The organism is Pseudomonas sp. 7SR1 (assembly GCF_900156465.1).
Taxonomy (GTDB): Bacteria; Pseudomonadota; Gammaproteobacteria; order Pseudomonadales; family Pseudomonadaceae; genus Aquipseudomonas.
Window position 1 is genome coordinate 282,526 of the sequence record NZ_LT707064.1, and the last position, 56,774, is coordinate 339,299.

Annotated in this window: 52 protein-coding genes (2 of these 52 only partly in view); 24 read left to right on the forward strand and 28 right to left on the reverse strand. The window is 63.4% G+C overall.

Annotated features, from left to right (window positions below; genetic code table 11):
- Positions 1 to 1,076 carry the end of a [protein-PII] uridylyltransferase gene (locus BW992_RS01375; RefSeq protein ID WP_072387963.1) on the forward strand. Its footprint begins 1,627 nt before the window's first position, so 1,076 of the gene's 2,703 nt are visible here — the last part of the coding sequence; the start codon falls outside the window, past its left edge; it ends in the stop codon at positions 1,074 to 1,076.
- Positions 1,077 to 1,146: 70 nt separating this feature from the next.
- Complete coding sequence (gene dapC, locus BW992_RS01380; protein WP_072387965.1) at positions 1,147 to 2,346, forward strand: succinyldiaminopimelate transaminase; 1,200 nt, start codon at positions 1,147 to 1,149, stop codon at positions 2,344 to 2,346.
- Positions 2,347 to 2,409: 63 nt separating this feature from the next.
- Here the strand turns inward: dapC and BW992_RS01385 are convergent, their stop codons facing one another.
- Entirely contained in the window at positions 2,410 to 4,056 is a 1,647-nt protein-coding gene (locus BW992_RS01385) for a Na+/H+ antiporter (RefSeq protein WP_072387968.1), read from the reverse strand.
- A 350-nt stretch (positions 4,057 to 4,406) separates the two neighbouring features.
- Here BW992_RS01385 and BW992_RS01390 point away from each other — a divergent pair, with 350 nt between their 5' ends.
- The 4 genes from BW992_RS01390 to BW992_RS01405 all read left to right on the forward strand — a co-directional run bounded on the left by BW992_RS01390 (position 4,407) and on the right by BW992_RS01405 (position 7,464).
- The gene (locus BW992_RS01390) at positions 4,407 to 4,715 is read left to right on the forward strand and encodes an arsenate reductase (RefSeq protein WP_231991096.1); all 309 of its coding nucleotides are present in this window, start codon (positions 4,407 to 4,409) and stop codon (positions 4,713 to 4,715) included.
- A gap of 33 nt (positions 4,716 to 4,748) precedes the next feature.
- Positions 4,749 to 5,783, forward strand: a complete 1,035-nt coding sequence (gene dapD / locus BW992_RS01395) for a 2,3,4,5-tetrahydropyridine-2,6-dicarboxylate N-succinyltransferase (RefSeq protein ID WP_076405362.1) — start codon at positions 4,749 to 4,751, stop codon at positions 5,781 to 5,783.
- Positions 5,784 to 5,857: 74 nt separating this feature from the next.
- Entirely contained in the window at positions 5,858 to 7,063 is a 1,206-nt protein-coding gene (locus BW992_RS01400) for a cysteine desulfurase (RefSeq protein WP_076405364.1), read from the forward strand.
- On the forward strand, positions 7,060 to 7,464 hold the full coding sequence (locus BW992_RS01405; RefSeq protein ID WP_072387977.1) for a SufE family protein: 405 nt from the start codon (positions 7,060 to 7,062) through the stop codon (positions 7,462 to 7,464). Before BW992_RS01400 ends, BW992_RS01405 begins: the two co-directional genes overlap by 4 nt.
- Positions 7,465 to 7,574: 110 nt before the next feature.
- Here the strand turns inward: BW992_RS01405 and tcdA are convergent, their stop codons facing one another.
- Positions 7,575 to 8,387 (reverse strand): tRNA cyclic N6-threonylcarbamoyladenosine(37) synthase TcdA, encoded by an 813-nt coding sequence (tcdA, locus tag BW992_RS01410; RefSeq protein ID WP_372239190.1) that lies wholly within the window; start codon positions 8,385 to 8,387, stop codon positions 7,575 to 7,577.
- Positions 8,388 to 8,704: 317 nt separating this feature from the next.
- Here tcdA and dapE point away from each other — a divergent pair, with 317 nt between their 5' ends.
- The 3 genes from dapE to BW992_RS01425 all read left to right on the forward strand — a co-directional run bounded on the left by dapE (position 8,705) and on the right by BW992_RS01425 (position 11,123).
- Positions 8,705 to 9,856, forward strand: a complete 1,152-nt coding sequence (gene dapE, locus BW992_RS01415; protein WP_076405367.1) for a succinyl-diaminopimelate desuccinylase — start codon at positions 8,705 to 8,707, stop codon at positions 9,854 to 9,856.
- The gene (locus tag BW992_RS01420; RefSeq protein WP_072387985.1) at positions 9,856 to 10,665 is read left to right on the forward strand and encodes a putative RNA methyltransferase; all 810 of its coding nucleotides are present in this window, start codon (positions 9,856 to 9,858) and stop codon (positions 10,663 to 10,665) included. The genes dapE and BW992_RS01420 overlap by 1 nt, the downstream gene beginning before the upstream one ends.
- An 80-nt stretch (positions 10,666 to 10,745) precedes the next feature.
- Positions 10,746 to 11,123 (forward strand): hypothetical protein, encoded by a 378-nt coding sequence (locus BW992_RS01425; RefSeq protein ID WP_072387988.1) that lies wholly within the window; start codon positions 10,746 to 10,748, stop codon positions 11,121 to 11,123.
- Positions 11,124 to 11,270: 147 nt separating this feature from the next.
- On the opposite strand, the gene BW992_RS01430 is transcribed toward BW992_RS01425, so the two are convergent.
- Positions 11,271 to 11,480, reverse strand: coding sequence for a cold shock domain-containing protein (locus BW992_RS01430; protein ID WP_072387990.1), 210 nt, complete (start codon positions 11,478 to 11,480; stop codon positions 11,271 to 11,273).
- Positions 11,481 to 11,718: 238 nt separating this feature from the next.
- Here BW992_RS01430 and plsB point away from each other — a divergent pair, with 238 nt between their 5' ends.
- The 3 genes from plsB to BW992_RS01445 are packed head-to-tail and all read left to right on the forward strand — an operon-like array spanning position 11,719 to position 15,393.
- Positions 11,719 to 14,220, forward strand: a complete 2,502-nt coding sequence (plsB, locus tag BW992_RS01435; protein ID WP_072430837.1) for a glycerol-3-phosphate 1-O-acyltransferase PlsB — start codon at positions 11,719 to 11,721, stop codon at positions 14,218 to 14,220.
- A gap of 53 nt (positions 14,221 to 14,273) precedes the next feature.
- Complete coding sequence (locus BW992_RS01440; RefSeq protein ID WP_072387994.1) at positions 14,274 to 14,672, forward strand: YbaY family lipoprotein; 399 nt, start codon at positions 14,274 to 14,276, stop codon at positions 14,670 to 14,672.
- Positions 14,673 to 14,703: 31 nt separating this feature from the next.
- Positions 14,704 to 15,393 carry a DUF4197 domain-containing protein gene (locus BW992_RS01445; protein WP_072387996.1) on the forward strand — a complete coding sequence of 230 codons (690 nt, stop codon included), beginning with the start codon at positions 14,704 to 14,706 and terminating at the stop codon, positions 15,391 to 15,393.
- Between the two features lie 133 nt (positions 15,394 to 15,526).
- Here BW992_RS01445 and BW992_RS01450 read toward each other — a convergent pair whose 3' ends face one another.
- Positions 15,527 to 18,592, reverse strand: a complete 3,066-nt coding sequence (locus tag BW992_RS01450) for an efflux RND transporter permease subunit (RefSeq protein ID WP_072387998.1) — start codon at positions 18,590 to 18,592, stop codon at positions 15,527 to 15,529.
- Between the two features lie 6 nt (positions 18,593 to 18,598).
- A complete protein-coding gene (locus BW992_RS01455; protein WP_072388000.1) occupies positions 18,599 to 19,699 on the reverse strand; it encodes an efflux RND transporter periplasmic adaptor subunit in 1,101 nt (366 codons plus the stop codon).
- Positions 19,700 to 19,792: 93 nt separating this feature from the next.
- Here BW992_RS01455 and BW992_RS01460 point away from each other — a divergent pair, with 93 nt between their 5' ends.
- On the forward strand, positions 19,793 to 20,428 hold the full coding sequence (locus tag BW992_RS01460) for a TetR/AcrR family transcriptional regulator (protein ID WP_072388002.1): 636 nt from the start codon (positions 19,793 to 19,795) through the stop codon (positions 20,426 to 20,428).
- A 56-nt stretch (positions 20,429 to 20,484) separates the two neighbouring features.
- Here the strand turns inward: BW992_RS01460 and BW992_RS01465 are convergent, their stop codons facing one another.
- Positions 20,485 to 21,267 carry a class I SAM-dependent methyltransferase gene (locus BW992_RS01465; protein WP_072430836.1) on the reverse strand — a complete coding sequence of 261 codons (783 nt, stop codon included), beginning with the start codon at positions 21,265 to 21,267 and terminating at the stop codon, positions 20,485 to 20,487.
- 92 nt (positions 21,268 to 21,359) lie between these two features.
- Between BW992_RS01465 and BW992_RS01470 the strand changes: the two genes are divergently transcribed.
- Entirely contained in the window at positions 21,360 to 21,980 is a 621-nt protein-coding gene (locus BW992_RS01470) for an energy transducer TonB (protein ID WP_072388006.1), read from the forward strand.
- A 116-nt stretch (positions 21,981 to 22,096) separates the two neighbouring features.
- Here BW992_RS01470 and BW992_RS01475 read toward each other — a convergent pair whose 3' ends face one another.
- The 7 genes from BW992_RS01475 to ppc all read right to left on the reverse strand — a co-directional run bounded on the left by BW992_RS01475 (position 22,097) and on the right by ppc (position 29,507).
- Positions 22,097 to 22,795 (reverse strand): extensin-like domain-containing protein, encoded by a 699-nt coding sequence (locus BW992_RS01475; protein WP_072388008.1) that lies wholly within the window; start codon positions 22,793 to 22,795, stop codon positions 22,097 to 22,099.
- 9 nt (positions 22,796 to 22,804) lie between these two features.
- Positions 22,805 to 23,626, reverse strand: a complete 822-nt coding sequence (locus BW992_RS01480) for an isocitrate lyase/PEP mutase family protein (RefSeq protein ID WP_072388010.1) — start codon at positions 23,624 to 23,626, stop codon at positions 22,805 to 22,807.
- Between the two features lie 32 nt (positions 23,627 to 23,658).
- A complete protein-coding gene (locus tag BW992_RS01485; RefSeq protein WP_076405369.1) occupies positions 23,659 to 24,519 on the reverse strand; it encodes a DUF72 domain-containing protein in 861 nt (286 codons plus the stop codon).
- Positions 24,519 to 24,827 (reverse strand): hypothetical protein, encoded by a 309-nt coding sequence (locus tag BW992_RS01490; RefSeq protein ID WP_072388014.1) that lies wholly within the window; start codon positions 24,825 to 24,827, stop codon positions 24,519 to 24,521. Before BW992_RS01490 ends, BW992_RS01485 begins: the two co-directional genes overlap by 1 nt.
- Before the next feature lie 341 nt (positions 24,828 to 25,168).
- Complete coding sequence (gene tsaB / locus BW992_RS01495) at positions 25,169 to 25,846, reverse strand: tRNA (adenosine(37)-N6)-threonylcarbamoyltransferase complex dimerization subunit type 1 TsaB (protein ID WP_072388016.1); 678 nt, start codon at positions 25,844 to 25,846, stop codon at positions 25,169 to 25,171.
- Positions 25,847 to 25,937: 91 nt separating this feature from the next.
- Positions 25,938 to 26,585 (reverse strand): adenylate kinase, encoded by a 648-nt coding sequence (gene adk / locus BW992_RS01500; protein ID WP_072388018.1) that lies wholly within the window; start codon positions 26,583 to 26,585, stop codon positions 25,938 to 25,940.
- Between the two features lie 291 nt (positions 26,586 to 26,876).
- The gene (gene ppc, locus BW992_RS01505) at positions 26,877 to 29,507 is read right to left on the reverse strand and encodes a phosphoenolpyruvate carboxylase (RefSeq protein WP_072430833.1); all 2,631 of its coding nucleotides are present in this window, start codon (positions 29,505 to 29,507) and stop codon (positions 26,877 to 26,879) included.
- 276 nt (positions 29,508 to 29,783) lie between these two features.
- On the opposite strand from ppc, the gene BW992_RS01510 reads away from it, so the two are divergent.
- The 3 genes from BW992_RS01510 (at position 29,784) to BW992_RS01520 (ending at position 31,724) form a co-directional block, all read left to right on the forward strand.
- Complete coding sequence (locus BW992_RS01510; protein ID WP_072388023.1) at positions 29,784 to 30,128, forward strand: pilin assembly protein; 345 nt, start codon at positions 29,784 to 29,786, stop codon at positions 30,126 to 30,128.
- Between the two features lie 339 nt (positions 30,129 to 30,467).
- Positions 30,468 to 30,884, forward strand: a complete 417-nt coding sequence (locus tag BW992_RS01515) for a DUF4398 domain-containing protein (RefSeq protein WP_072388026.1) — start codon at positions 30,468 to 30,470, stop codon at positions 30,882 to 30,884.
- Between the two features lie 51 nt (positions 30,885 to 30,935).
- Positions 30,936 to 31,724, forward strand: coding sequence for an OmpA family protein (locus tag BW992_RS01520; protein ID WP_072388733.1), 789 nt, complete (start codon positions 30,936 to 30,938; stop codon positions 31,722 to 31,724).
- A 204-nt stretch (positions 31,725 to 31,928) separates the two neighbouring features.
- Here the strand turns inward: BW992_RS01520 and BW992_RS01525 are convergent, their stop codons facing one another.
- From BW992_RS01525 to BW992_RS01595, 15 genes are all read right to left on the reverse strand, one after another.
- Positions 31,929 to 32,258 carry a hypothetical protein gene (locus BW992_RS01525; protein ID WP_072388028.1) on the reverse strand — a complete coding sequence of 110 codons (330 nt, stop codon included), beginning with the start codon at positions 32,256 to 32,258 and terminating at the stop codon, positions 31,929 to 31,931.
- Positions 32,255 to 33,160: an alpha/beta hydrolase gene (locus tag BW992_RS01530; protein ID WP_072388030.1), complete on the reverse strand. Its 906-nt coding sequence runs from the start codon at positions 33,158 to 33,160 to the stop codon at positions 32,255 to 32,257. Before BW992_RS01530 ends, BW992_RS01525 begins: the two co-directional genes overlap by 4 nt.
- 147 nt (positions 33,161 to 33,307) lie before the next feature.
- A complete protein-coding gene (locus tag BW992_RS01535) occupies positions 33,308 to 34,585 on the reverse strand; it encodes a flavohemoglobin expression-modulating QEGLA motif protein (RefSeq protein ID WP_072388032.1) in 1,278 nt (425 codons plus the stop codon).
- Between the two features lie 51 nt (positions 34,586 to 34,636).
- Positions 34,637 to 35,188 (reverse strand): hypothetical protein, encoded by a 552-nt coding sequence (locus tag BW992_RS01540; protein ID WP_072388034.1) that lies wholly within the window; start codon positions 35,186 to 35,188, stop codon positions 34,637 to 34,639.
- Positions 35,189 to 35,236: 48 nt separating this feature from the next.
- Positions 35,237 to 35,953, reverse strand: a complete 717-nt coding sequence (locus tag BW992_RS01545; RefSeq protein WP_076405371.1) for a TetR/AcrR family transcriptional regulator — start codon at positions 35,951 to 35,953, stop codon at positions 35,237 to 35,239.
- A 102-nt stretch (positions 35,954 to 36,055) separates the two neighbouring features.
- Positions 36,056 to 37,558, reverse strand: a complete 1,503-nt coding sequence (gene lysS, locus BW992_RS01550; RefSeq protein WP_072388038.1) for a lysine--tRNA ligase — start codon at positions 37,556 to 37,558, stop codon at positions 36,056 to 36,058.
- A 108-nt stretch (positions 37,559 to 37,666) separates the two neighbouring features.
- A protein-coding gene (prfB, locus tag BW992_RS01555; RefSeq protein WP_103893945.1) for a peptide chain release factor 2 occupies positions 37,667 to 38,762 on the reverse strand; the annotation gives its coding sequence in 2 pieces (ribosomal slippage) (positions 37,667 to 38,689 and positions 38,691 to 38,762; 1,095 coding nt in all).
- Between the two features lie 189 nt (positions 38,763 to 38,951).
- Entirely contained in the window at positions 38,952 to 39,953 is a 1,002-nt protein-coding gene (locus BW992_RS01560) for a diguanylate cyclase domain-containing protein (RefSeq protein WP_072388040.1), read from the reverse strand.
- Positions 39,954 to 39,996: 43 nt separating this feature from the next.
- Positions 39,997 to 41,007: a chemotaxis response regulator protein-glutamate methylesterase gene (locus BW992_RS01565; protein ID WP_076405373.1), complete on the reverse strand. Its 1,011-nt coding sequence runs from the start codon at positions 41,005 to 41,007 to the stop codon at positions 39,997 to 39,999.
- Entirely contained in the window at positions 41,004 to 43,262 is a 2,259-nt protein-coding gene (locus tag BW992_RS01570) for a hybrid sensor histidine kinase/response regulator (RefSeq protein ID WP_076405375.1), read from the reverse strand. The genes BW992_RS01565 and BW992_RS01570 overlap by 4 nt, the downstream gene beginning before the upstream one ends.
- Positions 43,259 to 43,930, reverse strand: a complete 672-nt coding sequence (locus BW992_RS01575; RefSeq protein WP_072388046.1) for a chemotaxis protein CheW — start codon at positions 43,928 to 43,930, stop codon at positions 43,259 to 43,261. The genes BW992_RS01570 and BW992_RS01575 overlap by 4 nt, the downstream gene beginning before the upstream one ends.
- Complete coding sequence (locus tag BW992_RS01580) at positions 43,927 to 45,219, reverse strand: CheR family methyltransferase (protein WP_076405377.1); 1,293 nt, start codon at positions 45,217 to 45,219, stop codon at positions 43,927 to 43,929. Before BW992_RS01580 ends, BW992_RS01575 begins: the two co-directional genes overlap by 4 nt.
- Positions 45,216 to 45,752, reverse strand: a complete 537-nt coding sequence (locus tag BW992_RS01585) for a chemotaxis protein CheW (RefSeq protein ID WP_072388050.1) — start codon at positions 45,750 to 45,752, stop codon at positions 45,216 to 45,218. The genes BW992_RS01580 and BW992_RS01585 overlap by 4 nt, the downstream gene beginning before the upstream one ends.
- Entirely contained in the window at positions 45,752 to 47,374 is a 1,623-nt protein-coding gene (locus tag BW992_RS01590) for a methyl-accepting chemotaxis protein (RefSeq protein WP_072388052.1), read from the reverse strand. The genes BW992_RS01585 and BW992_RS01590 overlap by 1 nt, the downstream gene beginning before the upstream one ends.
- Before the next feature lie 357 nt (positions 47,375 to 47,731).
- Positions 47,732 to 48,445, reverse strand: a complete 714-nt coding sequence (locus tag BW992_RS01595) for a tellurite resistance TerB family protein (RefSeq protein ID WP_072430830.1) — start codon at positions 48,443 to 48,445, stop codon at positions 47,732 to 47,734.
- A gap of 176 nt (positions 48,446 to 48,621) precedes the next feature.
- Here BW992_RS01595 and BW992_RS01600 point away from each other — a divergent pair, with 176 nt between their 5' ends.
- The 7 genes from BW992_RS01600 to BW992_RS01630 form a co-directional block, all read left to right on the forward strand.
- Positions 48,622 to 49,536 carry a LysR family transcriptional regulator gene (locus BW992_RS01600; RefSeq protein WP_072388056.1) on the forward strand — a complete coding sequence of 305 codons (915 nt, stop codon included), beginning with the start codon at positions 48,622 to 48,624 and terminating at the stop codon, positions 49,534 to 49,536.
- A 205-nt stretch (positions 49,537 to 49,741) separates the two neighbouring features.
- The gene (locus BW992_RS01605; protein ID WP_072388058.1) at positions 49,742 to 51,199 is read left to right on the forward strand and encodes a gamma-aminobutyraldehyde dehydrogenase; all 1,458 of its coding nucleotides are present in this window, start codon (positions 49,742 to 49,744) and stop codon (positions 51,197 to 51,199) included.
- Between the two features lie 90 nt (positions 51,200 to 51,289).
- The gene (gene ydcS, locus BW992_RS01610) at positions 51,290 to 52,441 is read left to right on the forward strand and encodes a putative ABC transporter substrate-binding protein YdcS (protein ID WP_076405379.1); all 1,152 of its coding nucleotides are present in this window, start codon (positions 51,290 to 51,292) and stop codon (positions 52,439 to 52,441) included.
- Positions 52,442 to 52,574: 133 nt separating this feature from the next.
- Complete coding sequence (locus tag BW992_RS01615) at positions 52,575 to 53,612, forward strand: ABC transporter ATP-binding protein (protein ID WP_072388062.1); 1,038 nt, start codon at positions 52,575 to 52,577, stop codon at positions 53,610 to 53,612.
- A 1-nt stretch (position 53,613) separates the two neighbouring features.
- Positions 53,614 to 54,561, forward strand: coding sequence for an ABC transporter permease (locus BW992_RS01620; RefSeq protein WP_072388064.1), 948 nt, complete (start codon positions 53,614 to 53,616; stop codon positions 54,559 to 54,561).
- Positions 54,551 to 55,369, forward strand: a complete 819-nt coding sequence (locus BW992_RS01625; RefSeq protein WP_072388066.1) for an ABC transporter permease — start codon at positions 54,551 to 54,553, stop codon at positions 55,367 to 55,369. Before BW992_RS01620 ends, BW992_RS01625 begins: the two co-directional genes overlap by 11 nt.
- 159 nt (positions 55,370 to 55,528) lie before the next feature.
- Positions 55,529 to 56,774, forward strand: the 5' portion of a protein-coding gene (locus BW992_RS01630; RefSeq protein WP_076405381.1) for a gamma-aminobutyraldehyde dehydrogenase. It continues 179 nt past the right edge of the window; the window shows 1,246 of its 1,425 coding nt (coding positions 1–1,246); it begins with the start codon at positions 55,529 to 55,531; its stop codon lies beyond the right edge, outside the window.

The window sequence follows — 56,774 nt, forward strand, 5'->3', positions numbered from 1 at the left end:
TCTGGCTGGTGCAGAACCACCTGGTGATGTCCACCACCGCCCAGCGCAAGGACCTGTCCGACCCGCAGGTGATCCATGACTTCGCCCAGGTCGTCGGCGACGAAACGCGGCTGGACTACCTCTACGTGCTCACCGTGGCCGACATCAACGCCACCAACCCGACCCTGTGGAACTCCTGGCGGGCCAGCCTGTTGCGCCAGCTCTACACCGAGACCAAGCGTGCCTTGCGTCGCGGCCTGGAAAACCCGGTGGATCGCGAAGAGCAGATCCGCCGCACCCAGAGTGCCGCCCTGGATATCCTGGTACGCGGCGGTACCGACCCGGACGATGTCGAACAGCTCTGGTCGCAGCTGGGCGATGACTACTTCCTGCGCCACACCGCCGGCGACGTGGCCTGGCACAGCGATGCAATCCTTCAGCAACCGGCCGATGGCGGGCCCCTGGTGCTGATCAAGGAAACCACGCAACGCGAGTTCGAAGGCGGTACGCAAATCTTCATCTACGCCCCGGACCAGCATGATTTCTTCGCCGTGACCGTGGCCGCGATGGACCAGCTCAACCTCAACATCCATGACGCACGGATCATCACCTCCAGCAGCCAGTTCACCCTCGACACCTACATCGTGCTCGACACCGACGGCGATTCGATTGGCGACAACCCGGCACGGGTCAAGCAGATTCGCGACGGGCTCACCGAGGCCCTGCGCAATCCGGCGGACTACCCCACCATCATCCAGCGCCGGGTGCCACGCCAGCTCAAGCATTTTGCCTTTGCGCCCCAGGTGACGATCCACAACGATGCCCAGCGCCAGATCACGGTGCTGGAACTCAGCGCCCCGGACCGTCCCGGCCTGCTGGCGCGGATCGGCCATATTTTCCTGGAATTCGACCTGTCGCTGCAGAACGCCAAGATCGCCACCCTCGGCGAGCGGGTGGAAGACGTGTTCTTCATCACCGATGCCCACAACCAGCCGTTGTCCGATCCGCAACTGTGCAGCCGTCTGCAGGACGCGATCGTCCGGCACCTGAGCGTCAACCAGGAACCCGATGCTCACCCGACACGCATCAGCATCTGAACGAACAATCCCCCTCTGTGGGAGCGAGCCAGCTTCCACAAGGACCGCGCCCACATTGACGAGGCCCTCGATGAACAACGCTTTGAACCAGTTGCAGCCCTACCCGTTCGAAAAGCTCCGTGCCCTGCTGGGCAGCGTCACGCCCAACCCCGACAAACGCCCCATCGCGCTGTCCATCGGCGAACCCAAGCATCGCTCGCCCAGCTTCGTGGCTGAAGCCCTGGCCAGTAATCTGGAAAAGATGGCTGTGTACCCGACCACCCTCGGCATCCCGGAACTGCGTGAAGCAATCACCGGCTGGTGCGAGCGTCGCTTCAATATACCCAACGGCTGGCTCGACCCGGCGCGTCATGTCTTGCCAGTCAACGGCACCCGCGAAGCGCTGTTCGCCTTCACCCAGACCGTGGTCAACCGTGGCGACGACGCCCTGGTCGTCAGCCCGAACCCCTTCTACCAGATCTACGAAGGCGCCGCGTTCCTGGCCGGGGCCAAGCCGCACTACCTGCCATGCCTGGACGCAAATGGCTTCAACCCGGATTTCGACGCCGTGTCGCCAGACATCTGGAAACGCTGCCAGATCCTGTTCCTGTGCTCCCCTGGCAACCCGACCGGTGCCCTGATTCCGGTGGATGTGCTGAAGAAGCTCATCGCCTTGGCCGACGAGCACGATTTCGTGATCGCTGCGGACGAGTGCTACAGCGAACTGTATTTCGACGAACAGAGCCCGCCGCCGGGCCTGCTCAACGCCTGCGTCGAACTGGGTCGCAAGGACTTCAAGCGCTGCGTGGTGTTCCACAGCCTGTCCAAGCGCTCCAACCTGCCAGGCCTGCGCTCCGGCTTCGTCGCCGGCGATGCGGACGTTCTCAAAGGCTTTTTGCTGTACCGCACCTATCATGGCTGCGCGATGCCGGTCCAGACCCAACTGGCGAGCATCGCTGCATGGAACGACGAAGAGCACGTGCGGGCCAACCGCGCGCTGTACCGGGAGAAATTCGACGCCGTGCTGGAAATCCTCAGCCCGGTGCTGGACGTGCAACGCCCCGACGGCAGCTTCTACCTGTGGCCGAATGTGGCCGGCGATGATGCAGCGTTCTGCCGCGACCTGTTCGAACAGGAACATGTGACCGTGGTACCGGGCTCCTACCTGTCCCGCGATGTGGACGGCGTCAACCCAGGGGCCGGGCGCGTGCGCATGGCCCTGGTGGCGCCACTGGCAGAATGCGTGGAAGCGGCGGAACGGATCCGCGCGTTTATCCAGCGTCGGGGTTGAAGCGTACCGCCGTTGTGGTGAGGGGTCTTATCCCCTCACCACGGTGAGTCCTGCGCAAAACTACTATTTACCCAACCCCAGATTCGCCTCTGCCAGATCCAACTCCCCCAGCACCTCACGCAGTACATCATCCCCGATCTGGTGATGACGACTGAGGCGATACAACTCCAGCCGTTGCGCCCGATAAGCCTTCAAGCGCAGCCGGCGCTCCAGCAGGTCCATTTCGAATGCCAACGCCTGGGCCTCGGCGGAATCGTTGAACACGTCGAGCTGATGACGATACTCGGACATCAACCGCGCCTTGACCTCAGTGGCCAGCGCCGCCTGGGCCGCATCCGGCGTACTTGTCGCCTCACTCGGCTCCTCCACTTCCAGCGCGCGGATCGCCGCTTCAGCAGTCTTGCGCCAGGCATCGCGGACTTCGTTGCGGCGCTTGTCATCGGGGCTTTTCTCGATGCCCTTCAGTAACAGCGGCAAGGCAATGCAGGCCGCGATCAATGACAACAGGATCACCCCGGCGGCAATGAAGATCAGCAGGTCCCGCTCGGGAAAGGGCTCGCCCGCGCCCAATAGCAACGGCACAGAGAGCACGCCCGCCAGGGTCACCGCGCCTCTCACCCCACCGAACGTCAGCAGCCAGCAGGAGCGCGCGGTGGGCACCAGTGTCAGTTCCCCCTTGCCGCGCCAGCGCCGCAACAACCCGGACAGGCGCCAGATGCTCTGCACCCAGACGAACCGCAGCACCAGCAGCACCAGGAAAATCACCACGACATCCAGGCAGCGGTAGAACAGGGTTGGCCACAGCGTGGTTTCGTGGCTGGTCACGGCCTTGATGATGTCCGGTAACTGCAAGCCCAACAGCAGGAAGATCAAACCGTTGAAGGCGAACTCCAGCAGCGCCCAGACACTGCGATTGAGCAGCCGCGTACCGGTCTGGCGTGGCAGCAGGTCGAGCCAGCTCTGCATCATCCCCGCCGCCACCGCCGAGAGAATGCCCGAGGCGCCCAGTCGCTCAGCCACCACGTAGGCGGCGAAGGGTAGCAACAACATGAACACCACGTGGGTGGCCGGGTCGTCCCAGCCCCGGGCGACCATCCAGGCTCGCAGGCGTCCCATCAACCAGCTCAAGGCGACCCCGACGAGCAGCCCACCTACCGCCACCAGCACGAACGTCACGCTGGCGTTGGCCAGGGAAAACACGCCAGTGACAGCCGCCGCCAAGGCAAACTTGAACGTCACCAGGCCCGAGGCGTCGTTCATCAGCGCCTCGCCCTGGAGCATGTGCATCAGGGGCCCAGGCAAGCGGTCGCGGGCAATCGCCGAGACCGCCACCGCGTCGGTGGGCGACAGCACCGCCGCCAGGGCGAAAGCCATCGGCAGTGGAATATCCGGCAACAACCAATGAATGAAATACCCGGCACCCACCACGGTGAACAACACCAGCCCCACCGCCAGGGTCAGGATCGGCCCGCGCAGGCGCCACAGTTCGCGCTTGGGCATGCGCCAGCCATCGGAGAACAGCAGTGGCGGCAGGAAGAGAAACAGGAACAGTTCCGGGTCGAGGGTGACATGCAGGCCCAGGGACGGCCAGGCCAGCACGGCACCGGCGCCGATCTGGACCAGGGGCAACGGCAGGGGGATCAACCGTCCGATCAGGCGTGAGACGCCCACCAGCGTCAGCAGGATCAGGACGGTGTAGGCGCTTTGCATAGCGGTTTCCAATGACAGCGATACACATCCGGCAACAGCTTGCCGTTGAAGTGCCATATTAACCGCTTAGCATGAACCTGGCCGTTACACCTATGTCGCAGCCCCACCCTTGTGGGAGCGAGCTTGCTCGCGATAGCGATGTGTGAATCGATTCATTGCTGGCTGATCGGACGCCATCGCGAGCAAGCTCGCTCCCACAGGTTTTGGTGTCCATCAACCTCGGCCGTCGCGAAACCGTCCGGTCATGGCATAATCCTTCACCTTTTATTTCCAGCACCTGCAAAGGGGGCAGTTCCTTGACCGATTCAAGCAAAACGTTGCACCTTTTCGGCATCAAAGCCTGTGACACGATGAAAAAAGCGCGCACCTGGCTCGATGAACACGCAGTACGCTACGAATTTCACGACTACAAGAGCGCCGGCATCGACCGTGAGCACCTGACCCAATGGTGCAACGAGCATGGCTGGCAAGTGGTGTTGAACCGTGCCGGTACGACCTTTCGCAAGCTCGATGACGAACGCAAAGCCGATCTCGACCAGACGAAAGCCATCGAACTGATGCTCGCCCAACCCTCGATGATCAAGCGCCCGGTGCTCGATCTCGGTGACCGAACCCTGATTGGCTTCAAGCCAGATATTTATGCGGCAGAGATCAAGTAAGCCTGCCCAGTCCATTTTGTTGAGGTAACGTTCATGTCCACTACCCTGTTCAGCCTGGCCTTCGGTGTCGGCACCCAAAACCGCCAAGGCGCCTGGCTGGAAGTGTTCTACGCACAGCCACTGCTCAATCCTTCGGCCGACATTGTCAAGGCCATCGCGCCGATCCTGGGCTACACCGAAGGCAACCAGGCCATCAGCTTCACCACCGCCCAGGCCTCGCAACTGGCCGATGCCCTCAAGGGTGTCGATGCCGCCCAAGCCGCGCTGCTGACCCGTCTGGCCGAGAGCCACAAGCCGTTGGTCGCCACCCTGCTGGCCGAAGATGCACAACTGAGTTCCACCCCCGAGGCGTACCTCAAGCTGCACCTGTTGTCCCATCGCCTGGTCAAGCCCCACGGCCTGAACCTGGCCGGTATCTTCCCGCTGCTGCCGAACGTGGCCTGGACCAGCCAGGGCGCGATCGACCTGAGCGAACTGGCCGAGCACCAGCTTGAAGCCCGCCTGCGCGGCGAATTGCTGGAAGTGTTCTCGGTGGACAAGTTCCCGAAAATGACCGACTACGTGGTCCCGGCCGGCGTGCGCATCGCCGACGCCGCGCGTATCCGCCTGGGCGCCTATGTGGGTGAAGGCACCACGGTCATGCACGAAGGTTTCGTCAACTTCAACGCCGGCACCGAAGGCCCCGGCATGATCGAAGGTCGTGTTTCGGCAGGCGTATTCGTCGGCAAGGGTTCGGACCTGGGCGGCGGTTGCTCCACCATGGGCACCCTGTCGGGCGGCGGCAACATCGTGATCAAGGTCGGCGAAGGCTGCCTGATCGGTGCCAACGCCGGTATCGGCATTCCGTTGGGCGACCGCAATACCGTGGAGTCGGGCCTGTATGTCACCGCCGGCACCAAGGTGGCGCTGCTGGACGAGAACAACCAACTGGTCAAGGTGGTCAAGGCCCGCGACCTGGCCGGCCAGCCCGACCTGCTGTTCCGCCGCAATTCCGAGACCGGCGCGGTGGAATGCAAGACCCACAAGTCGGCCATCGAGCTGAACGAAGCACTGCACGCGCACAACTAAGCCGCGTCCCCCTCACCTGTGGGAGCAACCTTGCTCCCACAGGGTCCGGCGTAACTCCAGCAGGGCCCGAAAGCATGTTGATCCAATCCCCCTGGCGGGCCGATTTCCCGGCCATCGCCGCCCTGCAACGGCAAGGCCAGACCTACCTGGACAGTGCCGCCACCACGCAGAAACCCCAAGCCCTGTTGGATGCCCTGACGCATTACTACGCCAATGGCGCGGCCAACGTGCACCGGGCGCAGCATCTGCCGGGGGCTCACGCCACCCAGGCGTTCGAAGACAGTCGCCTCAAGGTGTCGCAATGGCTCAATGCACAGGGTTGCGGGCAGATCGTCTTTACCCATGGCGCGACCTCCGCGCTGAATCTGCTGGCCTATGGGCTGGAACATCTATTCCACCCGGGCGATGAGATCGCCATCAGCGCCCTGGAACACCACGCCAACCTGCTGCCGTGGCAGCAGTTGGCCGAGCGCCGATCGTTGACCCTGGTGGTGTTGCCCCTGGATGCCGACGGAGTGATCGACCTGGAAGCCGCCACCGGCCTTATCGGCCCCCGGACACGCTTGCTGGCGGTCAGTCAGCTGTCCAATGTGCTGGGGGCCTGGCAGCCATTGCCGGCGCTGCTGGCCCTGGCCAAGGCCCAGGGCGCGCTGACAGCGATCGACGGCGCCCAGGGCGTGGTCCATGGCCGCCACGATGTGGAGGCGCTGGGCTGCGACTTTTACGTGTTTTCCAGCCACAAACTCTACGGCCCGGACGGGCTGGGCGTGCTGTTCGGCCGTACCGACGCCCTTGGCAAGCTGCGTCATTGGCAGTTCGGCGGCGAAATGGTGCAACAGGCCGACTACCACAGCGCCACTTTCCGTGCGGCGCCGCTGGGCTTCGAAGCCGGTACGCCGCCGATTGCCAGCGTGATCGGGTTGGGCGCGACCCTGGACTACCTGTCCGCGCTCGATTCGCAAGCGGTCATCGATCATGAAGCGGCGCTGCATGACTACCTGCTCCATGGCCTGCTGGCTCGCAACGGCATTCGCCTGCTGGGCAACCCTCGCCTGGCCCTGGTCAGTTTCGTGGTCGAAGGCATCCACAACGCCGACCTGGCGCATCTGCTGACCGAGCAAGGCATTGCCGTACGCGCCGGGCATCACTGCGCGATGCCGCTGTTCAAGCATTTGAAGCTGTCCGGGGCGATCCGCGTGTCGCTGGCGCTGTACAACGACTCCGCCGACATCGAGCGTTTCTTCGACGCCTTGGATCAGGCCTTGGAGATGTTGCGATGAACCTGCCGACCGATGCCGCCACGGCGCTACGGGTTTTCCAGGACGCTTCAGGCTGGGAACAACGGGCACGGCTGCTGATGCAATGGGGTGAACGCCTGCCGCCGCTGAATGACGAGGACAAGTGCGAGGCCAACCTCGTCCACGGCTGTGAAAGCCAGGTATGGTTGGTGGGTCGCTTGCACGACGGGCACTGGCAGTTTTGCGCCGGCAGCGATGCGCGGTTGATCCGTGGCCTGGTGGCGTTGCTGCTGGCGCGGGTCAACGGGTTGCCCGCTGAGGAGTTGCGGCAGGTGGATTTGCCGGATTGGTTCAACCAGCTGGGATTGTCGCGGCAGCTGTCGCCGTCCCGTAGCAACGGTTTGAATGCGGTGTTGAAGCGGATGCTGGAGTTGACTCAGTAACGGCAATCGCGAGCAAGCTCGCTCCCGCAGGGGATTTGGTGCACGCAAATACTGCGTTCAGCCTGACCCTATGTGGGCGCGAGCTTGCTCGCGATGAGGCCATAAGCCCCTCAAACCTGAGGCTTGACCCTGTCCGCCGGTCGTCGCACACCCGCCACGATCTTATCCACAGCCTTGGTCGCCGCGACCATGCCGAATGTCGCCGTGACCATCATGACCGCGCCGAACCCTCCGGCGCAGTCGAGCTTCACGCCATCGCCGACAAAACTCTTCTGCAGACAAATGCTGCCGTCCGGTTTCGGGTAGCGCAGCTGTTCGGTGGAAAACACACAGGGCACGCTGTAGTGACGGGTCACGGTGCGGGAAAAACCGTAGTCGCGGCGCAAGGTGGAACGCACTTTCGACGCCAGCGGATCATTGAACGTACGGTTCAGGTCGCATACCTGGATCAGCGTCGGGTCGATCTGCCCGCCTGCGCCGCCCGTGGTGATGATCTGGATCTTGCGACGCTTGCACCAGGCAATCAGCGCGGCCTTGGCATTGACACTGTCGATGCAGTCGATCACGCAGTCGATGTTCGGCGTGATGTATTCGGCCATGGTGTCGCGGGTGACGAAATCCGCCACCGCGTGCACCGTGCAGTCGGGGTTGATCCCGCGCAAACGCTCGGCCATCACCTGCACCTTGGGTTTGCCGACGGTGCTGTCGAGGGCATGCAGCTGACGATTGGCGTTGCTGACACAGACGTCGTCCAGGTCGAACAGCGAAATCTCGCCCACGCCGCAACGGGCAATGGCTTCCGCCGCCCAGGAACCGACCCCGCCGACCCCGACGATCGCCACATGGGCCGCCCGCAGGCGTTCCAGGCCCTCGATGCCATACAAACGGGCGATGCCGGCAAAGCGTGGATCGTCTGTACTCATGACCATTACCCCAGAAACCGGCGCGCATTATAGGGCTTTGTCGGAGCAATTCGAGCCCCAGGCGCCCGGTCGCGGCATCAATTCCAGACAAACCCTCTGTGGGAGCGAGCCTGCTCGCGATAGCGGTATGACAGTCGATGAAGTATTGCCTGATACACCGCCTGCGCGCGCAAGCTCGCGCCCACAGGTTTTGTGTCAATCACCGTAGGCATACTTGGGCCCATGGTGGTGGTTTTGCTATAAGATAACCGCCATTTTGCGGGAGCCTGCCCGCTGATCTACAAGCCTTGCGTTCATTCTATATTCCCGGAGCTTCCATGACGGCCCACGCCGACCTCTCGCCGACCCTGCAACTTGCCTGCGACCTGATCCGCCGTCCGTCCGTGACGCCCGTGGATGCCGACTGTCAGAAACTGATGATGCAGCGCCTGGGCAACGCAGGCTTCAAGCTCGAACCCATGCGCTTCGAGGATGTGGATAACTTCTGGGCCAGCCATGGCAAGCACGAGGGGCCGGTGCTGTGCTTCGCCGGGCATACCGACGTGGTGCCCACCGGCCCGGTACAGGCCTGGCAGCTCGATCCGTTCGATGCGGTCATCGACGAGCATGGGATGCTCTGCGGCCGTGGCGCGGCGGACATGAAAGGCAGCCTGGCGGCGATGGTGGTGGCGGCCGAGCGTTTTGTCACCGACTACCCGGACCACAAGGGTTCGGTCGCCTTCCTGATCACCAGCGATGAAGAAGGCCCGGCCCACCACGGCACCAAGGCTGTGGTGGAACGCCTCAAGGCCCGCCAGGAACGACTGGACTGGTGCATCGTCGGCGAACCGTCGAGCACCACGCTGGTGGGCGATGTGGTCAAGAACGGCCGCCGCGGCTCCCTCGGCGCGCAATTGACCGTGCGCGGCAAGCAGGGCCACGTGGCTTACCCACACCTGGCGAAGAACCCGATCCACCTGGCGGCGCCGGCGCTGGCGGAACTGGCCGCCGAACATTGGGACCACGGCAACGACTTCTTCCCGCCCACCAGCTTCCAGATCTCCAACCTCAACGCCGGCACTGGCGCGACCAACGTGATTCCGGGCGACCTGGTGGCGGTGTTCAACTTCCGCTTTTCCACCGAATCCACCGTCGAAGGCCTGCAACAGCGAGTTGCCGACATCCTCGACAAGCATCAACTGGACTGGCACATCGACTGGGCACTGTCCGGCCTGCCGTTCCTCACCGAACCGGGTGCGCTGCTGGACGCCGTGTCTTCCAGCATCCGGGACGTCACCGGGCGTGAAACCCAGGCGTCCACCAGCGGCGGTACGTCCGACGGGCGCTTCATCGCCACCATGGGAACGCAAGTGGTGGAACTGGGGCCGGTCAACGCCACCATCCACCAGGTCAACGAACGCGTGCTGGCGGCCGATCTCGACGTACTGACCGAGATCTACTACAAGACGCTGATCAAGTTACTCGCCTGATGCTCGCCTGTCCGATCTGCAGCGAACCGCTCAAGGCGCTGGACAACGGCGTGGTGTGCCCGGCCGGCCATCGCTTCGACCGGGCGCGCCAGGGTTACCTCAACCTGCTGCCGGTGCAGCACAAGAACAGCCGCGACCCTGGGGACAACCAGGCCATGGTCGAAGCCCGTCGCGCCTTCCTCAATGCCGGGCACTACGCTCCGGTGGCCCGGCGCCTGGCCGAACTGGCTGCGCAACGAGCCCCCGGTCGCTGGCTGGACATCGGCTGTGGCGAGGGCTACTACACCGCGCAGATCGCCGATGCCCTGCCCGACGCTGATGGCTACGCCCTGGACATCTCGCGGGAGGCGGTCAAGCGTGCCTGCAAACGCAACCCACGGTTGACCTGGTTGATCGCCAGCATGGCCCGGGTACCGTTGGCGGATGGTTGCTGCCAGTTCCTGGCAAGCGTGTTCAGCCCCTTGGACTGGCAGGAGGCCAGGCGCCTGCTCAGCCCTGGTGGTGGCCTGATGAAAGTCGGCCCCACCCGCGGTCACCTGATGGAACTGCGCGAGCGGCTGTACGACGAAGTGCGCGAATACACCGATGACAAGCATCTGGCCCTGGTGCCGCCGGGCATGACGCTGGAGCACAGCGAAACCCTGGAGTTTCGCTTGACGCTGGACAGCGGCCCGGATCGGGCCAACCTGCTGGCCATGACGCCCCACGGCTGGCGCGCCAATGCCGAGCGCCGCGCCAGCGTGATCGAGCAGGCCGAACCCTTCGAGGTCACGGTGTCGATGCGCTACGATTATTTCGTTCTTCAATAACCCTATCGGGTCCCGGGCGAGCGTTCGGGGCCGACACTAAATCCGCGAATGGATTTTTCGAGACCACAGTGAGGACATCCATGCGCCAACCCGATATCGAGATTTACCTCAAGGACGCCGATGTTGACCACAAGGCCATCGCCGCCTGGCTGAGCCAGGCCCTGGGACCTTGCAGCGAATGGACCCAGAAAGGCCAGACCTACAAATGCAAGGCTGGCGATATCCCAGTGACCTGGCTGCCCAAGGCCGTGGGCAAATGGAACAGCCTTTACCTGGAAAGCGACCGGACCCCATGGGAAGACGACATCGCCTGCGCCCGCGCCGCCTTCGCCGCGCTGAACGTCGAAGTACGCTGTGCGCCGGGCTCCTGGGTTGAAGAGGAAGGCGAGGAATCGGCGGATCGCTGGATTCGCATCAGCGCCGATGGGGAAGAAGAGATCACCTGGAAGACGGCGTGACGCTGACTTCCAGCCCACCGCAGAGCCAATGTGGGAGCGAGCTTGCTCGCGATAGCGGTAGATCAGCCAGATTAGAAGTGACTGACACACCGCTATCGCGAGCAAGCTCGCTCCCACAATGGGTTTCGCGTAGCCAGTGAATGCGGTTTACAACCCCACCACATCCTCAGCCTGCAGGCCCTTCTGCCCTTCCACCACCGCGTACTCGACCTTCTGGCCCTCGATCAGCGAACGGTGGCCTTCGCCGCGGATCGCGCGATAGTGCACGAATACATCCGCCCCGCCTTCACGCTGGATAAAACCGTAGCCCTTGGCGTCGTTGAACCACTTCACGTTGCCGGTTTCGCGTGCTGCCATGATTGCTCACTCCCAATTCTTATTTTTCAAGCCAGCTCTCCCGCCCGACGGCAAGATAAAGCTGTACGAACTTTCGCCGCCCCGCAGCCGTCCATGGGAAGGCCGAGGCGTTCAGCGACCGAGTATAAGACACACACGAAAACTCTCAACTGACTTTACTTCGCCGCTTTTTTGCCGATTTTCGACGAATCCGGCACACTAGCGACCGCTCGATTCTTTCCACTCACGCAGAAGCCGTATGACCCGCTCCCCGTTCCGTCGTCTTGTATTTGGCACCCTGCGCCGCCTGTTGTATCTCTGGGTTCGTTCCGAGACGATCAACCAGTCGTCCTTCACCCTCGATCTCGACCGCAGCCGTCCGGTGTTCTACGTCCTGCAAGACCCTTCGCTCACCGACCTGGCGGTGCTCGACACCGAATGCACCAAGGCCGGCCTGCCCCGTCCCGTATTACCGGTAGCGGTGGGGAACCTGCTGGAGCCGGCAGCCTTTTTCTATCTGACCCCGGCCCCCGACTGGCTCGGGCGCCAGGACAAGCGCGGCGCGCCCCCCACGTTGACACGACTGGTCAATGCCCTGACGCAGAACGCCGCCGAAGACGCGCAGATCATCCCGGTGAGTGTGTTCTGGGGCCAGTCGCCCGACAGCGAATCCAGCCCATGGAAACTGCTGTTCGCCGACAGCTGGGCCGTCACCGGACGCCTGCGCCGCCTGCTGAGCATCATGATCCTGGGACGCAAGACCCGGGTGCAGTTTTCCGCGCCGATCCACCTGCGCGAACTGATCGAACACGACAAGGGCCACGAGCGCACCGTACGCATGGCCCAGCGGATCCTGCGGGTGCACTTGCGCAACCTGAAGTCGGCGGTGATCGGCCCCGACATCTCCCATCGCCGCAACCTGGTCAAAGGGCTGGTGAACCAACCGTTGGTCAGGCAGGCGATTGCCGAGGAGGCCGAGCGGGAAAAGATATCCACAGAGAAAGCCAAGGCCCAGGCCCTGCGCTATGGCAACGAGATCGCCTCGGACTACACCTATACCGCTATCCGCTTCCTGGAGGTGGTGCTGAGCTGGTTCTGGAACAAGATCTACGACGGCATCAAGGTCAACCACATCGAGAGCGTGCAGAAGATCGCTCCCGGCCACGAAGTCATCTATGTGCCCTGCCATCGCAGCCATATCGACTACCTGCTGCTGTCTTACCTGCTGTTTCGCAACGGCCTGACCCCACCGCACATCGCCGCCGGCATCAACCTCAACATGCCGGTGATCGGCGGCCTGCTGCGCCGCGGCGGGGCGTTTTTCATGCGCCGCACATTCAAGGGCAACCCGCTCTATACGGCGGTGTTCAACGAATACCTGCACACGCTGTTCACTAAAGGCTTCCCCGTGGAGTACTTCGTCGAGGGCGGGCGATCGCGTACCGGGCGCATGCTGCAGCCCAAGACCGGCATGCTTGCCATCACCTTGCGCAGCTTCCTGCGCTCCTCGCGCACGCCCATCGTGTTCGTGCCGGTCTACATCGGTTATGAGCGGGTACTGGAAGGCCGTACCTACCTGGGCGAACTGCGCGGCGCCAGCAAGAAGAAAGAGTCGATCTTCGACATTTTCAAGGTCGTCGGCGCCCTCAAGCAGCGCTTCGGCCAAGTGGCAGTCAACTTCGGCGAACCGATCAGGCTGGCCCAGTTCCTCGACAGCGAACAGCCGGACTGGCGCCAACAAGCGCTTGGCCCGCAATTCAAGCCAGCCTGGCTCAACGCAACCACCCATCGTCTCGGCGAACGTGTGGCCCGGCACCTGAACGAAGCCGCCGCGATCAACCCGGTCAACCTCGTCGCCCTGGCGCTGTTGTCCACCAGCCGCCTGGCCCTGGACGACCGCGCCATGGCCCGGGTACTGGACCTGTACCTGGCCTTGCTGCGCAAAGTACCGTATTCACCCTACACCACCCTTCCCGAAGGCGATGGCCTGGCCTTGATCGAGCATGTCAAAGGCATGGACCTGCTGTCGGAACAGAGCGATGCCCTGGGCAAGATCCTCTACCTGGACGAGCAGAACGCGGTACTGATGACCTATTACCGCAACAACGTGCTGCATATCTTCGCCTTGCCCGCGTTGCTGGCCAGTTTCTTCCAGAGTACGTCGCGCATGAGTCGCGAGCAGATCCTGCGCTACACTCGCGCCTTGTACCCGTACCTGCAATCGGAGCTGTTCATCCGCTGGTCCCTGGACCAGTTGGATGAAGTGGTGGACCAATGGCTCGAAGCATTCGTCGAACAGGGCCTGCTGCGCTTCGAAAAGGACCTGTACCTGCGCCCGGCCCCGAGTTCGCGGCACTTCGTGCTGTTGACCCTGTTGTCCAAGAGCATTGCCCAGACCCTGCAGCGCTTCTACATGACGGTCTCGCTGCTGCTCAACAGTGGCCAGAACAGCATCAGTGCCGAGGAGCTGGAAGACCTCTGTACCGTGATGGCCCAGCGCCTGTCGATTCTCCATGGCCTGAATGCACCGGAATTCTTCGACAAGAGCCTGTTCCGCCACTTCATCCAGACCATGCTGGATCTCGACGTGCTGCGCCGGGACGAAGCGGGCAAGCTAAGCTATCACGAGTTGTTGGGCGAACTGGCCGAAGGCGCGGCCAAACGGGTGCTGCCGGCGGAAATCCGCCTGTCGATCCGTCAGGTGGCGTTGCATCGCAGTGAAGACGCGGCGGAACAGGTTGCCCCGGTGTCCCAGGACTGACCACCCAGGCGCCCGCTTGACCGCTGGCGCCTCCCCAACCAAGGAATTGTCCGATGAACAAGCTTCCCCTCATCGCCCTCGCGGCACTGCTCGGTGCCTGTTCCAGCGCACCGCTGGCGAGCCGGCACAGCCTCGACGGCGAAGTGTTCTACCTGCAGCGCATCGCCCTGCCACCCAGCGCGATCCTGAGCGTCAGCCTGCAGGACGTTTCCCTGGCCGATGCCCCGGCCACGGTGCTCGATGAGCAGAGCGGCCCGGTCAAAGGCCAGGTCCCGCTGCCGTTCCACCTCAGTTATGATCCGGCCCAGGTCAAGCCCGGGCACCGGTATGCCGTGAGTGCCCGTATCGAGGTGGACGGACGCGTGATGTTCATCACCACCGAACAACATACCGTGCAACTCGATGGCAATGATCCGCAGCCGTTGAAGATCCGTGTCGACGCTGCCCGCTGATTCCTTTCCCATTCACTTCAAGGACGCTGTCATGCTCCGCTCTACCCTGCGTTTCACCGGCCTGTGCGCCGGCCTGTTGATCAGTGCCCAAGCCATGGCCCTGTCCCTTGGCGACCTGTCGCAAAAAGATGCCACGGGCGGCCTCAAGGACGCCTTGACCCAAGGCGCTCAAGTCGCGGTCAAGCAACTCGGCACCCCTGGCGGCTTCAGCAACAACCCCGAGGTCAAGATCGAGCTGCCGGGCAAGCTCGGCAAGGTCGCCAGCAAGATGAAGGCCTTCGGCATGGGCGACCAGGTCGAGCAACTGGAGAGCAGCATGAACCAGGCCGCCGAGGCCGCCGTGGTCCAGGCCCAGCCGATCCTGGTCAACGCAGTGAAGAACATGAGCGTGGACGATGCCAAGGGCATCCTCAGCGGCGGCAACGACTCGGCCACGCAGTACCTGAACAAGAGCAGCCGCGAGCAGATCCGTGCCAAGTTCCTGCCTATCGTCAAGCAAGCCACCGACAAGGTCGGCCTGGCCCAGCAATACAATGCCTTCGCAGGCCAGGCCGCGACCTTCGGTGTACTGGACGCGAAAAGCGCCAACGTCGAGAACTACGTGACTGAACAGGCGCTCGATGGCTTGTTTGAAATGATCGGCAAGCAGGAAGCCGCCATTCGCCAGAACCCGGCGGCCGCGGCCACCAGTCTGGCGAAGAAGGTGTTCGGCGCGCTCTGACACCCAGCATAAACACCTGTGGGAGCGAGCCTGCTCGCGAAGCGATATCAGCCATGACACCTTCGTTGGCTGTTACACCGCTATCGCGAGCAGGCTCGCTCCCACATTGTCTTTTGGCGTCAGAGAACTGCAGTCAGGTTTTCTTGACCCTGAACCAGGCCGCATACAGCGCCGGCAGGAACAGCAGCGTCAACGCCGTCGCCACGATCAGTCCCCCCATGATCGCCACGGCCATCGGCCCGAAGAAAAGGCTGCGGGACAAGGGGATCATTGCCAGCACCGCCGCCAGGGCGGTGAGCACGATGGGTCGGAAACGGCGCACGGTGGCTTCGATGATCGCCTGCCAGGGCGTCAGTCCTGCCTCGATATCCTGCTCGATCTGGTCCACCAGGATCACCGAGTTACGCATGATCATTCCCGACAGGGCGATAGTCCCCAGCATGGCGACGAAACCGAACGGCTGGCGGAACACCAGCAAAAACAGCGTCACACCGATCAGCCCCAGGGGAGCGGTCAGGAACACCATGGCCGTGCGCGAGAAGCTGCGCAGCTGCAGCATCAGCAACGTCAGCACCACCACGATGAACAGCGGCACACCGGCATTCACCGACTTCTGGCCGCGAGCCGAATCCTCTACCGTACCGCCGACCTCCAGCAGGTAGCCATCCGGCAACTCGGCCCGAATCGGGTCCAGGGTCGGGAAGATCTGCTGGACCAGGGTCGCCGGTTGCTCCTTGCCGTAAATGTCGGCCCGCACGGTCACGCTCGGCAGGCGGTTGCGGTGCCAGATCACGCCTTCTTCGAAGCCGTACTCCAACGTCGCGATCTGGGACAGCGCAACGCTGGTGCCATTCTCGGTAGGCACCGCGAGGCTGGGCAGCAAGGACAGTTCGGTGCGTTCGTGCACGGTGCCACGCAGCAGGATCTCGATCAGCTCGTTGTCTTCGCGGTACTGGCTGACGCTGGAGCCGATGAGGGAACTCTGGAGGAACTTCGACAGGTCGACGGTGCTCACCCCCAGGGCCCGGGCGCGCTCCTGATCGACATTCAGGTACACGACCTTGCTCGGCTCTTCCCAATCCAGATGCACATTGGCCACGTAAGGGTTTTCACGCACCTTGGTCGCCACTTTCCTCGCCAGGGCCCGGACTTCTTCGATGTGCTCGCCGGTCACCCGGAACTGCACCGGGTAACCCACGGGTGGTCCGTTTTCCAGGCGAGTGACCCGTGAACGCAGGGTGGGAAACTGTTCGTTCAAGGTACTGATCAGCCAGCTGCGCAACGGCTCGCGATCCTCGATGGTCTTGGCCAGCACCACGAACTGGGCGAAGCTGGGAGCAGGCAGTTGTTGATCCAGCGGCAGATAGAAACGAGGAGACCCGGTACCGACATAGGCCACGTAGTTATCGATGCCCGGATGATCCTTGAGCATCGCTTCCAGGCGCTTGACCTGTTCGGCGGTGTTGCTCAGGGAGGCGCCTTCCTCCAGCTTCAGATCGACCATCAACTCCAGACGCCCCGACGCCGGGAAGAATTGCTGAGGGACAAAACGGAACAGCACCACCGAGCCGACAAACAGCAGCACCGTCAGTGCGATGACGGTTTTACGCCGACGCACGCACCACTCCACCAGGCGCCGGACGCGCTGGTAGAACGGCGTGCCATAGGGATCGGGCTGACCGTCACGAGTGCCGTGTCTGGCCGCATGGATTTTCGCCAGGTCCGGCAGCAGCTTTTCCCCCAGGTAAGGCACGAACACCACCGCAGCCACCCAGGACGCCACCAACGCCAGGGTCACCACCTGGAAAATCGAACGGGTATATTCGCCGGTGCCCGATTGCGCCGTGGCGATCGGCAGGAACCCCGCCGCCGTGATCAGCGTACCGGTGAGCATCGGGAATGCAGTGCTGGTCCAGGCATAGCTGGCGGCCTTGATCCGGTCGAAGCCCTGCTCCATCTTGATCGCCATCATCTCCACGGCGATGATCGCGTCGTCCACCAGCAGCCCCAGGGCCAGCACCAGCGCGCCAAGGGAAATCTTGTGCAGGCCGATCCCCAGGTAATACATCGCCGCGAAAGTCATCGCCAGCACCAGCGGAATCGCCAGGGCCACCACCATCCCGGTGCGCAGGCCCAGGGAAAAGAAGCTCACCAGCAACACGATCGTCAGCGCTTCCACCAGCACCTGGACGAACTCGCCCACACCGGTCTTCACCGCCGCCGGCTGGTCCGAGACCTTGCGCAGTTGCATGCCGGCCGGGAGATTGTTCTGGATCCGGGCAAACTCGGCCTCCAGGGCCTTGCCCAGGATCAGAATGTCACCGCCGTCCTTCATGGCCACAGCCAGGCCTATGGCGTCTTCGCCCATGAAGCGCATGCGCGGTGCCGGCGGATCGTTGAAACCGCGACGCACATCCGCCACATCGTCGATACGGAACGTACGATCGGCGACCCGGATGGGGAAGCTGCGAATCTCTTCCACGGTCTGGAAATTCCCCGACACCCGTAGCTGCAGGCGCTCGCTACCGGTTTCGAAGAAACCGGCGGTGGACACCGCATTCTGCTCCTCGAGGGCCTGCTGGACCGCCGCCAGGGGCAAGCCAAGGGTGGCCAGCTTTACGTTCGACAGTTCGATCCAGATCTTTTCGTCCTGCAGGCCAATCAGCTCGACCTTGCCCACATCCTTGACCCGTTGCAGCTGGATCTGCACACGGTCGGCGTAATCCTTGAGCACGCCGTAGTCGAACCCGTCGCCGGTCAGCGCGTAGATATTGCCAAAGGTCGTGCCGAACTCATCGTTGAAGAACGGCCCCTGGATACCCGGCGGCAACGTGTGACGGATATCGGCGACTTTCTTGCGGATCTGGTACCACAGCTCGGGGATCTGTGCCGAATGCAGGGAGTCGCGGGCCATGAAGGTCACCTGGGACTCGCCCGGCCGCGAGAACGAGACGATCTTTTCGTAATCGCCGGTTTCCATCAGCTTCTTTTCGATGCGCTCGGTGACCTGCCGCGACATTTCCTCGGCCGTGGCCCCCGGCCAGTTGGTGCGAATCACCATGGCCTTGAACGTGAACGGTGGATCTTCGCTCTGGCCCAGCTTGGTGTAGGAAAGCGCACCAACGATAGCCAGCAGCAACATCAGGAACAGTACGATCTGGCGATTACGCAGCGCCCACTCGGAAAGATTGAAACCCATCGGGAATTACTCCTTGGCCGCCAGGTTGACCGCACGGTTGGAGCGATCCACAGGCCGTACCTGCTGGCCGTCGAGGAGCACATGCACGCCCGCCGCGACGACCCAATCGTCGGGGCTCAAGCCTTCCAGCACCGGCACGGTCTTCTCGCCGAAGGCGCCGACGCGCACCGGGACTTTTTTCAGGGTGTGGTTGGCATTGACCACCCAGACATAGGTGGCACCGTTCTCGGCGGTCAGTGCCGAGAGTGGCACCGACAGCGGAACCTTGTCGGCGGCCTGGATAAACACCCGCGCGCTCTGGCCCAGCTCGGCCGGCACGCTGCCGGCCGTGAAGGCCACCCGAGCGGCGAACGTGCGGGACTTGGGATCGGCGGCCGGCGAAAGTTCACGGATACGCCCACTGAAGCGCTGATCGGGCTGGCTCCATAGCTCCACGGAGACCGGCTGGCCGATCTTGAAGCGGCCGAAGCTCTGCTCCGGCAGGCTGATGAGCACCTCACGCTCCCCATCGGTGGCCAGGGTGAAGACCGTCTGACCGGCCGATACCACCTGCCCCACTTCCACCGAACGTCGGGCGACCACGCCATCCTGGGGTGCACGCAATACCGAATAGCTGGCCTGGTTGCTGGCCACGTCGAATTCGGCCTTGATCTGCTTGAGCCGCGCGGCGCCGGAGCGGTAAAGGTTTTCGGCGTTGTCGTATTGGGACCGGCTGACCATCTGCCGATCCAGCAAGGTCTTGTAGCGATCACGTTCGGCCCGCACCAGGTTGAGGTTGGCCTCGGCGGCGGCCACCTGGGCCCGAGTGGCCTCCAGTTGCAGGCGCACGTCCTCGGGGTCGAGCTCGGCCAATGGCTGGTTGGCCTTGACCCTCTGGCCTTCCTCCACCAGCCGGCGGCTTACCTTGCCACCGATACGGAAAGCCAGGTCCGGCTCGAAACGCGCCCGCACCTCGCCAGGATAGCTGTCCGTCGCCTGGGCCGAGGGCTCGGGCTTGACCACCATGGCAGGACGCACGGCAACGGGCACCGGTTCGTCATGGCCACACGCAGACAATAAAAAAGCCAGGCTGACTGGCAGGGCGAGGGACGACGCATAGCGGAACATGACGAGTGACCTTTCGCTAAGGGTGCTTGGAATAATTATACTGGCGAGTATGTTATTAATAGCAAACTCACCAGTCCAGTATTAACGCGAAGAATGTCGAACAATCTTTCATCCCCCAGCGGCCCCGGCCGTCCCAAGGACCTGGCCAAGCGCCAGGCCATTCTCGACGCCGCCAAGCGCCTGTTCCTGAGCATGGGCTACGCCAGTACCAGCATGGAGGCCGTGGCCGCCGAGGCTGGTGTGTCGAAACTGACGGTCTATAGCCATTTCAACGACAAGGAAACGTTGTTTTCCGCCGCGGTGATCGCCAAATGCGAGGAGCAGGTTCCCTTGCTGTTCTTCGAATGGCCGGAAGGCGTGCCGATTGAAAACGTGCTGCTGACCATCGCCCGAGGCTTCCATCAACTGATCAACAGTGACGAGTCGGTGAACCTGCATCGGCTGATCATGACCCTGGGCAGCCAGGATCCCAAGCTTTCGACGGTGTTCTACGAAGCCGGTCCCCAGCGGATGCTCACCGGCATGGAGCGTTTGCTGACCAAGGTCCACCAGAGCGGGGCCTTGAGCATCGACAAGCCCCGCCATGCCGCCGAACATTTCTTTTGCCTGATCAAGGGAGCGGCGAACTTCCGCTTGCTGTATGGCTGCGGCGAGCCGCTGGACCGCGACGCGGCCGAGGATCATGTGCGGGAAGTGGTGGGGTTGTTCATGCGGGCTTACCACCCCTAGTCCTCGGCGTATCGAAGGGCCCGATCGTGGGCTGGCCACGATGAAGGCCCCCGGTCTCAGGGCTTGAGGGCTTTCTTGGGATAGATATCGTAGCGGCTGGACTTGCCCTCCAGGCCATGACTCGGCTTGGGTCCTTCGATGCACGGTGCCTTGCGCGGACGCTTGACCACCACCCGATGGCTCGCCAGGGCCAGTGCTGCGGCCAGCAACGCCGGGGCGTCCAGGTCGTCGCCCACCAGGGGACGGAACAGGCGCATCTCCTTCTTCACCAAGGCGGTTTTCTCGCGATGGGGAAACATCGGGTCCAGGTAGATCACCTGGGGGGGCTCGCCTTCCCAGTTACGCATCACCTCGATGGCGTTGCCCTTGAACAGGCGCATGCGGGCCACGATGGGGGCGACGTCGAAATCCTCCGCGCCTCGGGCCAGGCCGTCCTCCAGCAAGGCGCCGATCAGCGGCTGGCGCTCGACCAGGCTCATGTCGCAGCCCAGGCTGGCCAGGACAAAGGCATCCTTGCCCAACCCGGCGGTGGCATCCAGCACCCGCGGACGCACGCCCTGGGCGATGCCCACCGCCTTGGCGATCATTTGCCCGCTGCCGCCACCGTACAACCGGCGATGCGCTGCGCCCCCCTCGACGAAGTCCACCCGTACCGGCCCCGGTGCGTCCGGCCCCAGTTGCTGCAGTTGCAACCCCTGCGCGCCGATCTGCAAGGCAAACTCGCCATCCTCCACCTGCAAGGGCAGCCCAAGCCGCTGGGCCCAGTGCTCGGCCTGTGGCTGGAAGGCCGGGGCCAGGGCCTCGACGTGGATGCGGCAGGCCGCGGTTCGCTCACTCATGGAAAACATGCTCAAAAAATTAAGGATCGACAAAAACGGCCGATAACAACGGTGAACGGCATTTTGCCAGAGCTGAGCGTCGACCGAGAAAAATGTCAGACATTCAATCCACATCGATAGGCGTCATCTCCCCTTACGGCGATTACAGCCTGCGTAACACCCAAGCGCTGAGCGGCGTCAGTCACCTGTGGCAGGATTTCTTTGCCCGGGCCCTGGCCGATCAACTGGGTGAAAACGCACCGGCGCCCGGCAGCTACCAGCCGGTCGCCCTCGATGAGGCTGTTGAACCGACCCTCGGCGCCGAACTGCTGGACCACATCGTCAGCCAGCGCACCTGCGACGTGACACAAACCCAGGTCAAACCGCCAGAACCGCTGTTCCTACCCATCGCCGAATTCGAACTCGACCTGCTGGACAAACCCTTCCCGCCCTTCCCGCCGGAAGAAATCGTCGCCCAGCAAAAACAGCAGAACTTCGAAAGCAACTGGGTCCGCCCAATCGTCCTCACCGCTGGCCAGCCACTGCCGGAACCTGGCCCTGCGCCACAACCTCGCCCCCTGCACTTGCCGATCGCCGAGTTCGAACTGGACCTGCTGGACAAGCCTTTCCCGCCATTCCCGGAAGAGGAATTGGTGGCGCAGCAGAAGGCACTGGATTTCGACACTCGCTGGGCACGTCCGATCGTGCTGCAGAACCTGCGTATCGCCGCCTGAGGCTATCCTGACTCTGTCTGGGATATGTCTGCGCGAAGGCCAGGCGTGGCGAAATGAGAACAGCAAGCCCCGTCTCAGGTCAGCATGAACGAGTATCAAGGCTTTTCGAACAGAGCCTAGCGACAGATCCACCAGGGCCCCACGTCCAGATGGAAATGATTGCGGTGCGCCGCGTTGTAGTCCGGGCTCAGGACCACACTGAACATATCGCAGGCGCCATCCCGGGCCTGACGTAGAAAACGCGCATCGGCATTGTCCTTGGGCCAGTCCCTGAGGACGCTGATCGCACGCCCGTCGGCCAGGCGAAACCCGGCGATGTCCAGGGCGCTTGCGGTGGCATGCTGGCTGCGCGCGCCGGTCTCACGACCGTACATGTTGCGACAGGCAAAACTGCCCAGGTGATCGACCCGCTTCACTTTCTGCCCATAGGCCGCCATGGCCGCCGGCTGCAACGCATGGCGCTCGAACAGGGCGAATGCCACCGCCAGCGGGCAACTGGCCAGGAAGCTGCTGCTCAGCGCCACCTCGCTGCCCTGGACTCTTACGACATTGGTCAATGGGCAATTGCCCCTGGGATCGCTATCGGCCTGGCGAACGACCCGCAGGATAGAGGTCGCGAGGGCCTGGTCACAGAGTTGCGGATCGTTGCGCAGGGCCATCAGCTTGTAACGGGTCAGCAGGTTCGGCGGGCTGTTGATATCCAGCGGCGCCCAGGGGTTCCATTGCGGCGGCACCGCCAGCCAACCTTGCCGCACACCCAGCACCGCGCCGCCAACGATCAGCAGCAGACACGCGAATACCTTCAATCCCCGCACGGCCCGACCTCAGCCCTTGAACAACTCGTTGGCCTGCCGGAACGGCATTGAACGCCGGGTAAAAGTGAAGGTGCCCTGCTGCCTGATCTCTTCGGCGGCACGCATGAACTCACCGTACGCCGCCAGGGCCAGGGCAGAGCCGACACTGATGCGCTTGACGCCCAGCTCGCTCAATTGCGCGACCGTCAGGTCCAGTGCGCCGGACATCAGGACATTCACCGGTTTGGGCGCCACCGCCTGCACCACCGCCAGCACCTGCCCGGCGCTGCTGAGCCCCGGTGCGTAGAGCACGTCGGCGCCAGCATCGGCGAAAGCCTTCAGGCGACGAATCGTGTCGTCCAGGTCGGGATTACCATGCAGGAAATTTTCCGCGCGAGCGGTCAGCACGAAGGGATATGGCAGGCTGCGCACCGCGTCTGCCGCGGCCTTCACCCGTGCTACGGCCTCTTCGAAGCAATAGATCGGGCTGCCTTCGCGCCCCGTGGCATCTTCGATGGAGCCCCCGACCGCGCCGGCCTGCGCCGCACGCAACAGATTGCGAGCGCACTCCTCGGGGGCATCGGCGAAACCGTTCTCCAGGTCGACTGCCACCGGCAGGTCAGTGGCCGCCACGATCGCCCGGACATTGGCGAGGGTATCTTCCAGCCCCAGCGCACCATCGGGACGTGCCAGGGAAAAGGCATGACCGGCACTGGTGGTGGCCAACGCTTCGAAACCCAGGCTGGCAAGCATCTTTGCCGAACCGGCGTCCCAGGGGTTGGGAATGACGAAAGCCTCTTCGCGTTCGTGCAGGGCCTTGAACGCCTGGGCTCGACGGGTTTGCGCATCCATGAAGTTCGCTCCTGGGCAGAGGGACGTTCGCCTCAGAGCAAACCCAGTTGCTCGGCGGCGGGCTCTCTGTATAACTCAGGCAGGGCCGGCAAGCCAGGCAATCGATGCATCAATCGCCGGTGAAAGTGTTGCGCGAGTTTTGCCGCCAGCACGTTATCGGCGGTGTGCAGGAAGATGTACGGCGTGCGTCCTTCTTCGATCCAGCCGGCGATTTTTTCTACCCAGGGCGTCAGGAACGGCTCGTTGGCCTCCAGCGCTGGATGACCGATGAAGCGTACCTGCGGGCATTGGGTGAACGCGGCCGGCCGCGGCGGCACCCGGGGCTTTTTCGACTGGGCATGAAGCACGCAGGGGTCGGTCGATGTGCAACTGAACAACGCCCGGGGGTCGAGGCAGATACGCTCCACCTCGCGGTCGAGCAACAGGCGGTTGAGCCGGCGCTCGGCATCGCCCTTGGCGAAGAATTCATCGTGACGCACCTCCACGGCCAAGGGACCTTCGAATGCGTCGATGAACCCTGCCAGCTCCGGCAATCGATCCGGCGTGAAGGCCTTGGATAACTGCAACCAGAACGGCGATACCCGTTCCCCCAAGGGGCGGAGCAATTGCACGAATATGTCGACGGCGCTCTGGTGCTCACGCAAATCGCCTTGGTGGCTGATATCGCCGGGGAACTTGGCCGTGAAGCGAAAGTGCGAGGGCATGGTTTGCGCCCAACGCTGCACGATGGCCGCAGAGGGGCTGGCGTAGAAGGTCGTATTGCCTTCCACGGCGTTGAACACTTGGGAATAGAGGTCGAGAAAATCGGTGCTTCTGGCGTCCTGGGGATACAGGTAGTCGCGCCAGGCGTTTTCACTCCAGGACGGGCAGCCCAGGTAGTAAGGCAATGCCATCAGATGTAGAGATCGAGGCCCAGCACTTCCATATCCCAATCGACGAAGCCGGCGGTGCTCAGGTAGCTGGCCAGGGCCGTGGCGACGCTACGGGTCATGGCGCGATGGTAAATCATGTCCTGCTGACGGGCGGGAAGATTGCTCAGGCGTTGCGCGCTGGCCTTGGCGGCACGGGCAGCCAGTTGCTCTTCGGACGGGAACTCCAGTTCGCCATCGACTTCGTCGAAGTTCTCCTGATCAGCGATCCTGCCTGTACGAGGCCTGCGCTTGATGGGATAGGACTGGGATGAAACGCCGTCTATACGCATAACTGAATGCTCGGTATCAATGATGGCAATTTAGCGGCACTTTCGCAGCCGCGCAAACGCGCAAGTGATAACTAGAACACAGAAAGCCAAAAAGGTTTAAAAACCGGCAAAAAAAGTGACGACTGGCGATATCGGATGTGACTTTTGCGAGGGCAGATGACTTTGGCGGCGGATGCGCCTGTGCAGACGAATAGATGTGTGGCAAGGGGATTCATCCCCGCTCGAACGGGCAGCATTCGCCCACCAAGCGCAAAGCGCAACACTATCGGGAGTCGCTTCGCGCCCCGGCGGGAATGAATCCCCTCGCCACAACCACAGCAGCGTTCTGGCCAAGATCGGTTCTAGCGTTCGGACTTGGGCGTGGCGACTTTGTCCCGCAGGTAAACCGGTTGGGCGTCGTCGGCGGGGATGGCTTCGCCGCGCTCCCAGGCGAAACGCGCCAGGGCCAGCAGGTCTTCGGCGTGCGGCAGCATTGTCGGATCCTGGCCGCTGAGGTTCACGGCGATTCGTGCCCCATAGCCCCATCCGGTGCCAGCGCCGAACCATTGCCCATCCGTTCCGGGCGGCAAAGCCGCGGCCTCGGGCGGCATCACCGCTTCCTGGCCCACCAGGCGCATCTCGCCGTCGATTTCGCGATAGCAGCCCCAATACACCTCATCCATGCGGGCGTCGATGGCGGCGGCCACCTGGCGGGCACCTTGCTCACGCAACGCCCGCTGGGCCAGCACCGCCAGGTTCGACACCGGCAACACCGGGCGCTCCAGCGCAAACGCCAGCCCCTGCACCACGCCGATGGCGATGCGCACACCGGTGAATGCCCCCGGTCCACGCCCAAAGGCAATCGCATCCACCGCCTGCAGGGTGGTTCCGGCATCGCTGAGCAACTGCTGGATCATCGGCAGCAGTTTCTGCGCGTGAAGGCGGGGGATCACCTCGTAATGGCTCGTGACCTTGCCGTCGTGCAGCAAGGCAACGGAGCAAGCTTCGGTCGCGGTGTCCAGGGCCAGCAGGGTGCTCATCGATGTATCCGTCAATCAGGGGAAAAAAGTGCGCCAGTATAAACAACTCCGGCCCGCAAGCGGGCCGGAGTTGGAACAGCGGATCGTTTTTTCAGCTCAGCGCCTTGAGCACCTTGTCGGTGATCGCATCCACCGAGCCGACGCCTTCGATATGGCTGTATTTCGGTTTGCCCTGGGCGGCGGACAGCTTCTGGTAGAAGTCCACCAGCGGCTTGGTCTGGGAGTGGTAGACCGAGAGGCGATGACGCACGGTTTCTTCGGTGTCGTCCTTGCGCTGCACCAGTGCTTCACCGGTGATATCGTCCTTGCCCGCGAGTTTAGGCGGGTTGTAGACGGTGTGATACACACGGCCCGAAGGCTCGTGGACGCGACGCCCGGCAATGCGCTGGACGATCTCTTCGTCATCGACGGCGATCTCGACCACGTGATCGAGCTCCACGCCAGCGGTGACCAGGGCTTCGGCCTGCGGGATGGTGCGCGGGAAACCGTCGAACAGGAAACCGTTGGCGCAGTCGGGTTGAGCGATACGATCCTTGACCAGGGCAATGATCAGGTCATCCGACACCAGGCCACCGGCATCCATGATGCCCTTGGCCTTGACGCCCAGCTCGGTTCCGGCCTTGACCGCAGCACGCAGCATGTCGCCGGTGGAGATTTGCGGGATACCGAATTTTTCAGTGATGAACTTTGCCTGAGTACCTTTACCGGCCCCGGGAGCTCCCAGCAGAATGACGCGCATCGATGTGCTCCTCAATTTTTTTATGTAAAACGCTCGGATTCGCCTCGTGGGGCCAATCTCGGAAAAACAGGATCGTGGCCGCCCAAACGGCCAAAGGCTGATCAAGATACACAGCAGGCCCGACCCACACAAGCCGCCGAAAGTCGGAGGAACCCGCGCTCGACGCGACCTTTGGAGGAGGTGGCGAACGTCGCAACCGGGCAACAAACTGTCGCCTGGTCGACCTGCTTTCCCTGGCTCCTCGCATCGCCCGGCGTCACCGGGCGAGCCGTTTCGCAGCGCTGCCTGAGCTTAGCCGGTGTTGCGCAAACCGGCGGCAATCCCTGCCACAGACACCAGCAACGCCTGTTCCACGGGGCTGCCCTGGGCCACCTCCTGCTGCCGCGAGCGCGCCAGCAGTTCGGCCTGCAGCAGGTGCAACGGGTCGAGGTAGGTGTTGCGCAGGCGAATGAATTCCAGCGTCTCTGGGCTATGTGCCAGTAGTTGCGACTGACCGGTCAACCCCAGGACCACGGAACAGGCCTGCGACAATAGGTCGCGTAAATGCGCACCCAAAGGTCTCAGCGCCGGTTCCACCAGACGCTCGTCGTAGGAGCGCGCGATGTCGGCGTCCGCCTTGGCCAGCACCATCTCCAGCATGTCGATGCGGGTGCGGAAGAACGGCCATTGCTCGCGCATCTGTCCCAGCAGTTCGCCCTCGCCGCGCTCCAGGGCCTTGCCCAGGGCGGTTTCCCAGCCAAGCCAGGCCGGGAGCATCAGGCGGGTCTGGGTCCAACCGAAGATCCATGGGATCGCCCGCAGGCTTTCGATACCGCCGGCCCGGCGTTTGGCCGGCCGGCTGCCCAGGGGCAGGCGGCCCAGCTCCTGCTCCGGCGTGGACTGGCGGAAATACTCGACGAACTGCGGGTTTTCCCGCACCACGGCGCGGTAGGCCTTGACCCCGTCGGCCGCCAGTTCGTCCATCAGGTGCCGCCATTCGGGCGTCGGCGGTGGCGGCGGAAGCAGGGTCGCTTCCAGCACTGCGGCCAGGTACAGGTTGAGGTTCTGTTCGGCGATATCCGGCAGGCCGAATTTGAAACGAATCATTTCGCCCTGCTCGGTGGTGCGGAAACGCCCCGCCACCGAACCCGGTGGCTGGGACAGGATCGCCGCATGGGCCGGACCGCCACCACGGCCCACGGTGCCGCCACGGCCGTGGAACAGCAGCAGTTCGACTTGCTGCTCCCGGCAGATGTCCACCAGCCGTTCCTGGGCGCGGTATTGCGCCCAGGCCGCCGCCGTGGTCCCGGCGTCCTTGGCCGAGTCGGAGTAGCCGATCATCACTTCCTGCGGCCCTTGCAGGCGCGAACGGTAGCCCGGCAGCAGCAACAGTCGCTCGATCACCGGCCCGGCATTGTCCAGGTCGGCCAGGGTCTCGAACAACGGCACCACGCGCATCGGCCGCAGCACGCCGGCCTCCTTGAGCAGCAGTTGCACCGCCAGTACATCGGAGGCCGCACCGGCCATGGAGATCACGTACGAGCCCAGCGACGCCGCTGGCGCCGCCGCCACTTCCCGACACGTGGCCAGGACTTCCGCCGTGTCGGCCGATGGCTTGAAGTTGGCCGGCAACAGCGGACGCCGGTTGTTCAGCTCATCCAGCAGGAAACCGATGCGCTGCTCTTCGCTCCAGTCGCCGTAACGGCCCAATCCCAGGTAATCGGTGATCTCGGTCATGGCGGCGGTATGGCGCGTCGAGTCCTGGCGTACGTCGAGGCGCACCAGGAACAGGCCGAACGTCACCGCCCGGCGCAGGCAATCGAGCAGCGGCCCGTCGGCGATCACCCCCATGCCGCAGTCGTGCAACGACTGGTAGCACAGTTCCAGGGGATCGAGCAGCTCGCGGTTGTTCTGCAGCACTTGCGCCGGGGCCGGCGTAGTGGCCTTGAGGGAAGCCTGGGCCCAGTTGCGGGTGGCCCGCAAGCGTTCGCGCAACTGCTTGAGCACGGCCCGATAAGGCTCGGCACTGTCTCCGGCCTGGGCACGCAGGGCATCGCTGGCCTTTTGCATGGACAGCTCGGCGGCCAGTTGATCGACGTCACGCAGGTACAGGTCTGCCGCCATCCACCGCGCCAGCAGCAACACTTCACGAGTGACCGCGGCGGTGACATTCGGGTTGCCGTCGCGGTCACCTCCCATCCACGAGGCAAAGCGGATGGGCGCGGCCTCCAGCGGCAAGCGCAGCCCGGTGGCGGCGAGCAGGGCCTGGTCGGCCTTGCGCAGGTAATTGGGGATGGCCTGCCACAACGAATGCTCGATGACCGCGAACCCCCACTTGGCCTCGTCCACGGGTGTCGGCCGGGTGCGACGGATTTCCTCGGTGTGCCAGGCTTCGGCGATCAGTCGTTGCAGACGCTGATGAATCTGCGCCCGCTCGGCGGCGGTCAGATCGCGATGATCCTGGGCCGCCAGTTGCGCGGCGATGGCGTCGTATTTCTGGATCAGCGTGCGACGGGCCACTTCCGTGGGGTGGGCGGTGAGGACCAGTTCGATCTCCAGCCGGCCCAGTTGCCGGGCCAGGGACTCGGCGCCATGCCCCTCGGCCCGAAGCCGGGCGAGCAGCTCGGGCAACACCCGCGCCTCGAAAGGCGCCGGCTGTGATTCGTCACGCCTGTGGATGAGCTGGTATTGCTCGGCGATGTTGGCCAGGTTGAGGAACTGGTTGAAAGCCCGCGCCACCGGCAGCAGTTCATCCTCGCTCAACTGGTTGAGGCTGGCACTGAGTTCGGCATCCACGGAACCACGCCGGTCGGCCTTGGCGCCCTTGCGGATCTGCTCGATCTTGTCGAGAAACCGGTCCCCGTACTGTTCGCGAATGGTGTTGCCCAACAACTCGCCGAGCAGGTGAACATCCTCGCGCAAGCGTGCATCGATATCGGTCATCAGCAGTTCTCCAGCAAATAGGTCCGGACAGCTATCGGGTGAGACGCATGAGACAGAGAGTGCCGATGCCCGTCGTGTATGACAAGCGAAGAACGGGCTCAAGGCTGCGCAGTGTCCTTGGCCATGACGGACGACTCGCGCAGCCTTGCCCGCCGAGTACCCGCCGCTCGTCAAGAAATGAACGCTTGCGTGCAACGGCGCTCTAGTCTTTTAGATAAGCCACACAACGGCTTGCCATTCACCGCGCCTGCCACGAGCAGACTGACTGAGGCCATCATGAAGATCCGTGAACTCGCCCAGCACTGGGAAGAAAACGCCAAGGGTCATCTGACCCAGACCGGCTACACGATTCATCTGGATGTGGAAGCCGCCGCACGCCTGGCGGCGATCTGCGAGATGTACCCCAAGCGCCAACCCGAGGAACTGCTCGGCGAACTGATTGGCGCCGCGCTGGAGGAGCTGGAAGCGAGCTTCCCCTATGTGAAGGGTTCCCACGTGGTTGCCACCGACGAAGAAGGCGATCCGCTGTATGAAGACGTCGGCCCGACGCCGCGGTTTCTCGCCCTGTCCCGTCGTCATCTGCATGAGCTTTGCTCGCAGAACGATAAATCCAAGCACTGACTTCCCCTGCCCTCTGCGCCTGGAAGCTGTCGAAGGCCGCGATCCGCTCGCTCGAACACGCAGGCGGATCGCGGCCCCGGGCAGTCTGCAGCCCCTTCTCAAACCCCCTCCCCATACCGCTGCGCGCCTTGAAAGTTCAGCTTTTTTTCGGTTGACCGATCAGTCAGCAATGCTTTTTGGCGATTGGCCATCTTCGCTGAACTTTTGAAAAACGCCTCGGGTCACACCGAGTAACCATACTGGAACGGTCGTTTAAATAAACGCACCCTGCCGTCAGCGGCAAACAGGCGTCCCGGCTTCGGTTTCAGCATGGATTTTTTGTTTCCCAGGAGTTTTCCAATGGAGTTGAAGCCTATGAATACCTGCACTGCCAAACCCTCGATCAATGGCCTGCGCGGTCTGAAGCTGGCCGCCCTGGCCATCGGTAGCAGCTTCATCCTGGCCGGTTGCGCCGGCAACCCACCGTCGGAGCAGTACGCGGTAACGCAATCGGCGGTCAACAGCGCCGTCAGCGCCGGCGGCACCGAGTTCGCCGCGGTGGAAATGAAGGCCGCCCAGGACAAGCTCAAGCAAGCCGAAATCGCGATGCACGACAAGAACTACGAAGAAGCCCGGCGACTGGCCGAACAGGCCGAGTGGGACGCGCGCGTCGCTGAGCGCAAGGCCCAGGCCGCCAAGGCTGAACAGGCACTCAAGGACTCTCAGAAAGGGGTTCAGGAATTGCGTCAGGAAGGCATGAACAAGGTTGTTCAGTAATTCATTCATGCCTCGACGTATTGTTCATTGATAAAAGGACGACCGACTATGATGCACAAACACTTGATGATGCCCGCCCTGCTTGCCGCCTGCGTATCCCTGGCCGCTTGCTCCCACGACCCGAACGTGAACCTGGAACAGGCCCGCACCAATTACAACGGCCTGCAGGCCGATCCGGCGGCCACCAAGGTCGCCGCACTGGAAACCAAGGAAGCCGCCGATTTCCTGGCCAAGGCCGACAAGGCCTACATGGACAAGGAAGACGAAGCCAAGGTCGACCAACTGGCCTACCTGACCAACCAGCGTGTTGAAGTAGCCAAGCAGACCATCGCCCTGCGCAACGCCGAAGCCGAGCTGAAAAACGCCGGTGACGAACGTGCCCGCGCGCTGCTGGAAGCCCGTAACGCACAGATCAAGCAGCTGCAGGACAGCCTCAACGCCAAGCAGACCGAGCGCGGTACGCTGGTGACCTTCGGCGACGTGCTGTTTGCCACCAACAAGTCTGACCTGCGCGCCAGCGGCATGACCAACGTGAGCAAACTGGCGCAGTTCCTCCAGGAAAACCCGGACCGCAAGGTGATCATCGAAGGCTATACCGATAGCACCGGTTCGGACTCCTACAACCAATCGTTGTCCGAGCGCCGCGCCAGCTCCGTGCGCACCGCCCTGGTGAAGATGGGCGTCGACCCGGCCCGCATCGTGACCCAGGGTTATGGCAAGGAATTCCCGGTGGCCGACAACACCAGCGTCTCGGGCCGCGCCATGAACCGTCGGGTGGAAGTGACCATTTCCAACGACAATCAGCCAGTGGCTCCGCGTTCGACCATGAGCGCCAACTGATCGGCTGAGTGCAACGAAAAAGCCCCGCCTGACTTCAATCAGGCGGGGCTTTTTCATGGCCGCACACATTTTGTTGAGCCCATCGTCTCCCCTGTGGGAGCGAGCTTGTTCGCGCTGGCGGCAGATCAGTCGACATAGGCGTTGGCTGATCGCCTTCATCGCGAGCAAGCTCGCTCTTACAGGGAGACTGTAGCGCCCTTGTGGTTACGGCTGGAGCTTCTGCGGCGTCTCCTGCCCCATGCACCGCACCGCACGTTTCTTGTTGTTGATCAGCACCCCGGTCAGGCCTTTCTGTTCGGTGTCGAACAGCACCAGCACGCCGTCGATGCACTGGGCCACCTGGGGCGCCGGTTCCAGGGAGACCTTGTAGTCTTCGCCCGGCACCGTCTTGAGCATGGTGAAGTCACTGAGCAGCAACGCATCCTCGGGCTTGGCGAAGTGCAGGTAACCGTAGTACCAGAGCACCGCAACGGTGCCGAGGATGCTGCAGATACCGGTGATGATCAGGGGGATGGCATTACGTTCTTCGCTCATTGCGTGCTCTCTGGAGATTCAGCGGAGGTTTTCGGGTAGTTGGGGACTTCGCCGAGGCGGCGCAGGCCGTCGAAATGCTGCGGGTCATCAAGATAGCGCAGCATCACCGTGCGCCAGACCGGGTCGGCGAACGTCTGCACGTGACCGCCGCGGGTCAGTTGCAGCACCCGCGGCGGCGGCGCAGCTTGATACAGACGGATGCCGTTGGAAAGCGGCACGATCGGATCGTCCAGGCTGTGGTAGATCAATTTCGGCACACCGGTCAGTCCAGACACCGAGCCGATGGCGCTGTCGCCATCGGGCACCAGCCAGGACAGCGGCACCTGGAAGGCCCAGGTCACCCAGGAGGTGCTCAGGGCGAAACGTCCGACGTCGCGATAACTGGCGGGCACGCCGTCCAGCACCAGGGCCTTGAGTTGCCGCTGGCGCTGCGGATGATCCACCAGGTAATGCACTGCCAGAGCGCCACCCAGGCTCTGGCCCAGCAGCACCAGTGGCTTGCCCTGGACCTGGGGCGCCTGGTCCAGCCACTGGAAAGCCGCATCGATGTCCTGGTAGATCGCCGGTAGGCTCGGCTCCCCTTCGGACAGGCCGTAGCCGCGATAATCGACCATCAACACCTGATACCCCTGCTCCGGCAGCCACCAACTGCCGCCCAGGTGCCAGGCCAGGTTGCCGCCATTGCCGTGCAAGTGCAGCACCGTGCCCTTGAGCTCCACGCCTGGTTTGACGGGCAGCCACCAACCCCGCAGCTTGAGGCCGTCAGCGGTGGTCAGGGTCACGTCGCGGTACTCGAGCCTGGCCCGCTCAGGGGTAAATGGCAGACCGCGCTCGGGGTAGAACAGCAGTGAGCTGCAACCGCTCAGGACCAATAGCAGGCAAAAGATGCCGAGGATTCGCATCCGGTGAAACCTCGCAAGATCAGGGTTGAAACATACCCCCCTGGTGGGAGCGAGCTTGCTCGCGATAGGGGCGGTGCAGTCACAGCTATGTTGACTGTCCTGACGCTGTCGCGAGCAAGCTCGCTCCCACAGGAGTGGGTGTTGTGTTCAAAGGATATTGGAATAATCCGCTTCGATCCGATCCAGGCTCAGGTGGTTCAGGAAGTTGGAGAAACACATCCAGGCCGACAGGGCGTTCATGTCGCGGAACTGCTCGGGCAAGTACTTGGGCGGCACCACCAGGCCTTCGTCCACCAATTGGCGCAGGGTGCGCATGTCCTCCAGGGTGGTCTTGCCGCAGAACAGCAGCGGCACCTGCTCCAGCTTGCCTTTGCGCACGGCCAGCTGAATGTAGTTGTAAACCATGATGAAGCCCTTGAGGTAGGACAAGTCTTTGGTGAATGGCAGACCGGTCGGCACCGAGCCACGGAAGACCCGGCTGGCGTTGCCGTAGCTTTCAGCCATCTCGAAGCCCTGCTCGCGGAAGAACTCGAAGATCTGCAGGAAGTCGGCGCCCTCTTCCACCATATGGATCGCCCGGGTGCGGTTGGTGAGCTTGCGCAGCCGGCTGGGGTAGGACGCGAAGGTGATGATTTCCATCAGGATCGCCAGGCCTTCCTGGGTGACCGTGGACGAGGGCGGGCCCTTGGACAGGAAGGTGCAGATCGGCTGGTTCAGCCCGTTGAGGGTGGTGCCCACATGCACCAGGCCTTCGTGGACCTCCAGGGCGCGCACGTCCCGCTCGTTGAACATCGCGTCGGTACGGATCTTGATGTAGTCGGCACCCGCCGCCGCGTCGGCCACGATCCCGTCGGACTCGAAAACCCGGATGGTCTCCTCCGCCTCGCCGAAGACACGGTTGAGGCGATGCTGCAGCAGGCTGACCGCCTCCTTGGCGCTGAGCACTTTCGGCTCATCCTTCAGATCGCCACGGCCGTCGATGTTGTTCAGGTAGTCGGAAAGCATCAGGCCCAGATCGGACAGGGTCGGGTCGCCGGCATGGAAGGCATCGGAGGCGGCGCCATACAGTTCCTGGGAAATCAGCCCGAAATCCTCGGTGCCGCGCGCTTCGAGCATGCGCACCACCATGCGGTACTCCTTGCACATGCGACGCATGATCTGGCCGACCGGGTTGAATTGCCCCAGCTGGCGGGTGATGTCCCGCTCGATGTTCTGGAACTCCAGCTTTACCCCGCTGGAGTCGAAGGACAACGGTCGGTTGAGGTAATAGTCGCGGTCCACGGCGGGCAATTCCTTGCCCTTGGCCTTGAGAAACCCCTTGCGGATGTTCTCGTCCCATTTCACCGCGTCGAGAATGCGAATCGGCGTTTGCGCCAGCACTATGCGATCGGACAAGGTGCGTATCGTCTGCTGGTATTCGTCCACCCGGAACTCCTGTGAAAAAACGTCCGCTTGTTGCAGTAATGGGCCTGGAGTCTACCGGGATTTGAGCCGCTGGTAGCGCACGGCTTCCGAGAACACGTCGGAATTGGCCGGATCGTCGAGGTAACTGAAGACCCTGCCCATGTCGCTGTCCACCAGCACGCCGTCGCCCTCTTCGCTGTGATTCGGCTGGCCGCTGAGGATTTTCTGGCCAATGGCCTGGTTGATCTGTTCCATGTCCAGGTTGTAGACCACCAGTTCCTGCTTGTCGGTCAGTTCGAAACCGGCGATCACGTAGTGCCCGCCATACCGGGCCGGGACCTTGGCCGACAGGTACCAGCGACTGCCATGACGGGACACGGTCAGCGCGATGGCCTCGCGCTCCTGGGGGCGGGCCCTGAAGTACGTGATGGCCTGGTAACGGTGCCTGCCGACCTGGGTCAGCTCCAGGTTCAGCGGCTCGCCCCAGGCATTGGTGCTGGTCCAGTGACCCAGCAGGCCTTGGGGCGCGGCCTCACTGTCGGGCAACGGCGCCGTGAAGGACACCAGGCAGCCGCTGAGCAGCAGCAACGACACAGCCATGACAACGACACGCCAGGCTTTCATTCGAACTCCCTAGGCACACGATGCGTTGTCCGCAGGGGGACCGGGTGTTTACACCGACGCCAGTACCAGGTGCATGTAGCGGGTCAGGATACCGAGCATGTCTTCTTCAGCGACCGGCTCGGCGCCATTGAGCAAGCCCTGATATTCCATCCGACCGATAATCGCCGTCAACACTTTGGCATCCTGTTGCGGCTCGCGGGAGCCCAACACCTGGAAAAACTGGCAGGTGCCATGCAACAGGATCTGCTGGTGGGAACGCACCAGGTCCGCCAGGCGCGGGTTGAGCAGCGCTTCCTGGCGGAAGGCCTGCTCGGCCATCAGGTAGTCGCGACGACTGTGCAATTGATGCTGCACGTAGTCGGCCGTCATCCGGGCGATATCGTCGGCCAGTTGCGAGCGGGATTCGGGGCTGCCGTCGCCATAGGCGACCATTTCGCGCAGCAGCCCTTCGTTGTTGGTCCACAGCTTGGCCATGAAGGCCGCGCTGCGCTCCACGTATTGGGCGAAGGTATCGGTGAGCAGGTCATCGATGTCCTTGAAATAGTAGGTGGTGGCCGACAATGGCACACCGGCCTCGGCCGCCACCGCCCGGTGTCGCACCGCCCGCACGCCATCGCGCACCACGATACGCATGGCCGCATCGAGAATCTTCTGGCGACGCTGTTCACTGCCCTGTCGGCTGGCCTTGCGACCCTGGTACTGAACACTTTCAGCGACAGCGGTGGCGACGCCCGCTGCACCTTCTTGAGCCATTGCACGATTCACGACAGGTCTTTCCTCGCTATTTCAAAAGTAACCAATTGATACGTTTGTACCAGACAGGCAATAAAAAGCCGCCTGTGATAGGCGGCTTTTTAAATGAAGCACTTACGCTTGGGGCCGCATGTGCGGGAAGAGAATGACATCCCGGATCGACGGCGAGTTGGTCAGCAACATCACCAGGCGATCGATGCCAATGCCTTCACCGGCGGTGGGCGGCATGCCGTATTCGAGGGCCCGGACGAAATCGGCATCGTAGTGCATGGCTTCGTCGTCGCCGGCGTCCTTGTCGGCCACCTGGGCCATGAAACGCTCGGCCTGGTCTTCGGCATCATTGAGCTCGGAGTAGGCGTTGGCGATTTCGCGACCACCGATGAACAGCTCGAAGCGGTCGGTCACGTTCGGGTTCTCGTCGTTACGGCGAGCCAGCGGCGACACTTCGAACGGGTACTGGGTGATGAAGTGCGGCTGCTCCAGCTTGTGCTCCACCAGTTCCTCGAAAATCATCACCTGCAGCTTGCCCAGGCCTTCGAAGCCGAGCACCTTGGCGCCGGCCTTCTTGGCGATGGCACGGGCTTTCTCGATGTCCTGCAGGTCGGCCGCGGTGATGTCCGGGTTGTACTTGAGGATCGAGTCGAAGACCGACAGGCGCGCGAACGGCTCGCCGAAGTGGAACACCTTGTCGCCGTACGGCACGTCGGTGGTCCCCAGCACCAGTTGCGCCAGCTCGCGGAACAGCTCCTCGGTCAGGTCCATGTTGTCTTCGTAATCGGCGTAGGCCTGGTAGAACTCCAGCATGGTGAACTCGGGGTTGTGCCGGGTCGAAACACCTTCGTTACGGAAGTTGCGGTTGATCTCGAAGACTTTCTCGAAGCCACCGACCACCAGCCGCTTGAGGTACAGCTCCGGCGCGATGCGCAGGAACATTTCCATGTCCAGTGCATTGTGGTGGGTTTCAAACGGCTTGGCCGCCGCGCCGCCAGGAATGGTCTGCAGCATCGGCGTCTCGACTTCGAGGAAGTCGCGCTTCATCAGGAAACTGCGGATGTGGGCGATGACCTGGGAACGCACGCGGAAGGTCTGGCGCACGTCTTCATTGACGATCAGGTCGACGTAGCGCTGGCGATAGCGCTGCTCGGTGTCGGTCAGGCCGTGGTGCTTGTCCGGCAGCGGGCGCAGGGACTTGGTCAGCAGGCGCACGCTGGTCATTTCAACGTACAGGTCGCCCTTGCCGGAACGGGCCAGGGTGCCTTCGGCAGCAATGATGTCGCCCAGGTCCCAGGTCTTGACGGCGGCCAGGGTTTCTTCCGGCAGGGTCTTGCGGTTGACGTAGACCTGGATGCGACCGGTCATGTCCTGGATCACCATGAAGGAACCACGGTTGAGCATGATACGACCGGCCACCTTGACTGGAATCGCCGCCTCTGCCAGCTCTTCCTTGGTCTTGTCCGCATACTGTTTCTGCAGCACGTCGCAGTAGGCGTCGCGGCGGAAGTCGTTGGGGAAGGCCTGGCCCTTGGCGCGCTCGGCAGCAAGCTTTTCCTTGCGCAGGGCGATCAGGGAGTTTTCTTCCTGTTGCAGGGCTTGCGGGTCGAGTTCTAGGTCGCTCATGTCTTAAAGGATTCCATCACAGGTTCGTTGCCCCCGGCCCCGGGGCCAGGGTTTGCCGGCGAGCAGCGCTTTCATGCAAGCCTGCCCGCCCGCCGCATGGGTGTTGCGTTACAGCCCTTGTTTGAGGCTCGCTTCCAGGTATTCGTCGATGTCGCCGTCGAGCACCTTGTCGCAGTCACTGCGTTCGATGTTGGTGCGCAGGTCCTTGATGCGCGAGGCATCGAGTACATAGGAACGGATCTGGTGACCCCAACCGATGTCGGACTTGCTGTCTTCCAGTGCCTGGGAGGCCGCGTTGCGCTTCTGGATCTCCTGCTCGTACAGGCGGGCCCGGAGCATCTTCATCGCGGTGTCTTTGTTGGCGTGCTGGGAGCGTTCGTTCTGGCAGCTCACCACGGTGTTGGTCGGTACGTGGGTGATCCGCACGGCCGAGTCGGTGGTGTTGACGTGCTGGCCACCGGCGCCCGAGGAACGGTAGGTGTCGATGCGCAGGTCCGCCGGGTTGATCTCGATTTCCACCTTGTCGTCGATCTCGGGGGAGACGAACACCGCCGAGAACGAGGTGTGGCGACGGTTGCCGGAGTCGAAGGGGCTCTTGCGCACCAGGCGGTGAACACCGATCTCGGTCCGCAGCCAGCCGAAGGCATATTCGCCCTTGATGTGCACGGTGGCGCCCTTGATCCCGGCGACTTCACCGGCCGACAGCTCCATGATGGTGGCGTCGAAACCGCGTTTGTCGGCCCAGCGCAGGTACATGCGCAGCAGGATGTTGGCCCAGTCCTGGGCTTCGGTGCCGCCGGATCCGGCCTGGATGTCCAGGTAGGCGTTGTTCATGTCCATCTCGCCGCTGAACATGCGGCGAAATTCCAGCTTGGCCAGGGACTCGTCGAGGCGTGTCAGTTCGGCGACCACGTCGGCGACCGCGCCTTCGTCGTTCTCTTCGACGGCCATGTCCAGCAGGTCGCGGCAATCGGCCAGGCCGCTGGACAACTCGTCCAGGGTCTCGACGATCTGCGCCAGCGCGGAACGTTCGCGGCCCAGTTCCTGGGCGTACTCAGGCTTGTTCCAGACACTCGGATCTTCAAGCTCGCGATTGACCTCGGTCAGACGCTCATGCTTTTGATCGTAGTCAAAGATACCCCCGAATAGTTTCGGAGCGCTCGGACAGGTCCTTGATGGTGTTAAGGATCGGGTTGATTTCCATGGCGGGCAGCACTCGTTGGCGAACTTTTGAAAGCCGGCGAGTATAACGTAATCAAGCGCCAGCGGCAGCCCGCCTGGCGGCTTTAGGGGCAATGAGATCAAGACCGGGCCTGGTACCCCCTGTGGCGAGGGGCGGTGCGACGTTTCGCTAAATCCCCTCGCCACAGCCGCGTGCATCATCGACCCAAGGTCATTCGATCCCCACCCGGTTGCGGCCATTGTGCTTGGCCATGTACAGCCCCTTGTCCGCCGCCGAGATCAACTGGCGACAATCGCCACCCTGCTGCGGCGTGACGGTGGAGACACCGATGCTGACGGTCAGGTTCTCGCCGCCGTCGGGCGTGGTGTGGGGGATTTTCAGGGCGACCACACTCTGGCGCAGCTTCTCGGCCATCAACCGGGCACCGCCGGGCGAGGTACCGGGCAGGACCAGGGCGAACTCTTCTCCCCCGTATCGAGCCGGCAGGTCGGATGGCCGGCTGCAAGCGTCTCGGATCGCCGTAGCGACCTTGCGCAAGGCCTCGTCGCCCTCCAGGTGACCGAAGTTGTCGTTGTAGGACTTGAAGTAGTCCACGTCGATCATCAGCAGCGACAGCTGGGACTGGTCCCGGATCGCCCGCCGCCATTCGAGCTCGAGGTACTCGTCGAAATGCCGGCGATTGGACAAGCCGGTCAGGCCATCGGAGTTCATCAAGCGTTGCAGCACCAGGTTGGTGTCGAGCAGTTGCTGCTGGCTGACTCGCAGGGCGCGATAGGCCGCGTCCCGCTGCAACAGCATCATGTAGGAGCGCGAGTGATAGCGGATGCGCGCCACCAGTTCGATATTGTCCGGCAGCTTGACCAGATAATCGTTGGCGCCAGCGGCGAAGGCCGCGCTCTTGACCAGGGGGTCCTCCTTGGTGGACAGGACGATGATCGGGATGTCGCGGGTGGCCGGGTGGTTGCGGTACTCGCGCACCAGGCTCAGGCCGTCGAGGCCGGGCATCACCAGGTCCTGGAGAATCACCGTCGGCTTGATGCGCACGGCATGGGCGATGGCCTGGTGCGGGTCGGAACAGAAATGGAAGTCGATGTTGTCTTCGTTCGACAGCCCGCGTCGCACCGCCTCGCCGATCATCGCCTGGTCGTCGACGAGAAGGACCATGGCGGCATTCTCGTCACGCTTGAAATCGTCGAGCTGTAATTCGTTCATGAGGCTCACCTGAGTACGGCTTTGACCAGGACTGCTGGGGTTGTCATTGTGCAAAAATCTCTACCAGCCGGGGGGCTATGTCGTCGAGGGTCAGGATCTGCGTCGCCGCGTCGATGGCCGCTGCCGCCTTGGGCATGCCATACACCGCGCTGCTTCGCTGGTCCTGGGCGATGGTCACGCAGCCTTGCTGGCGCATCAGTTTAAGCCCTTGTGCGCCATCGCGGCCCATGCCGGTAAGCAAGACACCCACCGCATCACCGTTCCAGAAGTGGGCGACGCTTTCGAAAAACACATCGATGGAAGGCCGATAGATCTCGTTGACCGGCTCGGCGGTGTAGGCCAGGGTGCCATTTTTCAGCAGGCGTAAATGATGGTTGGTGCCAGCCAGCAGCACCGTGCCATTTTGCGGCGGCTCGCCGTTTCGCGCCAGGCGCACCTTGTGGCCCGACACACTGGCGAGCCACTCGGCCATCCCGGCGGCGAACACCTCGTCCACATGCTGGACCAGGACAATGGCCGGGCCAAAGTACCGTGGCAAGGCCTTGAGCAGGACTTCCAGCGCCGCCGGCCCGCCCGCGGACGAACCGATGGCCACCAGCCCGTTGCGGGACGCCGCGGCACGTTGGGCCGCCGGTACGGGACGCTCGCGACTGCCCCGCTCGCCGATCAGCCAGCCGATGTTGGTGATCTTGCGCAGCAACGGTGCCGCCGCGTCCTCCGGGTTGCCGACGCCCAGGGCCGGCGTATCCACCACGTCCAGGGCGCCGTTGCCCATGGCTTCGAACACCCGGTGCACGTTCTGCTGGCTGTCGCCGGTGACGATGAGGATGGCGCAGGGGTTGTCGGCCATGATCCGGCGCGTGGCTTCCACGCCATCCATGACCGGCATGAGCAGGTCCATCAGGATCAGGTCGGGGGTGTATTCGGCGCAACGCTGCACCGCCTCGGCGCCGTTGGCAGCCACCCAGACCAACTGGTGGGCCGGCTCGAACGCCAGCGCGCGGCGCAGGGCCTCGACTGCCAGGGGCATGTCATTGACGATGGCAATCTTCAAGAACGCGCTCCTCCGATCAGTTCCACCACGGCATCGAGCAAGGCGTCGTCATGGAAACTCGCCTTGGCCAGATAATAGTCGGCCCCCGCGTCCAGGCCACGGCGGCGGTCTTCTTCCCGATCCTTGTAGGACACCACCATCACTGGCAGCGATTGCAGGCGGTTGTCGCGCCGCAGCAGGGTCACCAGTTCGATGCCGTCCATGCGCGGCATGTCGATGTCGGTGATCAGCAAGTCGAAATCCTCGGAGCGCAGGGCATTCCAGCCGTCCATGCCGTCCACTGCCACGGCGACATCGTAGCCGCGCCCCAGCAGCAGTTTGCGCTGCAATTCACGCACGGTCAGGGAGTCATCCACCACCAGGATCCGCTTGCGCGGGGCCTGGGCCTGGTCCTGGCGGGCGATGCGCTCCAGGCGTCCGGTATCGAGCAGCTTGTCCACCGAGCGCAGCAGGTCTTCGACATCGACGATCAGTGCCACCGAGCCGTCGTCCAGCAAGGCGCCGGCGGAAATGTCCTGGACCTTGCCCAGGCGCTCGTCCAGCGGCAGGACCACCAGGGTCCTTTCGCCGATGATGCGCTCCACCGCCACGCCGTAGATCGTCTCGCGCTCGCGGATCACCACCACCTTGAGACTCTGGCCACTGTTGCGGGTTGCCGGACGGTTGAGCAACTGGCTGGCGGCGACCAGCCCGACATGCCGGCCTTCATGCCAGAAATGCTGGCGACCCTCGACCTGTACGATGTCTTCCGGCGCCAGGTCGCACATGCGTTCGATGTGCGCCAGGGGAAAGGCATAGGCTTCGGCGCCGACTTCCACCACCAGGCTGCGCACTACCGAAAGCGTCAGCGGCACTTCCAGGTGGAAACGGCTGCCCTCGCCTGCGGTCTGCTCCAGTACCACCGCGCCACGCAGCTGCCGGACCATATGCTGGACGGCATCCAGGCCGACGCCGCGTCCGGAGACTTCGGTGACCCTGTCTCGCAGGCTGAAGCCGGGCAGGAAGAGAAAGGCCAGCAGTTCCTCTTCACTCAAGCTGGCAGCGGTGTGCTCGGGCGAAAGGCCGCGCTCGACGACGCTGCGGCGCACCCGTTCCAGATCGACGCCGGCCCCATCGTCGGACAATTGCAGGACCAGCAGACCGGCTTGATGGGAGGCACGCAGGCGGATCAGGCCCTCGGCAGGCTTGCCTGCCAGCAACCGTTGATCCGGGGATTCGATACCGTGGTCCACGGCGTTGCGCAGCAAATGAGTCAGCGGGGCTTCGAGCTTTTCCAGGACGTCGCGGTCCACCTGGGTTTTCTCGCCTTCGATTTCCAGGCGCACCTGCTTGCCCAGGCTGCGGCCCAGGTCCCGGACCATCCGCGCCTGGCCAGACAGTACGTCGGCGAATGGACGCATGCGACAGGCCAGCGCCGTGTCGTACAGCACCTGCGCCCGTTGGCTGGCCTGCCAGGCAAACTCATCCAGCTCGGCCACTTTCTGCGCCAGCAACTGTTGGGTCTCGGCCAGCAGGCGCCGGGCGTCACCCAGGGCCTCCTGGGCCTGAAGACTCAAGGCGTGATCCTTGAGGTGCACGTTCAGCTCTTCCAGGGCGCGCAAACCGTTGCCTTGCTGGCGCTTGAGCCGTTGCATCGTCGCCAGCCAGGGCCTGAGGCGCTGGGTTTCCACCAGGGATTTGCTCGACAGGTCCAGCAGGCTGTTCAGGCGCTCGGCGGTGACCCGCAGCACCCGCTCGCCCCCTTCACTGACCCGCTTGCCCTTGGGGGCCGGCTCCATGGGCGCGGGCGCGGGCGCTGGCTCCAGTTCCGGCAACTGGATCGGCATGGGCTCGATGGGCCTGGCGCTGACCGCCGCCGGTGCACCGGAGGGGTCGAGCAAGCGGGCCATCAGCGCCACGTATCCTTCGACATCGGACGCACCGACGCTGTTGCCCGGCGTGGCGATGCGCGTCAGCAGGTCGGTGCCTTGCAGCAAGGCATCGATGTGCTCGGCGCTCAGGCGCAGGCGTCCTTCCTGGGCGCTGACCAGGCAATCCTCCATGACATGGGCCACGCTGACCCCGGCGTCCACCCCGACGATCCGCGCCGCGCCCTTGAGAGAGTGAGCGGCGCGCATGCACGACTCCAGGTGCTCGACCTGGGTCGGATCGCGCTCCAGGGCCAGCAGACCGGCGCTCAGCACCTGGACCTGGGCTTCGGCTTCCAGGCTGAACAGTTCCAGCAACGAGGCATCGCGCATCTGATCGGGGGTCATGACAGGCTCCGGGCCACGGCACTCAACAACTGCTCCTCGTCCAGCCAACGCAGGCTGCGCTCCCTGAAGGGCAGCACGCCACGGGTGTATTTGTCGCCAGATGGCGACGCGGCCGCCAGGATGCGTTCGTCGATGGCATGGATGCCGTCCACTTCATCCACAGGCATCACCACCGGCCCGCCCTGGGCCGCGACGATCAGCATGCGCGGCATGATCCGTCCACCGGATGCCGCGGCCGAGCCCGGTTCCAGATCCAGCAGTTGCACCAGCGACAGACAGGCCACCAGCGCCCCGCGCACATTCGCCACTCCCAGAAGGGCTCGCGAGCGCTGGTGCGGCAACGAATGGATCGGCTGCAAGGGCGCCACTTCCACCAGGCTGCGGGTGGTCAGCGCCAACCACTCCTCGCCCAGGCGGAACATCAGCAGCGAACGGGTGACAACATCGCTGTCCACTGGGGCATGGACCTGCTCCCGGTCGTCCTGTCGAAGGGCATAGCGGTCGAGCAGGCGAGTGGCCGCCGCCGAATACACCGAACAGTTGCGGCAATGAATATGCTCGGCCAGCAACGGACAGGACTTGTCCCCCAGTACGCCGATGCGGTTCCAGCAATCGTCGATGGCCTGGGCATCGTCACGGGTGACGTCATGGAAAACCGAACCGCTCATCGTGGATGCTCACTGTCAGCCGCGCGCCCGCTGCGGGCGGCGCGTTCCTGCAATCGACGGGCTCCGGCCGCGTCCCCCTGGGAAGCCAGCAGCGCCGCCAGATGCACCAGGGCCTCGGCGTGTTGCGGCTCAAGATAAAGCGCCTTGCGATAGAAACCCTGGGCCTGGAGCGCATTCCCGGCCATGTCGCTGAGCAGGCCCAGCCAGTAGAACACCTGGGCCTTGGGTGGATGGTTGCTCAAGTATCGCTCGCAGGCGGCCCGCGCCTCGGCGCTTTTGCCAGCATTGGCGAGCGTGGCGATATCGGCCAGCAAGGTGGCGGCGTCGCTGTCTTTCGCCGGAGCTACTTTCGTCGGAGCCACTTTCGGCGAGGCCATTGGCGTCACGCTCGCCATGAACGGCCGGGGCCGGGCGGGCGCAGGGGCCACGGGCGGCACGACACGGGGCGGCAGCGGCGCAGGCACCAGGGTGGGCAACGGCTGCGGTTCGGCGACACCCTGGCGGCTGAATGCGAACGACTGGGGCACGCCGATCGAGCGCAGCCCCAGCCGCCCCAGCAGGCTGCCCTCGGCGGGACCGATGAACAGCACGCCGTCCTGGTGGGTCAGGCGCTTGAGCACCTCGAATACCAGCCGTTGGGTCGGCTGGTCGAAATAGATCAGCAGGTTGCGGCAGAACACGAAATCGTAGGGGGCCTCGTTCGCCAGCAAGGCCGGATCCAGCAGGTTGCCCACCTGCAGGCGCACCTGCTCGCGGACCCGCTCGCCGAGACGATAGCCGTCCCCGTCGGCCGTGAAATATCGCTCGCGAAACGCCAGGTCCGCGCCCCGGAATGAATTCCTGCCATAACGAGCCTCCCGGGCGCGCTCCACAGAAAGCGGGCTGACATCCAGTCCATCGACCTTGAACTGGTGAGGCTGTACGCCGGCATCGAGCAGCGCCATGGCGATGGAATACGGCTCTTCGCCCGTGGAACACGGCAAGCTGAGAATGCGTAGCGCACGCAGGTGCCGGATCGCCGTCAGGCGCTGGACGGCCAGCCGGGCCAGGGTCGCGAAGGATTCCGGGTAACGGAAGAACCAGGTTTCCGGGACGATCACCGCTTCGATCAGTGCTTGCTGCTCCTGGGTCGATTGCAGCAGGCAGTGCCAATATTCTTCGACCGTTCGCCCTGGCACGGCGGTGATGCGCTGGCGTACGGCCCGTTCGATGATGGCCACGCCCACGGAGGTGACATCCAGGCCGATGCGCTCCTTAAGGAAAACGAAAAAACGCTGGTCGTTGTTCATGGCCGGGCCTTTGGCAGGTCAAGGCTCGGCGGCGTCGCGGGGAACAACAGCGCACGGACCGACTCATCGAGCAGGTCGTTGACCCGCACCCATTGCAGCAGCCCCTGGGCATCTTCGCGAACCGGCCCCAGGTACGGCGCCTGGCGGTTATCCAGGCCATAAGGCTGGAACTGCTCCGGGTCGCACCGCAAGGTATCGGTGGCCTGCTCCAGGATCAACCCCAGCACCTGCTCCGCCGATTGCCCCTCGGGCCGATAGTGCACCAGCACCAGCCGCGTACTGGTGCGGATCTCGGCGGGCTGGCCGAAGGTCAGGCTGCACAGATCGATCACCGGCACCACCGTTCCACGCCAGGCGAATACCCCGGCCACCCAGGACGGGGCCCGGGCAATCGGCTTGAGGGGCATGCGCGGCAACACCTCCACCACGTCGGTGGCCGCCAGGGCATAGCGCTCGTTGCCGATGCGAAACTGCAGGAACAGCATCTGACGGGCCGCCGGCGCGGTGCCACGTCTGGCCTCGAAGTCGCTCATCAGACTTTGAAACGCGAGACGCCGCTGCGCAGCCCCACGGCCACCTGGCTCAGTTCGTCGATGGCGGAACTGGCCTGGCGCAGGGACTCCACGGTCTGGCTGCTGGCATCGCCCAGTTGCACCAGGGCGTGGTTGATCTGCTCGGCGCCGGTGGCCTGGGCCTGCATGCCTTCGTTGACCATCAACACCCGCGGCGCCAGCGCCTGGACCTGATGGATGATCTGCGACAGTTGCTCGCCGACCTGCTGCACCTCGGCCATGCCCCGGCGTACTTCCTCGGAAAACTTGTCCATGCCCATCACGCCCGCCGACACGGCGGACTGGATTTCGCGCACCATCTGCTCGATGTCGTAGGTGGCCACGGCCGTCTGGTCGGCCAGGCGCCGCACTTCCGTGGCGACCACGGCGAAACCACGACCGTATTCACCGGCCTTCTCGGCTTCGATGGCGGCATTGAGGGACAGCAGGTTGGTCTGGTCGGCAACCTTGACGATGGTGGTCACCACCTGGTTGATGTTGCCGGCCTTCTCGTTGAGGATCGCCAGCTTGGCGTTCACCAGGTCGGCGGCCCCCATGACCGAATGCATGGTTTCCTCCATCCGCGCCAGGCCCTGCTGGCCGGAGCCGGCGGCCACCGAGGCCTGGTCGGCGGCGGTGGACACTTCGGTCATGGTGCGCACCAGGTCCCGGGACGTGGCGGCGATTTCCCGGGAGGTGGCGCCGATCTCGGTGGTGGTGGCGGCGGTCTCGGTGGCGGTGGCCTGTTGTTGCCGCGAAGTGGCGGCGATCTCGGTCACCGAGGTGGTGACCTGCACGGACGAGCGCTGGGCCTGGGACACCAGTGCCGTCAGCTCGGCCATCATGTCGTTGAAGCCGGTTTCCACGGCACCGAATTCATCCTTGCGCGCCAGGTTCAGGCGCCCGCTCAGGTCGCCGCTGCGCATGACGTCGAGGATCTCCACGATGCGGTTCATCGGCGCCATGATCGCGCGCATCAGCAACAGGCCGCAGAGCAAGGCAATGACCAGCGCGACGAGCAACGACAGCCCCATGGCGATCTTGGCTGCCATGACCGCTGTGCCGATGGTATCGGCCGCCTGCTCCGCCAACTCGCGGTTGCGCTCGATGATCTGGTTCAGATGTCCGCGTCCGTCGAGCCAGGCCGCTGTCAAATCCTTGTTCACGACCTGCCGCGCGCCTTCATAATCCTTGCGCTGATACAGGTCCAGGGCCTTGGCCAGGGCCTGGTTGAAAGTCTGGTGATTGACCTCGAATTCATCGAAAGAGACCTGGTCGGCGGGATCTTCGATCAACTTCTGGTAATTCTGTATTTCCTCGCGCAAGTGCTGCTCGAAGCCCTGGTATTGCGCCCGGTCTTCGGCGGTGATTTCGCGATTGCCGGAAAGACCGACGATTTGCTGGGTCTTGACGTAGCTGTCGACCCAACCGCCACGAATCATGGAGCTGTAGTACACCCCCGGCAGCGCATCGGCCCGGACTTTTTCTTCACTGTCCTGGATCTTCAACAACCGTGAATACGAGACAACCACCATCAGCAGCATGATGGCGATGATCACCGCGAAACTCGCCAGGATGCGTTGGCGCAATGTCCAGTTCTTCACAGTAAAACCTCGGGCATTTGAAAATGCTGGGGAGTATAGCCGAGGGCGGCGTAGCGTCTGCATGAAGGCTTGGGAGGATTTTGATCAAGTCAGGATAGCGATGGAGTGCGTTCCTGTGAGAGCGAGCTTGCTCGCGATAACGATGTACCCGTCAAAACGCTGCGACTGACCAAACGCCATCGCGAGCAAGCTCGCTCCCACAGGAAATAGCGCTGGCACACAAGACTGCCAAACATTCCAAAACCACTGTGGGAGCGAGCCCGCTCGCGATAGCGGTGTACCGGTCAAAAGCGCTGTGACTGACCGGGCGCCATCGCGAGCAGGCTCGCTCCCACAGGGAATTGTGTTGGGGCTGTTCTAGGCACTCGCCTGGCGCACCTGCTTTTCCAGTTCTGCCTTCAACCCCGGCTCCAGCTTGAGTTGGCGCGCCAGTTCATCGAGGTAGGACTTCTCCATGAAGTTTTCCTCGTCCACCAGCATCACGCTGGCGATGTACATCTCCGCGGCGATTTCCGGCGTGCTGGCGGCACGGGCGACGTCGGCCGGATCCAGGGGTTTGTTGAGCTCGGCATGCAGCCAGTGCTGCAGTTCCTGGTCGCTGTCGAGCTTGGTGAATTCGCCCTCGATCAACTGCCGCTCACGCTCGTCCACGTGACCATCGGCCTTGGCCGCCGCCACCAGCGCCCTGAGGATCGCCTGGCTATGCTGCTCGACCTGCGCCGCAGGAACGCGGTCCAGGGTCTGCGGTTCGGTTTTCGGGGCGCTGCCCTGCTGGGCCTGCCAGTTGCCATAAGCCTTGTAGGCGATCACGCCCAGGGCGGCCAGGCCACCATAGGCCAGGGCCTTGCCGCCGAAATTGCGGGCTTTCTTGTTGCCCAGCAACAAGCCCATGGCCCCGGCGGCCAGCGCCCCGCCGCCTGCGCCGGACAGCAGGCCGCCGAGGTTGCCACCGGCACCGCCGAGCAGCCCGCCCAAGCCACCGGACGATTTGCCCTGGGAAGCGCCCGCCTTGTTCTGCAACATTTCCTGACCGGACTTGAGTAGCTGGTCGAGCAATCCGCGAGTGTTCATTTGCTGCCTCCACGCATTCGGGGTAACCGGATCATTAAGGCCATCAGCCTAGATCGAAAGTGCCCCGCTGCCCCTGGCGAGATTGCTTCGAGATGTTGCCCCTCCCCTCGCTACCCATTGAAAAAACCGATATACACTGCGGCAGATCGATAAAACCGCCGACCGGATGCTTTCCCATGATGACGTTGCGCCAGATTCGCCATTTCATCGCCGTGGCCGAGACCGGCTCGATTTCCGCCGCCGCACAGACGGCCTTCATTTCCCAGTCCACCCTGACCCTGGCCATCCAGCAACTGGAGCAGGAAATCGGCGTCAGCCTGTTCAATCGTCACGCCAAGGGCATGACCCTGACGCACCAGGGGCATCAATTCCTGCGCCAGGCCCATCTGATCCTGGCCACCGTCGACAATGCCAAGCGCAGCCTGCAACACAGCACCGACCAGGTGGCCGGCCAGGTCACCATCGGTGTCACCAGCCTGGTGGCCGGCTACTACCTGGCGGACCTGCTGACTCGCTTCCAGCGCGCCTACCCCAACGTGGACATCCGGGTGATGGAGGACGAACGGCCGTATATCGAGCACCTGCTGGTCAGCGGCGAAATCGATGTCGGGGTGCTGATCCTGTCCAACCTGGAAGACCGTCACGCCTTGCAGACCGAGGTGCTGACCCATTCCCCCCACCGCTTGTGGCTGCCGGCGCAGCACCCGCTGCTGGAGCGCGACAGCATCAACCTGGCCGATGTCACCCGTGAGCCACTGATCCAGCTGAATGTCGACGAAATGGACCGCAACGCCCAGCGCCTGTGGCGCGGTGCCGGCTTGCAACCGAAGATCACCCTGCGCACCGCTTCCACCGAAGCGGTGCGCAGCCTGGTGGCGGCGGGGCTTGGTGTGTCGATCCAGCCGGACATGACCTACCGCCCCTGGTCGCTGGAAGGCGACATCATCGAGGCGCGACCGATTGCCGACCTCAGCCAGACCCTCGACGTCGGCCTGGCCTGGCGCCGGGGCACGGCGCGGCCGGCGTCGGTCGATCCGTTCCTGGCCGTCGCCCGGGAACAGCCTCATGGCGGGCGCAAACCATCTATTTAATCGAATGCAGCCTTGAGTATTTCGAATTTGTCGGCCTTGAGGCTGAGCACTAGTCTTGCTGCATCACCGCGACCCTGGTGGGAGCGAGCTTGCTCGCGATGGCGAAGTGTCAGCAACGCATTTGTCGTCGGATAGATAGACCGTCATCGCGAGCAAGCTCGCTCCCACAGGTTCTGTGTTTCAACCGAAAGAAGAGAAATCGGACATGGCTGGCACGCAAACCCCGTTGTGCACCGCGTTGCTGATCGACGCAGAGCTCGTTGCCGGTGAAGGCCCTGTCGAGCCGATCCTCAACCCGGCCACCGGTGAGGTGCTGGCCCACATCGCCGAAGCCAGCAGCGAGCAGGTGGAAGCCGCGATCCTGGCCGCCCATCGCGCCTTCGACGGGTGGTCGCGCACCACGCCGCAACAACGCTCCAACCTGCTGCTGGACATCGCTGGCGCCATCGAAAGGAACGCCGATCAACTGGCTCGCCTCGAATCCCTGAACTGCGGCAAACCGCTGCACCTGGCGCGCCAGGATGACCTGAGCGCCACGGTGGACGTGTTCCGCTTCTTCGCCGGCGCCGTGCGCTGCCAGACCGGCCAGCTCAGCGGCGAATACCTGCCTGGCTACACCAGCATGGTGCGCCGCGACCCGATTGGGGTGGTGGCATCCATCGCCCCGTGGAATTACCCGATCATGATGGCCGCGTGGAAAATCGCCCCCGCCCTGGCCGCCGGCAATACCCTGGTGTTCAAACCGTCGGAGCACACGCCGCTGTCGATCCTGGCCCTGGCACCGGTATTGGCCCGGATCCTGCCGCCAGGCGTGATCAACATCATCTGCGGAGGCGGCGAAGGGGTGGGCAGCCACCTGGTCAGTCACCCCAAGGTGCGCATGGTTTCCCTGACCGGCGATATCGTCACCGGGCAGAAGATCCTCCAGGCAGCGGCAAAGACGCTCAAGCGTACGCACCTGGAATTGGGCGGCAAGGCGCCAGTGATCGTATGCGATGACGCCGACCTGCAGGCCGTGGTCGAAGGCGTGCGCACCTACGGTTATTACAACGCCGGACAGGATTGCACCGCAGCCTGCCGGATCTACGCCCAGGACGGCATTCACGACCGCCTGGTGGCCGAGCTCGGCGCGGCGGTCAGCAGCCTGCGCTTTGCCGGCAGGCGCGATGCCGACAATGAAATCGGCCCGCTGATCAGCACCCGCCAGCGCGACCGTGTCGCCAGTTTCGTCGAGCGCGCCCTCGGCCAGCCCCACATCGAACGCATCACCGGCGCGGCGGTGCATTCCGGCGCGGGTTTCTTCTATCAGCCCACCCTGCTGGCCGGTTGCAAGCAAAGCGACGAGATCGTCCAGCGTGAGGTGTTCGGCCCGGTCGTCACCGTGACCCGCTTCGACGAGCTCAGCCAGGCGGTGGATTGGGCCAACGACTCCGAATACGGCCTGGCCTCCTCGGTATGGACACAGAACCTGGACAAGGCGATGCAGGTGGCGGCACGGCTGCAATACGGCTGCACCTGGATCAACAGCCACTTCATGCTGGTCAGCGAAATGCCCCATGGCGGCCTGAAACGTTCGGGTTATGGGAAAGACCTGTCCAGCGACTCGCTCCAGGACTACAGCGTGGTGCGCCACATCATGGCCCGCCACGGCCAGCATCTGTAGATAACAGCACTACTCTAATAACAGGCCTTCAATGGCGCTTCACCCTGTTGAAACACTGCCCCGACCATAATTAAAGCAAGAGGGATTTCCATGTACGCGCACAAGACCGCATTGCTCAGCGCAATCACCACGGCGCTGCTGACCAGCGTCAGCCTGCAGGCCGCCGAACCAGCCAAGGCTGTTGGCGCAGGGGAAGGCCAACTGGATATCGTCGCCTGGCCGGGCTACATCGAACGCGGTGAAACCGACAAGGCCTACGATTGGGTGACCGGATTCGAGAAAGAAACCGGCTGCAAGGTCAATGTGAAAACCGCCGCGACCTCCGACGAAATGGTCAGTCTGATGACCAAGGGCGGCTACGACCTGGTCACCGCCTCCGGCGATGCCTCGCTGCGGCTGATTGCCGGCAAGCGCGTGCAGCCGATCAATACCGCCCTGATTCCCAACTGGAAGAACCTCGATCCACGTCTCAAGGATGCGCCGTGGTACGTGGTCAACCAGCAGACCTACGGCACCCCGTACCAGTGGGGGCCGAACGTGCTGATGTACAACACCGACGTGTTCAAGCAACCGCCCACCAGCTGGAGCGTGCTGTTCAGCGCCCAGGACCTGCCGGACGGCAAGCCGAACAAAGGTCGCGTACAAGCCTATGATGGCCCGATCTATATCGCCGACGCGGCGCTGTACCTCAAGACCGCCAAGCCCGAGCTGGGCATCAAGGACCCGTACCAACTCGATGAAGCGCAATACAAGGCCGTGCTGGAATTGCTGCGGGCCCAGCAACCGTTGATCCACCGCTACTGGCACGACACCACCGTGCAGATGAGCGACTTCAAGAACGAAGGTGTGGTGGCGTCCGGCGCCTGGCCGTATCAGGTCGACGGCCTGATGAACGAGAAACAACCGATCGCCTCGACCATTCCAAAAGAAGGCGCCACCGGCTGGGCCGATACCACGATGCTCCACGCCGACGCCAAGCACCCCAACTGTGCGTACAAGTGGATGGACTGGTCGCTGCAACCGAAAGTCCAGGGTGACGTGGCGGCCTGGTTCGGTTCCCTGCCAGCGGTGCCGGCAGCGTGCACGGGCAGTGAACTGCTGGGGGCCGAAGGCTGCAAGACCAACGGCTTCGACCAGTTCGACAAGATCGCCTTCTGGAAAACTCCACAGGCCGAGGGCGGCAAGTACGTGCCCTACAGCCGCTGGACCCAGGACTACATTGCGATCATGGGTGGGCGCTAAGTCCCTCAGTCGGCGAAAAAACCGGAGCTGAGCACCGCTCTTGTGACGAGGGGTTTTATCCCCTCGCCACAGGTCCGTGCCCGACAATCCAGCCATGACTCAATAGAAGCCCCGCTTTCTGGAGCACCGCACCATGACACTTGCAGTCCAGTTCACCCAGGTATCCCGTCAGTTCGGTGAAGTGAAGGCCGTTGACCGGGTTTCCATCGACATCCAGGACGGCGAGTTCTTTTCCATGCTGGGCCCTTCCGGTTCGGGCAAGACCACCTGCCTGCGGCTGATCGCCGGTTTCGAACAGCCCAGCGCCGGCTCGATCCGTATCCATGGCGAGGAAGCCGCCGGATTGCCGCCCTATCAGCGCGACGTGAACACGGTCTTCCAGGATTACGCCCTGTTTCCCCATATGAATGTGCGCGACAACGTCGCCTATGGCCTGAAGGTCAAAGGCGTCGCCAAGGCCGAGCGCATCCAGCGCGCCGATGAAGCCCTGCAGATGGTTGCCCTGGGCGGCTATGGCGAGCGCAAGCCGGTGCAACTTTCCGGCGGCCAGCGCCAGCGCGTGGCCCTGGCCCGGGCGCTGGTCAACCGTCCACGGGTGTTGCTGCTGGACGAACCCCTGGGCGCCCTCGATCTCAAGCTGCGCGAACAGATGCAGGGAGAGTTGAAGAAACTGCAACGCCAGTTGGGCATCACTTTCATTTTCGTCACCCACGACCAGACCGAAGCCTTGTCGATGTCCGACCGTGTGGCGGTGTTCAACAAGGGGCGCATCGAACAGGTCGATACGCCGCGCAACCTGTACATGAAACCGGCGACCACCTTCGTCGCCGAGTTCGTCGGCACCTCCAATGTGATCCGTGGCGAACTGGCTCGGCAATTGAGTGGTTATCCACAGGCGTTTTCGATCCGCCCGGAACACGTGCGCTTCGCCGAAGGCCCGCTCGCCGGCAATGAAATCGAAGTCCAGGGACTGCTTCACGACATCCAGTACCAGGGCAGCGCCACGCGCTACGAGGTGAAACTCGACAACGGCCAGACCCTGAATCTCAGCCAGGCCAATACCCAATGGACCGACAACGCGGCCCAGCATCAGGCTGGCCAACCGTTGCGCATTCGCTGGGCCCGGGAAGCGATGGTCGTGTTGCATGACACCGTCGGCGGCGAGGTGTGACATGAACACCCAGGCCCTGCCCCAGACGTCCACCTCCGGTTCTGCGTTGCGACGTTTTTCCAACCTGCTCTACCGACGCCCCAACCTGTACCTGTCGCTGCTGCTGGTACCGCCGCTGATCTGGTTCGGCGCGATCTACCTGGGCTCGCTGCTGACGTTGTTGTGGCAGGGTTTCTACACCTTCGACGACTTCACCATGGCGGTCACGCCTGACCTGACCCTGGCGAATTTCATCGCGCTGTTGCAGCCCTCGAACTTCGACATCATCCTGCGCACCCTGGGCATGGCCATCGTCGTGTCCATCGCCAGCGCCATCGTCGCGTTCCCGATTGCCTACTACATGGCCCGCTACACCCGCGGCAAGACCAAGGCGTTTTTCTACATCGCGGTGATGCTGCCGATGTGGGCCAGTTATATCGTCAAGGCCTATGCCTGGACACTGTTGCTGGCCAAGGGCGGCGTGGCCCAGTGGTTCGTCCAGCACCTGGGCCTGGAGCCGGTGTTGCAGTTCGTACTGGGGATTGCCGGCGTGGGCGGCAGTACCTTGTCCACGTCGCACCTGGGCCGTTTCCTGGTGTTCGTCTACATCTGGCTGCCGTTCATGATCCTGCCGATCCAGGCCTCCCTGGAGCGCCTGCCGCCGTCATTGCTGCAAGCCTCGGCGGACCTGGGCGCCAGGCCGCGCCAGACCTTCATGCACGTGGTCCTGCCGTTGTCGATCCCGGGCATCGCCGCCGGCTCGATCTTCACCTTCTCACTGACCCTGGGGGATTTCATCGTGCCGCAACTGGTGGGCCCGCCGGGCTACTTCGTCGGCAGCATGGTCTACGCCCAGCAAGGCGCCATCGGCAACATGCCCATGGCCGCGGCGTTCACCCTGGTGCCCATCGTGCTGATTGCCATCTACCTGTCTATCGTCAAACGCCTGGGGGCTTTCGATGCACTCTGACTCTCAAGACCGGGCCTCCTGGGGCTTGCGGATCGCGGCGTGGGGCGGGCTGGTGTTCCTGCATTTCCCGATCCTGATCATCTTCCTCTACGCCTTCAACACCGAGGATGCAGCCTTCAGTTTTCCGCCCAAGGGCCTGACCCTGAAGTGGTTCAGCGTGGCGTTCTCGCGCCCTGACGTCCTGGAGGCCATCAAGCTGTCATTGCAGGTGGCGGCCATTGCCACGCTGATCGCCATGGTACTCGGCACCCTGGCTTCGGCCGCGCTGTATCGCCGTGACTTCTTCGGCAAACAGGGGATCTCGCTGATGCTGATCCTGCCGATCGCCCTGCCGGGCATCATCACCGGCATTGCCCTGCTGGCCTCCTTCAAGACCCTGGGAATCGAGCCCGGGATGTTCACGATCGTCGTGGGCCACGCGACCTTTTGCGTGGTGATCGTCTATAACAACGTCATCGCCCGCCTGCGTCGCACTTCCCACAGCTTGATCGAAGCGTCCATGGACCTGGGCGCCGACGGCTGGCAGACCTTTCGCTACATCATCCTGCCCAACCTCGGCTCGGCGTTGCTGGCAGGCGGGATGCTGGCGTTCGCGCTGTCGTTCGACGAGATCATCGTCACCACCTTTACCGCCGGTCACGAACGCACCTTGCCGCTGTGGCTGCTCAACCAGCTCAGCCGCCCCCGCGACGTGCCGGTGACCAACGTGGTGGCGATGCTGGTGATGCTGGTGACGATGTTGCCGATACTGGGCGCCTATTACCTGACCCGAGGGGGTGAGAGTGTGGCCGGTAGCGGCGGGAAATAATCCACAGTGATCGCTCACTGGGGAACCGCAACCCCGTGGGAGCGAGCTTGCTCGCGAAGGCGTCGAGTCAGTCGCTGCAAAGGCTCAATGACCACCGCTATCGCGAGCAAGCTCGCTCCCGCAGGGGACTTGGGAAAACATTCAAGAGAGGACTTGGACATGCAAACCAAACTGCTGATCAACGGCCAGATGGTGAACGGCGAAGGCCCCGGCCAGGCGGTGTTCAACCCTGCCCTGGGACGGGTGCTGGTGGAAATCAACGAGGCCAGCGAGGCCCAGGTCGATGCCGCCGTGCGTGCCGCCGACGGCGCCTTCGACAGTTGGTCGCAAGTGCCCCCCAAGGACCGTGCCCTGCTGCTGCTCAAGCTCGCCGACGCCATCGAGGCCAACGGCGAGGAACTGGCGAAGCTGGAGTCGGACAACTGCGGCAAACCCTTGAGCGCCGCGCTGAACGACGAGATCCCGGCGATCGCCGACGTGTTCCGCTTCTTTGCCGGCGCCAGCCGCTGCATGAACGGTTCGGCCGGCGGCGAATACCTGCCGGGTCACACCTCGATGATCCGTCGCGACCCGGTGGGGGTCATCGCATCCATCGCGCCGTGGAACTACCCACTGATGATGGTCGCCTGGAAGATCGCTCCAGCCCTGGCCGCCGGCAATACCGTAGTGCTCAAGCCGTCGGAACAGACCCCGCTGACGGCGTTGCGGCTGGCGGAACTGGCGTCCGGAATTTTCCCGGCCGGCGTGCTCAATGTCGTGTTCGGCCGTGGACAGACCGTCGGCCAGCCGTTGGTGACCCATCCGAAAGTGCGTATGGTGTCGCTGACCGGCTCCATCGCCACCGGCTCGAACATCATTTCCAGCACCGCCGACAGCGTCAAACGCACGCACATGGAACTGGGCGGCAAGGCCCCGGTGATCATCTTCGACGACGCCGACATCGACGCGGCAGTGGAAGGCATCCGCACCTTCGGTTTCTACAATGCTGGCCAGGACTGCACAGCGGCCTGCCGGATCTATGCCCAGCAAGGCATCTACGAAAAGTTTGTTGAAAAGCTCGGCGCGGCGGTGGGCAGCATCAAGTACGGCCTGCAAACCGCGCCGGACACCGAGATGGGCCCGCTGATCACCGCCCAGCATCGCGACCGCGTGGCCGGTTTCGTCGAACGGGCCATCGCCCAGCCGCACATCCGCCTGGTCACCGGGGGCAAGGCGGTGGAGGGCAATGGGTTCTTCTTCGAACCGACGGTACTGGCCGACGCCCAGCAGGACGACGAAATCGTGCGCCGGGAAGTCTTCGGGCCGGTGGTATCCGTCACGCCGTTCCTCGACGAGGCGCAAGTGCTGGCCTGGGCCAATGATTCGGACTACGGCCTGGCTTCATCGGTATGGACCGCCGACATCG

What these genes read in the sequence shown, in the direction of transcription:
- BW992_RS01405 (WP_072387977.1), top strand. Translation starts at nt 7,060, where the DNA reads ATGAACCTGCCGACCGATGCCGCCACGGCGCTACGGGTTTTCCAGGAC.
- BW992_RS01585 (WP_072388050.1), bottom strand. Translation starts at nt 45,752, where the DNA reads ATGAGCGACTTCGAGGCCAGACGTGGCACCGCGCCGGCGGCCCGTCAG.
- BW992_RS01400 (WP_076405364.1), top strand. Translation starts at nt 5,858, where the DNA reads ATGTTGATCCAATCCCCCTGGCGGGCCGATTTCCCGGCCATCGCCGCC.
- tcdA (WP_372239190.1), bottom strand. Translation starts at nt 8,387, where the DNA reads ATGAGTACAGACGATCCACGCTTTGCCGGCATCGCCCGTTTGTATGGC.
- BW992_RS01450 (WP_072387998.1), bottom strand. Translation starts at nt 18,592, where the DNA reads ATGGGTTTCAATCTTTCCGAGTGGGCGCTGCGTAATCGCCAGATCGTA.
- dapD (WP_076405362.1), top strand. Translation starts at nt 4,749, where the DNA reads ATGTCCACTACCCTGTTCAGCCTGGCCTTCGGTGTCGGCACCCAAAAC.
- BW992_RS01580 (WP_076405377.1), bottom strand. Translation starts at nt 45,219, where the DNA reads ATGAACAACGACCAGCGTTTTTTCGTTTTCCTTAAGGAGCGCATCGGC.
- tsaB (WP_072388016.1), bottom strand. Translation starts at nt 25,846, where the DNA reads ATGAGCACCCTGCTGGCCCTGGACACCGCGACCGAAGCTTGCTCCGTT.
- BW992_RS01455 (WP_072388000.1), bottom strand. Translation starts at nt 19,699, where the DNA reads ATGTTCCGCTATGCGTCGTCCCTCGCCCTGCCAGTCAGCCTGGCTTTT.
- BW992_RS01515 (WP_072388026.1), top strand. Translation starts at nt 30,468, where the DNA reads ATGGAGTTGAAGCCTATGAATACCTGCACTGCCAAACCCTCGATCAAT.
- BW992_RS01560 (WP_072388040.1), bottom strand. Translation starts at nt 39,953, where the DNA reads ATGAACGAATTACAGCTCGACGATTTCAAGCGTGACGAGAATGCCGCC.
- BW992_RS01460 (WP_072388002.1), top strand. Translation starts at nt 19,793, where the DNA reads ATGTCGAACAATCTTTCATCCCCCAGCGGCCCCGGCCGTCCCAAGGAC.
- dapC (WP_072387965.1), top strand. Translation starts at nt 1,147, where the DNA reads ATGAACAACGCTTTGAACCAGTTGCAGCCCTACCCGTTCGAAAAGCTC.
- lysS (WP_072388038.1), bottom strand. Translation starts at nt 37,558, where the DNA reads ATGAGCGACCTAGAACTCGACCCGCAAGCCCTGCAACAGGAAGAAAAC.
- BW992_RS01385 (WP_072387968.1), bottom strand. Translation starts at nt 4,056, where the DNA reads ATGCAAAGCGCCTACACCGTCCTGATCCTGCTGACGCTGGTGGGCGTC.
- BW992_RS01440 (WP_072387994.1), top strand. Translation starts at nt 14,274, where the DNA reads ATGAACAAGCTTCCCCTCATCGCCCTCGCGGCACTGCTCGGTGCCTGT.
- ppc (WP_072430833.1), bottom strand. Translation starts at nt 29,507, where the DNA reads ATGACCGATATCGATGCACGCTTGCGCGAGGATGTTCACCTGCTCGGC.
- BW992_RS01625 (WP_072388066.1), top strand. Translation starts at nt 54,551, where the DNA reads ATGCACTCTGACTCTCAAGACCGGGCCTCCTGGGGCTTGCGGATCGCG.
- BW992_RS01615 (WP_072388062.1), top strand. Translation starts at nt 52,575, where the DNA reads ATGACACTTGCAGTCCAGTTCACCCAGGTATCCCGTCAGTTCGGTGAA.
- BW992_RS01520 (WP_072388733.1), top strand. Translation starts at nt 30,936, where the DNA reads ATGCACAAACACTTGATGATGCCCGCCCTGCTTGCCGCCTGCGTATCC.
- BW992_RS01425 (WP_072387988.1), top strand. Translation starts at nt 10,746, where the DNA reads ATGCGCCAACCCGATATCGAGATTTACCTCAAGGACGCCGATGTTGAC.
- BW992_RS01420 (WP_072387985.1), top strand. Translation starts at nt 9,856, where the DNA reads ATGCTCGCCTGTCCGATCTGCAGCGAACCGCTCAAGGCGCTGGACAAC.
- BW992_RS01390 (WP_231991096.1), top strand. Translation starts at nt 4,407, where the DNA reads ATGAAAAAAGCGCGCACCTGGCTCGATGAACACGCAGTACGCTACGAA.
- BW992_RS01485 (WP_076405369.1), bottom strand. Translation starts at nt 24,519, where the DNA reads ATGGCATTGCCTTACTACCTGGGCTGCCCGTCCTGGAGTGAAAACGCC.
- BW992_RS01470 (WP_072388006.1), top strand. Translation starts at nt 21,360, where the DNA reads ATGTCAGACATTCAATCCACATCGATAGGCGTCATCTCCCCTTACGGC.
- ydcS (WP_076405379.1), top strand. Translation starts at nt 51,290, where the DNA reads ATGTACGCGCACAAGACCGCATTGCTCAGCGCAATCACCACGGCGCTG.
- BW992_RS01620 (WP_072388064.1), top strand. Translation starts at nt 53,614, where the DNA reads ATGAACACCCAGGCCCTGCCCCAGACGTCCACCTCCGGTTCTGCGTTG.
- BW992_RS01540 (WP_072388034.1), bottom strand. Translation starts at nt 35,188, where the DNA reads ATGAAAGCCTGGCGTGTCGTTGTCATGGCTGTGTCGTTGCTGCTGCTC.
- BW992_RS01480 (WP_072388010.1), bottom strand. Translation starts at nt 23,626, where the DNA reads ATGGATGCGCAAACCCGTCGAGCCCAGGCGTTCAAGGCCCTGCACGAA.
- BW992_RS01570 (WP_076405375.1), bottom strand. Translation starts at nt 43,262, where the DNA reads ATGACCCCCGATCAGATGCGCGATGCCTCGTTGCTGGAACTGTTCAGC.
- dapE (WP_076405367.1), top strand. Translation starts at nt 8,705, where the DNA reads ATGACGGCCCACGCCGACCTCTCGCCGACCCTGCAACTTGCCTGCGAC.
- BW992_RS01465 (WP_072430836.1), bottom strand. Translation starts at nt 21,267, where the DNA reads ATGAGTGAGCGAACCGCGGCCTGCCGCATCCACGTCGAGGCCCTGGCC.
- BW992_RS01445 (WP_072387996.1), top strand. Translation starts at nt 14,704, where the DNA reads ATGCTCCGCTCTACCCTGCGTTTCACCGGCCTGTGCGCCGGCCTGTTG.
- BW992_RS01595 (WP_072430830.1), bottom strand. Translation starts at nt 48,445, where the DNA reads ATGAACACTCGCGGATTGCTCGACCAGCTACTCAAGTCCGGTCAGGAA.
- BW992_RS01490 (WP_072388014.1), bottom strand. Translation starts at nt 24,827, where the DNA reads ATGCGTATAGACGGCGTTTCATCCCAGTCCTATCCCATCAAGCGCAGG.
- BW992_RS01430 (WP_072387990.1), bottom strand. Translation starts at nt 11,480, where the DNA reads ATGGCAGCACGCGAAACCGGCAACGTGAAGTGGTTCAACGACGCCAAG.
- adk (WP_072388018.1), bottom strand. Translation starts at nt 26,585, where the DNA reads ATGCGCGTCATTCTGCTGGGAGCTCCCGGGGCCGGTAAAGGTACTCAG.
- BW992_RS01530 (WP_072388030.1), bottom strand. Translation starts at nt 33,160, where the DNA reads ATGCGAATCCTCGGCATCTTTTGCCTGCTATTGGTCCTGAGCGGTTGC.
- BW992_RS01510 (WP_072388023.1), top strand. Translation starts at nt 29,784, where the DNA reads ATGAAGATCCGTGAACTCGCCCAGCACTGGGAAGAAAACGCCAAGGGT.
- BW992_RS01575 (WP_072388046.1), bottom strand. Translation starts at nt 43,930, where the DNA reads ATGAGCGGTTCGGTTTTCCATGACGTCACCCGTGACGATGCCCAGGCC.
- BW992_RS01600 (WP_072388056.1), top strand. Translation starts at nt 48,622, where the DNA reads ATGATGACGTTGCGCCAGATTCGCCATTTCATCGCCGTGGCCGAGACC.
- BW992_RS01525 (WP_072388028.1), bottom strand. Translation starts at nt 32,258, where the DNA reads ATGAGCGAAGAACGTAATGCCATCCCCCTGATCATCACCGGTATCTGC.
- BW992_RS01605 (WP_072388058.1), top strand. Translation starts at nt 49,742, where the DNA reads ATGGCTGGCACGCAAACCCCGTTGTGCACCGCGTTGCTGATCGACGCA.
- plsB (WP_072430837.1), top strand. Translation starts at nt 11,719, where the DNA reads ATGACCCGCTCCCCGTTCCGTCGTCTTGTATTTGGCACCCTGCGCCGC.